The following is a 54,665-nucleotide window of genomic DNA, read 5'->3' as shown; positions in this document are numbered from 1 at the left end:
CTCATATGCCAGGCATCCGACGGCGCCACCGGATCCGTCGGCCAGGCCGAGGACGCCGACCGGGATGAACCCTTCACCAGAACGCGGCCGGAAGCGGGGTTGCCGGGATGGGCCACCGTCCTCAGCACGCGGCGGTGGCTAGTACCGCATCAAGCAACGTTCGCCTCTTGGGACGTCGACTGGTAGTGGGCCAGACGTCCACACCCGGTCGTAGGAAATGACTGTGCCGGCCAGGTCCCACGTAGAGTGCTCGGGTGTTCAATCGGCTTGAGGTCAGTGCGTTGCCACCGGGCCCTCGATGGGCTGCTCAGTTGCAGTTCCGGATCGACGGCGAGGATGTGGTGGCAGAGGCGGTTGGAGAGGGAGGCCGCGGCCCGTTTGCGGAGGAGGCGCTGCCCGCCGACGGTCACAGTGCCCTATGGGCTACTGGCGAGGGGCGAGGTGTAGTGCTGGGCGAGCCTGAGTGCACGGGCGGATGCTGTGGCTACCTGTCCGTGTTCGTGCAGCGGCACGACGGGATTGTGGAGTGGTCCGACTGGCAGGTACCCAGAGACAAAGTGAGGCCCCCAGCGTTTTCTTTTGACGCCGATCAGTACGACGCCGAACTAACCCGAGCACTGACAGACCGGCGGTGGCAGGTCTACAGGAGTGATTGACGCGCCGCCGGTCCTGTCCTGGGTGGCACGTGGCCGTCAGGCTGTGCGGGTGGCTGAACGAGTACGCGTCCGTGAGATCGATGACGACGAGGGCCGGCGGTTGCTGCGGACTATCCGCCGCGGCACAGGGTCGGTGGTGACCTGGCGCCGTGCCCAGATGGTGCTGCTGTCGGCGCAGGGCATGACCGTGGCGAAGATCGCCGAGGTGACATTCACCAGTCCGGACCGGGTCCGGGACGTACTGCACAACTTCAACACCGACGGCTTCGACTCCCTCTACCCCAAGTACAAGGGCGGGAGGCCGAGAACCTTCAACCTCCCGGAGCGTCGGAAGATCAAGAAGATCGCCAAGTCCAGGCCGGTCGAGCACGGCCTGCCGTTCTCAATCTGGAGCCTGGCCAACTGCCCGACTTCCTGGTCGCCAAGGGGGTGGTCGACGACATCAGCCACGAGGGCCTTCGGATCCTGCTCCGCGAGGAGGGCGTCTCCTTTCGACGCATAAAGACCTGGAAGACCTCCCGCGACCCCGACTACTCCGCCAAGAAGGCCCGCGTTGAGCACCTCTACGCGATCGCCGACGGCGAGGTCATACCCGAGGACAGCGAACCCGAAGTCGTCTTATGTCTCGACGAGTTCGGCCCACTCAACCTCCAGCCCCACCCCGGCCGGCAATGGGCCGAACACGGCGGACGGCACAAGGACCCCGACCGGGAACCCAGGCCCCGCCGACGGGCGACCTACACTCGCCCGCACGGCGTCAGGCACCTGTTCGCCGCCTACGACCTGGGCAAAGACAAGCTCTACGGCCACATCAAACCGAAGAAGAACCGGACAAGGTTCCTGGAGTTCTGCCGATACCTACGCAGCCTCTACCCGCCCCAGACCCGCATCGCGATCGTGCTCGACAACTTCTCCCCGCACCTGACCACGAAGAAGGACACCCGGGTCGGCGAGTGGGCCGCGGTCAACAATGTCGAGTTCGCCTACACACCGACCAACAGTTCCTGGCTGAACCGGATCGTGCGACACGAAGTCGCTTGAGAAGAGTGGGAATCGCCAAGGAGGTTCGACTGATGTCGAAGGTGTAGGACCCGAGCCAGTGCGCAGGGCTCGTTCCCGCCTCAGCGTGCGTCGCGAGTAATCGCGGGGTGCGAAGCCTGAGGAAGTGCCCAAGGACCCCCGTTCCATCCGGGGGTTACATGCTGGGAAATGCCGGACGGGTGAATGCGAATGAACCCTTGATGATGCCTCGTCATGAGCACTCTCGCCGATGGGTTGTTTCAGCGGGAGATTGGAACTGGCCGTTGTAAACCGGCAGGCGCCGACCGGAGATATCTGACCGGTCGGGAGTGCACCGCCGTTCCCGGGGTGCAGAGGGCGCCCTCCCCGGCAGCATCTCTCTCATGCGGAACGTGACAACCCCGATGGAGTCCAGGCAACGCGGTTCTGGCCTGGTAAGCCGCCCCACGTGCTGGCGCCGCGTTCGGGCGCTGGATCGACTCCGGCCTCCCTCAAGATCTCCCAGACCGTGGAGGCGGCGACCTTGATGCCCAGGACGAGCAGTTCGCCATGCACGCGCCTGTAGCCCCAGCGGGGATTCTCGCGCGCGAGGCGAAGTACGAGGGCGCGTATGGAGTGCACGGTCCGCGGCCGGCCTGGACGCTTGGGCCGGGACTGGGCGGCATGCCGGCGTGCGAGCAGGTCGCGGTGCCACCGCAGCACCGTCTCCGGGCGCACAAGCAGCCTCACCCGGCGCAGCGTATCCATCGGCAACCCGTGCAGCAGCGCTGCCAGGAACGCCCGGTCGGCCGCGTTGAACCGCGGTCTGCGCGTGCCCAGTCGCCGCTCCAGCACCGTGATCTGATGCCGCAGGGCCAGGATCTCAATGTCCTTGTCCCGGTCACTCAGCGGCAGTAGGCGCAGCAGCGCGAGCGCGTTGCTCACGCCGATGTAGGCCAGTCGCAGCAGCACGGACGATCACGTTGCAGTGCTGATCGGCTTCAGCGCAACCGCGGCGTGAGCATCCATCGTCGAAGCTCCGTGAAGGCCGCCCACCGCCTCACCACCTGGGCGGATGAGGTTTTCGGCAAGGACAGCGTTGGCAACGTGAGGTGTCTGGCGCGTGCTCGGCAAGGTCCGCACCGACCCGAGGTGGGCGACCGCACTGGTGCGGGCCCTGCTCGTCCTGACGAACCGGGAAGTCGCCCGCTGACCGGCGATCTCCACCGATCGTTCTGGCTCTCGCCTCGGCCTACCACCGGCGACGTCGCCCTTGCCTGACGCAGGGCGGGCGCCGGGTTCAGACGTAGGTCCTGCGCCACTGGTCGGCCGCGCCGAGAAGGGTCATGCCGGCGGAGGTGTAGGCCTGCATGGCGCCGGTGTTGTGGGTGTCCACGTCGACGCCGACCGTGCGGTGGCCGCGGGCGCGGAGGAGGCTGAATGCGGTGGTGAGGAGTTGGGCGCCGAGGCCGTGGCGGCGGCGGGCTGGGTGGACGCCGAACCAGGCGATCCAGGCGCGGTCGACGGGGTCGCGGGCGATGAGGGCGCCGGCAGGGACGCTGTCGAGTTCGGCGAGGAGCCACAAGTCGGGGTTGTAGCCCTCGCGTCGGCGCTGGGCGTGGTGGAAGGCGTCGAAGTCCGGGTGGGGGTGCTCCGGGTCGTCGGTGAAGGCCTCGTTCAGCACCGAGTGGACGGTGCGGAGGTCGGTCTCGTTCCGGGCCGCGCGCACCGCGGGCGCGGGGTGCTCGGGGAGGCGGATGGCGTCCAGGTCGACGGTGAGGCGGCTGCTGCTGTCCGCGACGGTCCAGCCGCGGCTGAGGAGTTGGTCGTGGGGGAAGCAGCCAGGAAGCTGATACAGCGTCACCGGCGTGTCAGGGGTCGGCAGGTCGTGGGCGGCCCAGACGTCGAGGCGGTCCAGGAGCGTCGCGGTGACGGCAGGTGCATCCGGGGACGGGGCGACGACCAACTGGGCACGCAGCTCGCCCGGCTGAGGCGCGGGGTGGAGGGCGGCGAAGCCGAGCAGGCCGCCGTCGGGGCCAGACGCGGTCCACGTGCGGGAGGGCAGGTCCAGGCCGGGGGCGGCCAGCATGCTGCGCGCCTCGGCGGGGCCGGACTCGCGGCGACCGACCGTCGCCTCCTCGTCCCGGCCGAGCAGTTCGGCGAGGGCGTCGACGTCCGCCACGGAAACGGCTCTCCACTCCATTCCCGCACTGTCGCAGGACGAGGCGTTGGCCGCCAGCGGATTTAGGCGGCGCCACGGCAGTGGGCGACGATGAGGGAGGGCGCCCACGCCTGCTCGTCCTCACAAACGGGGAAGTCGCCCGCTGACCGACGATCTCCACCGAAGTCACCCGCCCGTCACCAGCATGAGTACCCCGGAGCCGACGCACACCAGGTCGCTACTTCACGATGCACACCACTCAATGCACCGGGTAAGTTCACCGAGGGCGCCAACGCTGCCCACCGTGGCGCACAGCGCCGTGACGAACGGGTTCCGGCCGGTGGTACCAGAGGCGCTACAGCGCGCCCCTGGACCCCGCCCACGCGTGGCAACCTCACGCGCGAAAAAGGTCTCGTCGTACTCCGGGTCCGTGCGCGCGTGAGGTCACCACGCACGCGATCTCACACGTGCTGACGCCGAGGGGTGCGGTTCCCACCCTCTGACGTCAGCCAGCATCTACTTGGTCTGCGCAACTACTTGCCCAGCCCGTTGGCGCAGAGGAAGTCAAACCTGATGTCCAGGTCCTCGTCCCAGTCGATCTCGGCGCGGACCTCAACTGTGCCATTGTCGTGAGGAGTCACGTCGTACAGGTGCAGCGTTGCCCCACCGTTGATTGGGTTCCGTTGCGCATCCACCTCTGTCAGGCTCGCAATCACTTGAGTCGCCGAGTTGACGCCATCAACCGTGAAGGAATCGTTGAAGAGACGATGGTTCCTGCCATAAGCCCTAGCGGAGAAATAGTCCATCTCTCTCGCCTTTCCTGATAATTGCCCCTCGATGAGTCACCCCTACAAATATCGTCACCCCAGATGCTGATACGAGCAACTTGAGGGCGAGGTGGCTCAATTGAGACCGATGCCACAGACAGGCAGGACAACGGCGTACGGGTGCAGGATCCACGCACGCTACTGAAGTTGAACTGGTGATTTCGGGCGTCTGGGGGCCGGCAGAACCACGGCGGTCTGTGATTGTCGGGGAGCGTGAATGGGTCAGGTCCGCGCTGGCCGGGCCGCCGCGGGGGTGCTTTGCGATGGGGTGTCGGGGGCGGCGGTTAGGGTCTGCGCCATGACACAGATGTTCGATGTTCGCCAAGGCCTGGAGCATGCACGCGCGGACCGCGAGGCCGCGTGGCGTTTCGTCCGCGACTTCGCGCACGCATGGGTGGAGCCGCTCACCGAAGGCGACGGCTTCACCGAGGAGGACCTCGCAGCAGCGGCGGAACGTCTCGGCGTAAGCCTGCCGAGCGCCCTCGGCGAGATGTACCGGCTGCTCGGGCGGCGCCGGGATCTGACGAGCAACCACGATCGGCTGCTGCACCCGGACCAGCTCTACATCGACGCTCGCAGCGAAGCTCTGGTCTTCCGGGAGGAGAACCAGGGCGCCTGCTCCTGGGGCGTACTGCTCAAAGATCTCGACCGGGCTGATCCGGGAGTTCATGTGCTGTCGGACCTGGCCGACCGGCAGGCCCAGCGGTGGGAGCCGTGGATGGAACGCCTGTCGTGGATGGCCGTCGAGATGGTGCTGGCGGAGTCTTTGCACGCACCGCAGCACCTGAGCGACTTCCTGTACGAGCCCGACCACGAATACACGCGGGTCCTCGAAGAGTGCTGCGAGCTGCTGCCGTTTCCGTCCTATCCGGCCGCGGGTTTCGAGGGCACCCGCTGGTTCCTCGGCGCGGACGTGCTGTTGCGGGATGAGGAAGGCTGCGTGCCTGTGAGGGCTCGGACCGAGGAAGCACTGGACGCCGTCCGGGCCCTGCTCCCGGGGGACTGGCTCAACGCGTAGTCAATTTGCCCCCGTGTTGTTGAGAGTGCCGGCTGTCGCGGCGGCACAGGCTCTGGAGCGTGACGGGTTCTGCGGGGGCGGGCCACTGCCCGAGGACGGCGGAAGACTGTCAGGCTGCCGGTACGTCGCCGGCCTGCGCACCGGCACCGTGGAACCCGCCCGCGGCGCCATCCCCAGCCCGCGCAAGATCACCACGTGGATCATGCTGCCCCGCGGCACCCTGCGGCCCCCAGAAGAAGAGCAGCTCCTGGCCGCTCGGCTCGCATGTCCCGATATCGCCCGGGCCTGCGATCTCGCCCGCAACTTCCATGACCTGCTCCAACACCGACGCGGTCACCAGTTGTTGGAGTGGATCCGCGAGGCCGAGCGCAACGCACCGGCCTCCTCCGATCCTTCGCACAGTGCCTGTGCCTCGACTTGCAAGCCGTCACCGCCGGCCTCACCTTGCCGTGGAGCTCGGGCATCGTCGAGGGCCACGTCAACCTAAAAGTTACGTGGAATCTGCCGGGGTGATTATGTCTCTCCGGTGCAACCACGGACTTGGGAGATGTGTTGAGCGGCACGACGGTGCTGACGGACCCAGCTCCGCGATCCCCATGGACAGCAGGCGCTGGATCTCCGTGCGGGGCAACGAGTAGGTTCCGTCTGCGTCACGGACCGGGACGGCGACGGTATGGGCTGGGATCTGGCCCTGCTTGCCGGCCGGGGCGGCGACGACGAAGACTGTGCCCGGCGCCTGCCGCGGGATGTCGATGAAGACCACACGGGACTGTTCGTCGTCGGACCAGCCGACGTTCATGCCGCGCGGCGCCGGGGTGACACGCTCGCGGATCAGCTTGCGCACCTGGTCAAGGTCGACCACCGACCGGTCGACGGAGGAGATCCGGTCGAGCACCTCCTCGCCGTGCTCCAGTCGCGTGGAGATCCCGAGAACGAGGAGCCCTCCGCCGCCCCGCAGCCTCACGTTACGAGGCCGAGCACCACCGGCTCCGCCTTGTAACGGCGGCGGCCGGCCGTATGCGTGGCGCACCGCCGCAGGCGGCGCGACGGGAACGCCACGAACACGCTCGGCACACTACCCCAGCAGCAAGACCGGAAATCACAGAACCTGCCTACGGAGCACGACGGCCAGCCAGCGCGATCCACTCATGCGCGCAGGGTGGAGGTGTACTGGCTCCTGCTGTCGCCGAGGTAGTTGTCGTCGTAGGTGCCCATCGGGGTGAGCAGCCAGTAGGAATCCACCATCGGCTCGAAGTGCCACGTGCCCGTATAGGCGGTCTTGCTGAAGGTGACTTGCAGGTAGACGTGGCCGACCTTGCCGGAGGCGACCTTCACCGTGGGCGAGTAGCCGGGAAGATTGAGACCGATCAGCCCGTTCGATTCGTAGTAGCTGGCCTTCTCCCAGCGGTGGTGCACCGGATTCCACCACATGGCGGAGATCCCCCGCATCTGCTTGAAGCCCGGGGCGGCGAAGTTCCACAAGGACAACGCGAAGCCAGCCGGGGCCAGGACGTCCCGGGACCTCTGCGTGTAGGACATGGTGAGGCGGATCGTGGCGCCCCGGTGCAATGACTTCGGGATGCCGCTCGCCCACTCCTGCAACGTCCCGATCTGGTGAGGCGCGGACACCTGCTTGCCAGCCGGGGCCGCGGACGCTATGCCCGCGCTCAGCGGCACCGACCCCAGTGCCACGGCGGCTGCAACCGCGGCGGCACGTATACGTGTTCTCATGCTGTCCCCTCCCAGTGATCCATCAGCCGCGAATCCTACGCACCCAGTCCACGGACCCCGGACAGGGCCTGATCGTGCCTTACAACTCTGTGCAGTACCTCGCCCTATGGGCTGCGCTTGAGCGCGTTGCGGGCCGGTCCCCGTGCACGACGACGCCGTACTCCCGGGAAGCTCCTGGCGGCACGGGCGATCTTGGTCGTGAACCCGTCTACCAGGAGCCTCGTCGCGTACGCAGGCCAACCGGCGGATCCATCAACCAAGTTGGCCGTCGACATCATCGCTGCGGGCTCTGTATAGGCTGGGGCGCGTGGATGTGACGGGCTGTCTTGGGTGTGACCTTCTGACCGGACGCCGGGAGTTGCCCGGGGGTGTCCTGCGCGAAACCTCTGCTTGGGTCGTGAACCACGTCGTCGGCCCGATGAATCTCGGCACCTTGATCGTCGGTCCGCGAGAGCACGTCGTGGCCATCGCCGAACTCGACGACACGGCGGCGGAACTCGGCCCCCTGCTGCGCGATACCGCTCGCGTCGTGGAGACGTTGTGCCGACCCGAGCAGACCTACGTCTGCATGTGGTCACACGGCCGCGACGCGCGCAAGCACCTGCACATCGCGATCCAGCCGGTGACCGCTGAGGTGCGGGCCCGCTACGGCGGGCTGCGCTCCGAGCAGCTCCAGGCCCGGATGCTGGCGGACGGTGACGAGCCAGACATCACGGAGGTCGAGCAGTTCTGCGAGCGGGCTCGCGAGCTGTTCCGAGCGATCACTGACAGCAGCGCCAAACACCGCAGCTGATCACTGGTACCGCGCCGACGCCACGACGCAGTCGGGCAACCATATGCGAGGAAGCACTGCAGTCTTCTCCATCACGCACCCTCAACGTGAGGTTGGCAAAGGCTCACTGGATAGTCGAGCATCGAACCGGGAGGCGACCAACCCCTCCAGCACCTCCTCCCACTCGGCCGCCCGGCAGGCTGACCTCCTTGCCGGCCGAGGTGCTCTTCACATGAAGCGATTCGGGGACCATGCTCGAAGCTCGGGCACACTTCAGGGGGAACCATGTTCACACGCACCGCCCGCACTCTCACCGCGGCAGCGCTTGCCGCGGCCGGTGTCGGCCTCGGGGCCGTCGGCACCGCGCAAGCGGCTACGGCCAGTTGCGGCTACATCAACATCGGCTCGCCGGGCAACGTCAACCTGCACGGGATGTACGCCGGCCAGGTCGAGCAGGTGTACAACACCTGCAACGGCTACACCTGGGCGCACTTCCAGTGGGCCACGGCCTACCAGCAGGGGCCCTACCGGAGCGACACCGTGTTCGTGAGCATCAATTCGTGGAGCAACGGCGGCCAGGTGACTGGCCCCGTCTCGACGGCCGTCAAAGACGTCGACTCGCCGGGGATGTACATCCACGATGCCAACCCGGACACGTTCATCGCCTACGCGCAGGTCAGCTGCGCCGCCGCGTGGGGCACCTGGCATGCGTACGCGAACGGCGCGAACTGGGGTGGTCCGGCACCGTACTCCTGCTGATCAGCCGTAGGCGACCGAGCCAGGAGGCGGTGACGCCCGCACTGACGGGCCGTCACTGTCGTTCCACGGCTCGTCAGCGTCGGCGCGTTCCACGAGACGCCGACGGGTGACTTCCGGGGACCGGCCGTCGAACGGCAACCGCAAGCCAGCTCCCCCCGGTAGACGCCAGGGCGGCACCCGCGGCCTGGTCCACCGCGATGGCGAGCCACCAGGCCTGCGCGCCGCGCACGATGCGAACCTCGGATCCCTCCGGCACGATACGAACATCGCCGACCCAGCCCAGGAGTGCGACAACCCGCTCCGCGGCATCCTGAGCCGACGTCACCACTGCTCCCCCACAGCCGCGTCGAGGTTGTCGTACAGCTGCTCGCGGCGGGCGGCCGCCATCACAGGTGCGCGGTTGCTGATGGTCGGGTACAGGCAGCCGCGGTCAGCGGCGTCCTGGACTTCTCCCGGGCGGCCGTCGACGGCTCCCACATCCGCGCGTTAAAGGGGGAGCCAAGACCGGACGAAGCCCTGTCGACCGGGGCAGAACGGGCAGCAAGCACCACCTGATCACCGATGCCACCGGCATCCCGCTCGCCGCCACCCTGACCGGCGGCAATCGCAACGACGTCACCCAGCTCATCCCGCTGCTGCAGGCCGTGCCGCCGGTGCGGGGCAAACGCGGCCGGCCCCGGCGCCGCCCGGACGTGGTGCTGGGTGATCGGGGTTACGACCACGACAAGTACCGCCGCCTGGTCTGGGACCTCGGGGTGAAGCCAGTGATCGCTCGCCGTGGTACCGAGCACGGCTCCGGCCTGGGCACTCAGCGCTGGGTCGTAGAGCGCACGTTCGCCCACCTGCACTGGTTCCGCCGTCTACGCATCCGCTGGGAGATACGCGACGACATCCACGAAGCCTTCCTCAGACTCGCGTGCGCGTTGATCTGCTGGAGGCGGCTCAGGTCGTTGCGTGGGCAACCCTAGAAGGGGGGCCAGCAGGAACCGGGGGGAGGCGCGGGATTAACACGATTCCCGCGACGCATTTCCAATGGCCAGCGCTGGTCAATGACGGCCGCGGCCTCCTTGCAGGCGCCACACGCGTTGCTCCGATCCGGCATCCACCAGTACGGAGAGACCGAGAGATCCTCGTGTTCTATGCCGCACAGGGTCGCGCCGGAACCTGTGTAGGCGTAGGCCGTGTCATAGGCATGGGCCACGTTCTCAGGGAGGCTCGGTGATTCCGCCCGCTCCCAGCGCCCGTACATGGGCTGGTACTGCGGCCGTGAAACCTCATGGGGATCATGTCCCAGCTCGGTCCACGCGTAGCACCAGGAGCAGAACCACCGCTCCTTCACCGGCAAGTCCCACGCCGCTCGCGGTTCCGCTGCCGACGCCTGCCGCATCTCGTGTCCACACACATCACACGTCACAGCCGGATCCTGCCATGGCAACTCCACACCTACCTCTGGCAGCAGGACCCTCGGCCGAACCGCATTCCGATAGGGGTTCTTAGGGCTTGCCGGGAATCAACATGTCGGTTTGATCTTGGTTTTGTCGGGGTCGAGGAACCTGACGACGTCTTCCCACGTGCGGAAACGGCCTCGACCCGGCCTGTCGGCCAGCTCATCTGGCTTCAGCGGTGACAAGTCCTGGGCTTCGGCTCAGTTCGTGTGCCGAAGCGCGAGACTTGTAGTCGCCGGCCGGGCTCTGGCCCTCGTCGACAGCGCCCGGTGGGCTTGTTACCGAATGCGGACAGATCCGGGTGAACGACGTCCGCTCGGGCGTCATCTCATGGGGTGTAGCGAAACAGCCGATGCGGCCGGCCGCTCTGCGGAGCAGAGGGAGTGCCGCGTTTCTGACAGACCATGGGGGAGTTTTCATCATGACCACACACCGTGCCCGTCGCACCGCCCGTTCCGCCGCCCTGGCCGCCGTCACCGCCGGGCTGGCGTTGGGCCTGACCGCCTGCGGCGGCGCTGACGGCTCGAAGGCGGCGGGCGGCGACCACGCCGCCGGCACCGCGCAGAACCTGACCGCGGCCAACGGGGACGGCAAGGGCAGCGCCGAGCAGGCCAACAGCGCTGGTGACACCAAGCAGGGGGCGCGCCCGGCGACAGTCTCGGGCGTGACCGACAAGACCGCAAGCAACGGCGCGACGGCCGGCGTCCGGCCATGCGTCGGTGACGAGATGCTGGTCACCGCGGTGCACCGGTTCGCCGGGCAGCAGGGCGACCACCTGCTGGTGACCGCGGTGAACGAGGGCACCAAGCCCTGCTGGGTCACCTCGTACCCGGCCGTGGTGCTCGACTGGAACGTCCACAACGTCGCACTGCCGCACTCGAAGAAGGACAACCCGGGCGGCGACAAGCACATCACGCTCCAGCCCGGAGGCAAGGCATACAGCGCGGTGAACCTCTTCGACTACGGCTCGAAGCACCACACGGCGCAGTCGCTCGCCATCGCGCTGCGCGGCGCGAACGGTCACCACGGCCCCTTCTACTCCGTCGTCATGAAGGGACAGAAGCCGCAGTTCAGCTGGAGCGAGGCCGACGTGCTGAACTGGAGCACCAAGAAGCCGTACGACTTCTGACGGCCCGTCGGCCAGGTTCGTCGCCCGCCTGCAGAAGAGCGGCGGGGAGCGATCCGGGTCCGCACCAGCGGATTGCCCGAGATCGACGGCGCTCCCGGCGGTATGGAATCGCCCTCAGCCTCCGGGAACGCCGGATCTTCGGTACTGGTGACAGAAGGGCTGCATGAGGAGCACTTGTGACGAGCCGAATGCCTCATTGGCGACAACCAGGCTGCCTCGACCGGCCCTGTCCGCCCGTTCAGCCAGCTTCGCCGGTGACAACTCCTGAGCTTCAGCTCATGTTCCTCGCTCGCGTCCGGTCGTAGCGCAGCATTCGCACGGTCCGCTCCGGCCTCACGCTCCGCTGTCTCCCAGACCCCAGCGTCTGGGAGACAGACCTGTGCGGGTGAGCTGCCCCGAGTTTCATGGAGTCCGGTGATCTTGCCTCAGGCGGACTGCGGGGTTTGCTCCGGGCTCCGCCACCCGCAGGAGCGGAGATCCTGCGTTGGCTGCGAGAGCCGACGGACGCGATGTGGCGGAGGGCCGACGACGGGCCGGGCGGTGAAGCTGTGGCTGGGCGGGAGGATTGCGAGCGGGCTCATGCCTCGTGGCGCAGGGTGTCCCGTGTCGTGGCAAGGAGGGCCATGAGGGTGTCGAACTGCTGGGGTCCGAGCAGCTCGCGAACCCGGTCCTCGGCGGCGAGTTCACGGGTGACGGCCTCAGCTGAGGCTTCGCGACCGGCACGGGTGGCATGCAGTGCGACCGCGCGGCCTGATCCGACCCGCCGCTCGATGTAGCGGAGTTTTTCCAGCCGGTTAGCGGCCTGGCTGATGGCCTGCTGGCTCTTGCCCAGCCGGTGGGCGATCTCGGTCACGGTCACTCCGGGTTCGGCCACGACCGCGTCGAGCAGGTGACTCAGTGGCAGCGAGAGCGGCGTGCCGGCGAGAGCGGCTTCTCCGCGCTGCTCGATGAGCACGCTGACTTCCCGGAGGCGGCCGCGCAGTAGCCCCGCGAGAGCGGGACCCGTCGGCGTGTCTTCGGTCGGTGTCGCAGTCACGTCCCTCAGTCTACCCGCCCTTTTGTAGACAGGAGCTTGTGTGCACAAGACCTTGTGTTACTGTGGGCGTCCTGGTCTCCTGCCGAGATCTGCACCGTCCCGAGGGCCTGCAACGGATTGGACGTGCATGATGACTCTGAAGCTGGACCGACACATCGCGATCCTGGGCGGCAGTTCCGGGATCGGCCTGGCGACCTCCCGGCTGGCGGCCGAGCGCGGGGCACGGATCACGCTCGGGGGCCGCGACCAGACGCGCCTGAACGCCGCGGCGGCCCAGACCGGCGCGATGGCCATCCCGGTCGACGCGCAGGACGTGTCCTCGCTGGCCGAATTCTTCCGCGCGGCCGGGCCGATCGACGATCTCGTCATCACCCTGACACGCCGCGGCCACCGATCGTCGCGCGACGCGGATCACCTGGGCCTGGCCGACCTCGCCGGCTCCTTCGCCGGCAAGGCGATCGCCACGTTGCGCGCGGTCGGCGAGTCGCTCGACGCGCTGTCTGAGGACGGCTCGATCACCCTGGCGGGCGGTGTCACCGCGCAGGCCGGCTTCGCCGGCACGGCCGAACCCGCCGCCGTCAACGGTGCCGTGGAGGCCGCGGTCGCGCCGCTGGCGCGGGAACTCGCCCCGCGTCGCGTCAACGCCGTCTCGCCCGGGGTGATCGCGACCGAATGGTGGGACTCGCTGGGCGAGCACCGTGACGCGGCACTCGGAACCTTCGCCCAGCGCACGCCCCTGGGCCGCAACGGCCGCCCGGAGGATGTCGCCTCGGCGATCCTCGCGCTGATCGACAACCCGTTCATCACCGGTGTGGTGCTGCCCGTCGACGGCGGGATCCGCCTCACCTGAACCGTCTCACCTGGCACACGGGAGTGACGCCGGAAAGGAGACACCACGATGGACAACGGGATGTCTGTGCACCGGCTCGGGCTCATCACCGGCGACCCACCCGATTCCTCCGAACGAACGCTGACCGCACTGCCGTGGGCGGATGCGGCCGGCACGGCGCTGGCTCGCTATCGCCAGCAGCAGCCGGGCGCCGAGGACCTCGCGCGGGTCGACGCGTATCAGACGACCCCTATGGAGATGTTGTGCAATCCACACCTGAAGGTCCGTGCGATCGAAAACGAGCTCGCGCACCTGTTGCGCACCTTCATCGCGAGCCTGGAGAACTCCCTCGACGAGGACAGCGCCCGCCAGGTCGCCTACGCCGCCGGACTCGCGCACGGGACACGACGCCTGAGCACGTTCCTGCGCGCACAGGCACTGCCCGGCGGCCCTGAGTCGATGGCCCGGTGGCAGGACACCGCGCACGCCTCGGCCGGCGCGCGGCACACCAGCGCGCTGTTCGCCCGCTACGACCACGAGGTGGTCGAGGTGACCCGCACCGAGGACTCCTTCGGATCCGTCGGCAAGCAGTCACCGACCACCCAGGCGTACTTCGACGGATTCATCGACGGCTACAAGACCGTCGACCCGCGGCTCTCCCACGCCGAGGAGTTCCGCCTCCAGCGCCCGGACGGCGCGACGGAATTCGTCGCCCGCTTCCGGTACACACCCGAGAAATAACAGACAAGGGCTCACACATGCGCGTATTCGTGACCGGAGCCACCGGGTTCGTCGGATCAGCCACCGTAGCGGAGCTGATCAGCGCGGGACACCAGGTGACCGGGCTCAGCCGGTCCGACGCCGGCGCCGAGACCCTCACCCGCGCCGGAGCCACGGTCGCCCGCGGCGACGTCACCGACCTGCAACGGCTGCGCAAGGCCGCCTCCGGCGCCGAGGCCATCATCCACACGGCGTTCAACCACGACGCCTCAGCCGACGTACGGCAGCAAAGCGAGAACGACCGAAGGGTCATCGCGACCCTCGGCGCGGCGCTACCCAAGAACGCGCCGCTCATCATCACCTCCGGCACCGGCCTGGTGCAGTCCGCCACCGGTGGCCCGGTAACCGAGACCGACCCCCACGCCCCATCGTCGGTATTCCCCCGCGCCGCCCACGTCACCGACGTCGCCCGGCTCTACCGGCTGGCGCTGGAAAACGGCCAATGGGGCGCCCGGTACCACGCCGTGACCCAGCAAGGAGTGACCCTGCGCGCGATCGCCGAGGTACTCGGCACCCACATGGGACTGCCCATCCAGTCCCTCACCCCCCGCCAGGCACCGGCGTACTTCGGACCGCTACTCCAACTCGCCCAACTGGACCTACCTGCCTCCGGCACCCAAACCCAGCAGCGACTGGACTGGAACCCCACAGGCCCAGATCTGCTCACCGACCTCCGCAACACCGACTACACCACCATCTCCTGAACGACCGACCGCCAGTGCAGCCAGAAACGGCTGCGACGCGATCCCCGCCACCTGCGGATCGGCGTCCAGCAGGATCAGCCGGTCCCGCTCCAGCCACGACTCGTAGCCGATGTGCCCGCCGGTCGTCGCGCAGAAGTACCAGCCCGCGAAGCTCTCCCCGCCCTTGGGCCACCGGAACGGACGCACCGGTACCACCCGCTCGAAGCGCACGCCCCAGCAGGCCGCAAGCGACCGCCGAACCTGTACGCCGTCCTCCAAAAATCCCAGCTCAAAGACACCAAGATCCGGATCCGCGTACGCCTCCGCGAGCTGCCCCGCCTCCACCCCTGACCAGCCGCACTCCGTACCGATCAAACTTCGATGACACGAACTTACTGATGATCAACCTCCGACGGCAAAGATCAAACTTCGATGGCACAGGACAACCCTGTTCACCTCCCACCCGACACGCTATCGAACAGATAATCGAACACGCGAGTTGTCGCGGGCTAGAATCACAAATATGTTCGATGACTTGCCGCCGGATCTGGAGCGGCTGCGCACTCTCCGTGTATGGCATGCGCTCTGGCTGTGGCGCATTGACGCGAAGATCAGCGCGGTGGCGCAGCGGCAGGCGGAAGCGGAGCGCGGTCGGCGGGCGCGGCCCCGGCCGCCGGAGTGGATCGTCGAACTCGGCATCGGTGTCGGCCGTCCGGCCGTGCGGGTCCACGCCGGCTCCTGCGGGATGGTCGGCAAGCGGCAACGGACCGTTGACCCCACCGAGGCCCGCCGCCTGCTCGCAGACGGCGTCACGGCCTGCCCCCACTGCCGGCCGGACAACGACCTGGGCATCGACGGCTTAGATCCTCACCACGCTGTCGGCGAGGAACGGCGGTCCGCAGCAACTCTCCTTCCGTCGTCCTGCGGCGATCTCAGCGTGCGCCCGGATCAGGGCCCGGGCGCGGACGCCAGGGCCTCGCCGCCGTTCGGGCCGTACCCCGGGCCGGCGACGGTGTTCCCCCGGCCTCGCCGCGCTCGGCACGGGCCTCGCGTACGGACTTCCGGAGTGCGTCCATCAAGTCGACCAGCTGCGAACGCCGGACCCCGGCTCGGCCGGACCGGCGAGCTGACGAGTGTGGAGCTTGGCGTCGACCAAGGCTGCAAGGGCCTGGGCGTAGCGGTCGGTAAGGCCGGGGATCTCGGCGAGCGCGTCGACACTGCGGACCTCAATGAGGTCGAGAGCGGCGGCCAGTTCCTCCTCGTCGACCACGGCGGTGCGGGAGGGGGCGACGCCGGCCGCGGGGCGGACCTCGTCGCTCCAGCGCAGAGCGTTGAGTGTCAAAGTGCCGTTCAGGGGGCGGAGCATGGAGCCGCTCGCGGTCGCCCCGCACCGCGTACTTGACGATCGCGACCTGAGAACGGCGGGCGAGTGCCTGCACGAGCAGTACGTACGGCCGCACGGTGGCGGCCGACGCGGTGGACGCGGCGAGGTAGTACGAGGCGGCGCCGACCCGGAGCGGGTCGATCGCCTCGGTGGGGAGCGTGCCGAGCAGCTCGATCGCGTGGGCGGTGACCAGTGGCAGATGGTCGAGGTCGGCGTCGGTGACCGGCACGATGGCGGCGGGCGTCTCGTAGCCACGGCCGATGTCCTGGTCGGCGACCTCGCGGTCCTCGATCTCGCACACCTTGCGATAACGAATCCTGCCGTAGCACCCGCCGGCGACGTGGACCAGATGCAGCGGCGTTCCGCCGCGCTTGACGGCGCTGACCAGGCTTACAGGCACCGTCACGTTGACTGAACTAGTGACCGTAAACCTGCAGGTCAGGGCCTAACTCTGTTACCTTCCGGGCCGTGCTCGGACATGGTGGTTCGGAGAGAGATCTGACGGGGTTTGTGCTGCCAGAGGTCGGTCGGTTGGTGGAGACCGCCGACCCGTGGATGCCGTACCAGTTGGTCGACGGCAGCGGCTCGGTGGTTGAACCGGTAGACGCCTTCTTTGCTGAGTTGCAGGCTCAGGCGAGGCCGGCATCGACGATCCGGTCCTACGGGATGGATCTGTTGAGGTGGTGGCGGTTCCTGGCAGTCTGGGAGATCGTGTGGGATCGCGCGGAGCGGGCGGATGCCCGGGACTTCATGCGCTGGATGGCGATCGCGGACAAGCCGGTGCGGGTGCACTGGCGACACCAGCGGGCGGGCCTGACGGCGGAGACAGCGCCGACTCCGCAGCGGAAGGGCAAGCTGCCGCCGGGAGCACCGAATCCGGTGACGGGGAAGCCGACTGTGGGACCGAAGTACGCGGTGCGTACGCGGCTGCACTGCGAGACCACGCTCCGCGCGTTCTACGACTTCCACCTGGAGGAAGGCAGCGGACCGGTCGTCAATCCGTTCCCTCTGGAGCGTGCGCGCCGTTCGAGCCGAGCGCATGCCGGTCACCGCCCGGGTCAGCCGTTTCGGCTGGAGCGGCAGGGCCGTTACCGGCCGAGTGTCCCGGGCAGGGCGCCGCGGCGGATCCCGGACGAGATGTTCAACGCGCTGTTCGCCGCGCTGAGGTATCACCGGGATCGGGCGCTGGTCGCGTTCTGGGTGTTCAACGGGGCACGGGCGGAAGAGCTGCTGACCAGCTGCGGGCGGGATGCCCTACCAGGTCAGCAGTTGCTCGGTGTGGTGCGCAAGGGGAGCCGGGCCTATCAGCAACTGCCGTGCTCGACGGACGCGTTCGTGTGGCTGCGGCTGTATCAGGAGGAAAGCCGATGCGCAGGTGTTCCGCAGGGCGCCGACGAGGCGCTGTGGTGGACGCTGCGCCGTCCGTGGCGCCCCCTGACCTATCACGCGGCCCGAGCGATGTTCGTACGGGCCAACGACCTGCTTGGTGCGAACTGGACGCTGCACGACCTGCGTCATACCGCGGCCTACAGGATGGCGCGGGACCCGAAGGTGTCGCTGACGGACGTGCAGTGGGTGCTCGCTCACGCGCATCTGTCCACCACGCAGACATACCTGGAGGCGGGCGCCGATGAGGTGATCGAGACAGTCCGGGCCCATCACGCTCGTCAGTCCGATGCCGCACAGCGACCGGTGGTGCCCGCGCCGGGCTACAGCCCCGAGAGCCTGCGCACACTCTTCGGGAAGGTCAAGTGAGCGTCGTGTCCGCGACCGCTGGTGTGGCGGTGCATGGCTCGAAGACGGTGCGGCTGTCGGGCGAGGCACTGAAGGTGATCAGGGAACGGTTTGTGCCGCGGCCCGCGATCGAGACGTGGCCGGCCACGCAGGACGGCGCCGACGGCATCGTTGCTCGTCTGCGGGCTGCGCCGTTGCGGGAGCGGGTGCCACATACCCAGTGGTGCCGCGTCACCGGTGCCCGGCAGATCCTCGGCTGGCTGCAGACGTTCCCCGGTGAGACCTGGCAGCAGCGGTGGAACGCCAGCCCGGCGGCGGCCTCGGGCCAGGAGTGGTGTCGCCGGGCAACCGAGTGGGTGGGTGCCACAGGGCCGGTCACCGGCCCGATCGTCAGCTCGGGCCTGGTCGCGTTGGTGCTGGCCGACGTGGTGCGGCCGTCTCTGGAATGGCAGTTGACGCGGCGGGCGATGAACCTGCAGGACCGGTTGCCCGCGATGCGCGATCCCGACGGCTTCGCCCGGCTGGAGGCGTTGGCCGGACCTGAGCGATGGGCCTCGCTCACAGGGCGCCAGGCCCTGAACGCCCTGATCAGGATTATGGTCGCGAAGGGCGGAACGCTCGCCGACATCGCGGTCGGCGACGCGCTGGAATACCTGGACGCGCTGCGCGCCCACCACAGCCAATCAGCAGGCCACACCCTCTTCTACGCCTGGCTCCGCGCGCTGGGCACCCTGCCGGACGACGCTCCGGCGACCCTGCGCAACCTGTCGAGAGCCACCGGCCAGGTGAGTGTGGAGCAACTCGTCGACCGCTACCACCTGCAGTGCCAGCCGGTGCGAGATCTGCTGGTGGACTATCTCAAAGAGCGCCAGCCCGGCCTGGACTACGCGACGCTGGACAACATCTCCCGGTTCCTGGCCCGCTCCTTCTGGGCCGACCTGGAGGCCCATCATCCCGGGATCGACTCTCTGCGCCTGCCACCGGACGTTGCCACCCAGTGGAAGCAACGCGCCAGGACGAAGACCGAGCGGCGCCGCCGCAGCGACGGCACCATGTACGACGTCGTCACCCCCCGCCTGGACTCGGCCACCTTGATGATCGCGGTGCGCGCCCTGTATCTGGACCTGGCCCAGTGGGCCAGCGAGGAGCCGGCCCGATGGGGCCCATGGGTGGCCCCCTGCCCCATCAGCGAGGCCGATCTCAACCTGAAGAAGACCAGCCAGCGGGTCAAGGCCCGCATGGACCAGCGCACCCGGGAGCGACTGCCCGCCCTGCCCACGGTCGTCCGCACGGCCAAGGAACTTTTGGACCAGGCCCGCCTTCGCCTGGACGCAGTCCGCGAGGCGCCGGCTGGCGCCCGGTTCGAGGTGCTCGGCGAGACCTTCACCCGCGCGAAGAGGCCCGGATCCACCTGGGCCTACGACCACGCCGGGGGCCGCCGGGACATGGCCAAACGCGAGCACCGGGCGTTTTGGGGGTGGGCGACGATCGAGTTCCTCCAGCACACCGGAGCCCGGATCGAGGAAATGCTGGAGGCCAGCCACCATAGTCTGATCCAGTACCGGCTGCCTACGACCGGGGAGGTGGTGCCGCTGCTGCAGATCGCACCCTCCAAGACCGATCAGGAGCGTGTCCTGCTGGTCAGCCCCGAACTTGCCGACGTGCTGAGCACCATCATCACCCGCATCCGCGACCCGCGGACCGGAGCCGTCCCCCGCGTCGTCGCCTACGACTACAACGAGCGCGTATGGAATCCGCCGATGCCGCTGCTGTTCCAGTACGACCGCAGCGGCGAGCCCTCCCACATGACCGGCGAGTTCCTGCGCGCATGCCTCAACGACGTCCTGGACGCGACCGGCCTGACCGACGCCAGCGGCCTCCCCTTGGATTTCGACCCGCACGACTTCAGGCGGATCTTCATCACCGACGCCATCCGCAGCGGCCTGCCACCCCACATCGCCCAGGTCATCGCCGGACACGCCGACATCAACACCACCATGGGCTACAACGCCATCTACCCGGCCGAAGCCATCGAGGCCCACCGCGCGTTCATCGCCCGCCGACGCTCTCTACGCCCCAGTGAGGAGTACCGGACGCCCACCGCGGAGGAGTGGGATGCCTTCCTTGGCCACTTCGAGCGCCGCAAGCTTTCCATCGGCATCTGCGCCCGCGCGTTCGGCACCGCGTGCATCCACGAACACGCCTGCGTCCGCTGCTCGATGCTCCGCCCCGACCCCGACCAGCGCGGCCGCCTGGTCGAGATCCGCGACAACCTCCTCGCCCGCATCACCGAGGCCGAACGCGAAGGCTGGCTCGGCGAGTTGGAAGGACTTGAGGTCAGCCTCGCCGGAGCCCAGGACAAGCTCGCCCAGTTGGATGCGGAACAGACCCGCCGCAGCGCCGCTGTGGACCTCGGCATCCCGACCTTTCGGAATGTCGCTGGCCGTCACAGCGCCTCGCCCCTACGGCCCGGGTAGAAGCGTGCTTTTGCTCCATTTCCGGTTGTGGGCGGCATGTACCGTCGACGGGAGTGCCAGGGCCACCGCAATCCGGTCGTGTGATGCGAGCAGTCGGGTCCTCGCTGCCAGCAGGTCGACGTCCATCAGGCCGCCGTGTCGCGTTTGACCACCCGGCCGGCGGCAAGAACGGTGTCCATCAGGCCGGGTGGCAGGTGCTGACGATGGTGCCGCCCGGTTCGGGACCGGGAAGACGGGCAGGTCATCAGCGCGACAAGGCGAGGATGCGCGTTGTCATTCCATGGTGAGGACAATGCGGCCGCGGAGCCCACCGGCCGCCAGGCGTGCGTGCGCCTTCGCGGCCTCCTCCAGCGGGTAGGTCTCGGCCACACGCAGTGCCAGCTCTCCGGCGGCGGCCAGGTCGGACAGGGTCGTCAGCGTGGCGCCGTCCGCGCCGACCTGCGTCACCCGCAAGCGGATACCGCGCTCGGCCTCGGGCATGGCGTCGGGCCGTGTGGTCACGAAGGTGCCGCCGTCCGAGATCGCCCCGATGACGGCCTGCCCGAGCGTGGCCGTGTCCAGAACGGCGTCCACACCTTCGGGATGCAGTGCACGGACGGCCCCGACCAGGTCCCCGCCGCCGGGTACGTAGGCGTCGGCGCCGGCCACCTTGGTGGCGAACTCGCCTTCGGCGGACAGGTCGCTGGCGATGACCACGAGTCCCCGGCGCTTGGCGAGTTGCACGGCGTAGCCGCCGACCGCTCCTTCCGCGCCGGTGATGAGAACCGTCTGACCCGTCTGAAGGCCCAAGAGCTCGACGGACTGGGCGGCGGTCAGGCCGTTCAGGGGGATGGTCGCCGCGTGCACAGGGTCGATGCCCGCGGGTGCGTGGGCGATCGCTTCACTGGGGACGACGACGTATTCGGCCTGCGCCCTATTCATGCCCGTGAAGGCGCGGCTGAGGGCGATCACCGGCTGGCCGGGCTCCCACACCACAGCGTCGCCCACTGCGTCCACGACGCCGGCGATGTCCCAGCCGAGACCGTGGGTGTTGCCCTCCGGCGGAGCCGGGAAGACGCCGAGCCAGTTGCCCATGTCGACCGGGTTGAGGGTGGCCGCCTGCACCTTGATGCGGATCTGGGAGTAACCCGGCTCCGGCTTGTCGACGTCGAGGACCTCGACGGACTCCGGGCTTCCTACGGAACGGTGTACAGCTGCTCGCATGAGCTTTTCCCTACGTGAAAGTGGACTTGCATTCGGATGTCTGCCGTCGGTAGCGACGGTCGCTGCCTGCCGCCTTGAGATTCCGGCCCGGTGAAAGGGCGGCCGCGCCCGGCCGGAACGCCCTCAGGGCGTCAGGCGAGTGCGCGGTCGGCGGTGAGCTTGCGGGGGGTTTCGGCGAGCAGGGCGCGCAGCCGCGCCGCGGGCAGCGGGACGCCCGGGTCGTCGGAGGGCGGCATCTGCGCCGGGGCGCCGGAGCGGATGGCTTCGGCGAGCTGGGCCCAGCCGGCGCGCACGGCGTCGGGGTCGGTGAAGTACGGCGCCGTGTAGGGGTCGGTCTCGGGCTCGAAACGCCAGCCCTCAGCCAGGGGACCGGCGTCGACGGTGTCGAAACCCAGCCGGCTGATCAGGTCGGCGGCACTGGCCTTGGCCTGCGGGTCGTCACCGGCGATGGGCAGAGCGCTGCGGTCGGCGGCGCCTTGAGGACGGGCGAGTGCCGGGATGTGAAAGTCCATGATGCTGTTGAACGCCTTGACCAGCTTCGCGCCGGCCAGGTGCTCCTGGACGAGTTCGCTGGTGGTGGTCTTGCCCGAGTCGAGGACCTCGATGTGCCCGTCGCGCATCGGGTAGTAGTTGCTCGTGTCGAGCACGACCTTGCCCGCCAGCGCGGCGGCGGGCAGCTGCCGGTAGGCGGACAGCGGGACGCTCACCACCACCCAATCACCCGCCCGGGCCGCCTCCTCGGGCGTCGCGGCGCGGGCCCGATCGCCGAGCTGTGCCACCGTCTCCGCCAGGGTCTCAGGACCGCGGGAGTTGGACAGGACGACGTCGATGCCCGCCGCGACCGCGAGCCGGGCCACAGCCGTGCCGATATTGCCGCTGCCTATGAAGCCAAGTGTTGCCATGGGGGGATCTCCTTGTCTCGCGGACCGTGCCGTCCGCCGAAGTTCTGCAGGCGAGCCGGGCTCAGGCGGGTACAGGCAGGCGAAGGCCAAAAGACCCTTCCCGCCACAACCGGAGCAAGTGCTCCCCTTGAAAGTAGCACAAGCGGAGCAAGTGCTCCGCAAAGGTGGAGTTCGCTGTACCCTGAATGCCATGACCCTCGCCGACCAGACCGCCGCCACACCCGCACCCGGTCAGGCCGCCCAGCGCGGCCGCCGCGCCGACGCCGAGCGCAACCGTGCCGCGATCATCGAGGCGGCCGGCGTCGTCTTCGCCGAGCAGGGCGGCACCGTCGACGTCCGCGAGATCGCCCGGCGCAGCGGCGTCGGCATGGGCACCCTCTACCGCCACTTCCCCACCAAGGACGACCTGCTCGCCACCGTCCTGGGACAGGAGTTCTCCTCCTGGCTCACCGACGCCCACCAGCAGGCCACCGCCGTCGAAGACCCCTGGCAGGCGCTGACCGGCTTCTTCGAGCAGATGCTCGCCAAGCAGGGCCGCAACCGCGCCCTCGTCGAGAGCTACACCGCCGCTGGCGGCCCCACGGAGTCATGTGCCCAGCACTGCTACGCCGTCATGGACGAGCTGCGCACCCGCTGTGTGAACGCCGGCCTCCTGCGGCACGGGCTCACGACCGCTGATCTGGTCCTGCTCAGCACCACCCTGAGCCAGACCGTCCTGGCGACCGTCGACAGCCAACCGGGCCAGTGGCGCCGCCTCCTACGCATCTCCCTCGACGGGCTCAGGAGTCACAACACCGAACCCCTGCCCGAGCCCGCAACCCACACGGACCCGCCCAGCAGCAACTGACCGGGAAAGTCAGCTCGCCCACAACGGCCGAGCACAGGACGGAGCGGGTGGGGCACAGTCCAACGAAGCGGGCAGCTCATCCCCCGCGTCCGCAGAGGGCCCCCGCTTACATGGTCTTCGGGCAGACCGAAGTCGTCAGAGTCATCGGGGCCTGAAGACGAAGTAGTTCAGAGAAGTGACCATGCCGAACACGATGTGACCGCTCCAGATGACGGGACCGGGCATACTCCTGCCCTCCCCCTCGTGACCTGCAATTGTGGGATCTCAGATCCCGTGAACAAATCTCAATGCATGTGGCTTTGATGGTGGAACCCAGCACCGCTCGTCTCTCGGGACCCCGGACGCCCGGCTTCCGCTGGGGGTCGATGCCTATGAGTTCCGGCGGCTTGCACTTGGGCATCGAAGTGCTGCGACGGCTCACGGAACGGAGGACGGCTCGCGGCGCGCCCCGATGCCGCCGGCGTCCGCAGTAGCCGCGCGCGCCCAGCAAGGAGGCCAGCACTAGGCAGACTCCGCCCGCGAGGACGGCGGCGATCGCGCTGCGCGCGAGGGTGGCGGCGCGATCGGTGTGCAGGGTGCTTTTCGGGCTCGCGGCTCGCATCATGTCGGACGGGATGTTCAGGGCGCGGTAAACGCCTGAAGCACAGCCACCGACGCCGCCGATGAGCACGCCGACGCCCATTGGCAGGGCCCATCGTGTCGAGGATGATGACCTCGATGGTGCGATACGCAAGCCACAGTTGGACGCGCTCCGACCGCCTACCAAGATTCGCCCCGATGTGGCACCCGCCACTGACAGGTATCGAAATCGCCCCGTGAGCCACGCCAGCCGCCTCGACGAGCACGCCAGCAACGAGGCAAGGTCCTGTCCGATCTCGGCGGGAGCCTCTCGAGTGTGACCGTGGGGTCAACTCAGCCGGTAGCGGACCGAGTCCGTCCTTGACCCTTCGGACTCACCATGAGGGTGTGACGTCAGGTCAGCGTGGCGACCCCGAGTGCGATGAGGCTGCAGAGCAGGGTGAGGGTGGCGCCGAAAACTGTGCCTGCATGAAGGAGGGCGCCGGGGAGGGACGCTCCGTCCCAACGGGCGAGGAACCCTGCGGAGATCGCGGCCAGGAGTGCGAGAAGGGCCGCAGTGAGGACCGCGGCAATGACAGTGAGGGCGCGCACGGGCGGCGAGGCCAGTGAGACGAACATGGGTCTTTCTCCGTTCCCTGAAGGGCTATTGTCCGGGAACGAAGATGCCGAGGTCCCCGTACGCTGGCGTACGGGCGAACGAATCTGTATGGGATCGCTCATCGATATGACTGACCGTCAAGGAGGTCCGGTGCGATCCCTGGAGGGCAAACCCGACGGCGATGCCGTGTTGGCTCAGCTCCAACAGCGCTTACGGGATCGGCGGGATGCGCGCGGCGTCAAGATGCTCGCCCTGGAAAGGCTGACGGGCCTGGGGCACACCACCGTCAGCAAGGCACTCAACGGACCGAACATTCCGACCAGGGCAACCGTGATCGCGCTGGCGAATGCCCTGAAAATGGATCCGGATCCGCTGCTGCACCTGTGGGACCAGGCGGTGGAAGCCGGCCGCCAAGGTACGTGGCAGGAGCCCCCGACACGGGACTTCTTCCGTGATCTCATCGAGAAACACACGCAGTTGTTCGCGGGGCGGCAGGCCGAGAGGACACGGATCAAGGAGTTCATACGGGATCGCGCCTCCGGCTACGTCTTCGTGGAGGCGCTCTCGGGATACGGCAAGACCTCCCTCCTCGCGGATCTGGTCAGGCAGAACCCCGAGTTCCGCTACCACTTCATCAGCCAGGCGTACCGGCGCAGGGGCGGCGGTTTCGACCCCACCAGCCCCGAGGACGTACTGGAGTGCCTCTGCGAGCAGTTGGACCCTGCCCATGTGCGCGGCGGAGGGCTGAAGAACCTGGAGCGGCAGTTCCGCGGCCTCATGACCCGTCCGCCGCAGAAGCCGACGGTCGTCGTACTGGACGCCGTCGACGAACTGGATCCACCGGACCAGCTCCGTACCCTGCTGCCGGGGCAGCTGCCGCACGGCTTGGTGCTCGTACTCTCGGGCCGCGCCCAGGGCGATCGGTCCTGTCTCAGCGACATCGCGCTGTCCCCTGCGGACCTGGGCCTGCACCTGCGGTTGGAGGGCCTGGACGAGGCCGCGCTCGTGGACCTGCTCCGGATGGCGGGCGGTGCGGCGGCGGGACTGGCAAAGGATGCCGACTTCGTCGCCGAGATGCACCGTGTCTCCGCGGGCGACCCTTTTTATGTGCGCTTCCTGGTGGAGGACGCGGCCGTCGGCATGCTCACCCGCGACAACGTCGACCGCACCCCCACCGGCCTCGAAAGCTACCTGGACCAGCAGTTGGAGCAGCTCAACCGCAGCGCCCACCGTACCGAGCACGTCGAGATCCTGGGGTTCCTCCTGGAAGCCGGCACGCTCTCCGCGTTCGACCTGTACAACCTGGTCGAAGGGCTGACCTGGCTGAACTTCGACACCATCCTGCGGGAGATCCACCGCTTCCTACTTGTTCACCGGCGGGCCGTGCCAGGCGTGCAGGGGCACAGGGGCAGCGAGGAGTACAGCTTCTGCCACGACCGGTTCCGGCAGTACTTCCGGGGCCGCGCCGGGATCGGATAGCGGATGCGGTCCATTCGCGACGAGGTCAGTGCGCTGGTGTCCAGCGGGCGCACCCGTGCCGATCTCTCGGACCATGTGCGGAACTGGCGTCAGTGCCCCACGCCTTACACCATTGAGAACGCCATCCGGCTGGCGGCGGACGAGGGACGCGGCGACGACCTCCACGACACGATCCTCGACGAGAGGTTTCGGCATCTGCGACAGCGCATGTTCGGTGTCAACGCGCTGCGGGCCGATCTGCACATCGCGCGCACGTACTCCCTGATGCGCCGACCCGATCTGATCAGGTATGTGCAGGTACTCCTCCTGGAGCAGCGCCCCTTCGGCACCCCCGAGAACATGCATGTCCAGCAGCAGCACTGCCACGAGTTCGCCGAGTTCCTCCAGGTCGACCGGCTCCCGCACGAGCGGCTCGACACCGGCCTGCACAAGGTTCTGGGGCGATTCTTCACCGACACCTCCGCCACCGGACTGCGACTGGCCGGGTACGAGCTCGGTGAATGGAGCTGCTCCTGCGGCCGGACGACCGGCCTCGCCAGACGCTACGACCACACCTGCCCCTGCACGGCCGTCTCGGGGCACGGCAGGATCACCGAAACGACACCCACCTGCCCGGACCCCACCTGCACCGGGTCCGTCGACTACGTCGTCTGCCCCACCTGCCGGACCAGGGTGACCCTGGCGAACCTCTGGCAGGTGCGACGAGGCGCAGTCGGCCCCGACGACTTCCTGGTACCGCTCACCCTGGACCTCGTCCTCGAGGACGAGCAGGGGCCGATCAAGCGGGCGCGCCACCTGCTGATGCATCTGCCGCTCCCCATCGGCCTGCGGGAACGGAACGGAGAGATCGTCTTCGACACCCCCACCGTCTTCTGGACGAGTGCGAACGCGGAGCCGCGGCACCGGTGGTCCCAGAGGGACCGTTTCCTCGGCCTAAAGGACACACTTCGCTACGACGGCCGGACCCAGCTCCGGCCCATCCTCGAAGCCCTGCTGCGCCGCACCCTGCTGGGGTACCGCAACGGGTACGCCCGGTTCACCGATGAACTGCGGCAGGACATGATCGCAGGGCCCTCCGGGCAGACTCATCCCCTCAGACGGCGGCCTTTGACCGGCTCCGAGTATCGGAGCAGTTCCGAGTACACGCGCGGGTTCTGGAGCCGGCTGCAACGCGTGACCGTGCGGGATCTCGCACTCGGCGATCTGGTGAGCCGCGGTGCGGTGTCCGCGCAGTGCACCGTCGTCGCCTCACCGAGCCTGCAGGGCAGAGCGGCGCTGGTCAACGAGCGGCTGGCAGACCCGGATGCGCTGTCGATCCCCACACTGGTCCAGCTGAGCACGACGCTGCCCGACGGCGCCGTCCTCACCTCAAGACCGCCGACCGTGTCCGCCGAGCAGGCATCGAGCCTTGACAAGTACGGCCTGATCACCCCGGGTAGGCCAGTGCGACCCGGACAGCTCCTGGTGGGGGCTGCCTCGCCCGTAGCGGATGAGGAAACGCGACGCACCCCCGAGGAGCGCCTGCTGTACGCCCTCTTCGGTGACGCGGCGCTGTGGAGGGCGCTGCGGAACAGGTCCCTAATGATGCCCGGACGGCTGCCCGGCCACGTCCTGGCGCAGCGGATCAGCGGCGCCCTGGCGACCGACGCGATCCCGGCAACACCCGGTCGACACCTGCGGGGTGGCGGGTCCGGGACGCGCATCACCGTCACCGTCGCTGTCGACCAGCCAGTGCAGCACGGCGACACGCTGGACGACGAGTCCGGCGCCTTCGCAGTCGTATGCGGTCTCGCGGGCGGACCCTCGCTCAGGCGCCTCGCGGGCAGTCTCGACGAACCGGACCTGGTCGTGGCGCCCGACCACCCCTGGGCCCCGCCACCGGGCGAAGCCAGCCACACCATCCGGATCCGCCTCGCCGCCCACGGCCTAGCCGGGCCCGATACCGGCGCCTGGTCCACAGGCGGCTACTCCTTGGTCCTCCACCAGCCGCTGGCAAGCGGAGCCAGCGACAGCGCCCAGATGATCGAGCCCAAGGAGTTCCAATGGCTCGTCACGCACGGAGCCCGACACCTGGCGATGGAGATCTACGGACCGCGTGGGGACTGTCCGCACTGGCGCAACGACCTGCGCACCTCACTGGAGAAGGGCGGCAGAGGTCTCGGCCCACCCCGCGACCGGTCCATCGCTCTGCTCGACTCGCCGGCCCACGCCGTCCGTCGGCTCGACCTGACACTGCGCGCTGCCCGCATCATGCCGCGGCTCGAAGCCGATCGGATCGGCCTGCGTCCGATGGCCGAAGCCGACGTGGCGCGCCTCTCGCACGGCGAAGTGGTGAGCGAAGTCTTCTACAACGTTCGGACCAGACGCCCGTGGCCGGGCGGGCTCTTCTGCCAGCAGATCTTCGGCCCGGACCGCGAGGACGAGTGCGTCTGCGGGGAGCGCCGCCGCACCTGGGACGCCGGCGCGACATGCGGCGCTTGCGGACGCACGCTGACCATGCCTCACGAGCGCGGCCGTCGGTTCGGCCACATCGAACTCCCCGTGCCGGTGGTCCACAGCTGGTGCCTCAGCGGCCCGGCCGGCGCCCGGCTCGCACGCTCGCTGCAGCTGACCGAGCAGGAGCTCCAACAGATCGCCGACTGCGAGCTGGTCCTGGTCACCGAACCAGGCCCCACGGCGCTGACCACGGGGCAGTTGCTGAGTGTCAAGGAGTGGGGCGACACCTCCGGTCGAGCCCAAGCCACAGCCGTGACGGGCGGACAGGCGGTGAAGATCCTTCTACGTCAAGCCACCGGTGCTATCCCGGCCGGCCTGTCCCCGGACACCGTCACCTTTCGGCTGCTGCCGGTCCTGCCTCCGGATCTACGACCACACGTCATCGAGGATCATCGGACGCTCGGGAGCGACCTCAACAGCCTCTACAGCGCGGTGCTCTCCAAGTCCGCCCAACTCCGCCGCCTGGACGACCTCGGCGCCCCCTTGGACGTGCTGATGGGCGCACGCCGCCTACTCCAACACAAGGTCAGCGCGCTGCTGGACAACGGCCGCCGGCCGGAACCGACACGGGACGACAACGGGAGAAAGCTCGTCAGCCTCGCGGACTCGCTCATGGCCCGCCCGAGCTCCACCGGCACACTGCGTGACGGCTTCCTGCGTCGGCCCGTGGACTACAGCGCCCGCGCCCGACTGGTGATCGCCAAGCTGGCGAACTCCGGCGACAAAGATTCCGTTCCCGACCCGGACACCGTCTTCCTGGCCCGAGACCTGGCTCTTCATCTCGTCGAGCCGTTGCTCGTACACGCGCTCATCTCCACCGCTACGGCCCGGCAAGGGTGGGAAGCGCGGGCGATGATCAAGGAACATGCCGAGGAAGCCATGCGGCTGCTCGACGCGGTGTGCAACCAGGCCCTGATCCTGGTCGCCTTGCCCCACGGGCCCTGGCCAATGGTGGCCCTCCGTGTTCAGGCGGCCGAGGTTCCAGCCCTGCAGGTGCAGCCCGGGCTACTTGACCTTGTCGGTTGGAAGAATCTGGGCGAGACGGTACGTATCTTCAGCGTCCTGACCACCGAGGCGATCAGGGAGGCGACCGGCCTGCTGACGGTCGACACTCTGCGCAGGGCAACTTCCCCACGCCAACCCACGACGCCGAACTCCTTCTTCGATCTGCCCTGCGGGGATCTCGGCAACCACATCGCCGACGCGGCACTGACCACCGGCTCGTTGCCCCTCAAGCCAGACGACGGCTTGCTCCTGTGCGACCCCACATGGCTCGCCGAGCGCACTGGCGAACACCGGCTGGATGAGCCAGGGCGAAGGTGACACCGCCGAACCTCAGGGCATTGCTGTTTGAAGAACTCGTACGCGAACGGCGAAGCGTTCTCGGGCGACGCTGAGTGCCTCCTCCGCCGTGCGCGACCACCCGTGCGCCGCCACCGTCGATTCGGTCCCACCCAGGCGCCGCCGCTGGCAGTGGCTGTAACCATGCGGTGGGCCAGGACTGTGAGACGCGACGGCGTGGCCCATTACTGAGACAACCCGACAACACCCAGGTCGTTGCAACGGAACGGGACACTCCGAATGCGAACCTACAGCAATTTCATGCTAGGGGCGCGGTGCGCGGGTGTCCTCCTGGGGGCGTGCGCGTCCCTCGACCACGTGAGGGCAGGGCTGCCGTTCCGCCCCTCTCCTCCCTCCCGGGAGGGCGACCGCCACGTTGTCCTCGGCGTCCCTGCGCTACTCCACGCCCCGGTTGCGATCCTCGGTCGCCCCGGAGGGCGACCGCCACTCCAGGGGGTGTGTCCACTGCGCGGCGTAGTCCCGGACGTTGCGATCCTCGGTCGCCCCAGAGGGCGACCGCCACCCGGCCTTGAAGCCGTGGCCCGGCGCGTTCTCGAAGTAGTTGCGATCCTCGGTCGCCCCGGAGGGTGACCGCCACTACCTGCGGGCGGGCGGGACGGACCGGGTACAGCGCGTTTCGATCCTCGGTCGCCCGGAGGGCGAACGCCACCACTCCCCTGTGCGCATGGTCCTGCTCTCGGTCGTGTTGCGATCCTCGGCCGCACCGAAGAGCGACCGCCACAGCTTGGCCTTGATGAGGTCAGCGAGTTCCTGATCGTCGTTGCGATCCTCGGTCGCCCCGGAGGTCGACCGCCACAAACGTTCGCGTCGGTCGCCGCCATCTGCTCCCCCGAGTTGCGATCCTCGGCCGCTCCGGAGAGCGACCGCCACGGGGTCGAAGCCGCCCAACGGCCGCGTGGTCGAGGCGCTGTGATCCTCGGTCGTCCCGAATGGCGACCGCCACAGGGCACCTGCTGCACTGATCAGGCTCCCTTGCGGTCGTTGCGATCCTCGGTCGCTCCGGAGGGCGACCGCCACATCATCGCGGATGTCTTGATCCACCCGGCCGGGACGTTGCGATCCTCGGTCGCCCCGGAGGGCGACCGCCACTACTCCTCCGGCAAGGAATCTGCGACCAGGCGACATCGGCGCAGCCCATCAGTGCGGGGTGGTCGCATTCAGCTTGCTCTACCTGCGGGTACTCGCGGAGGAACCGAGCGACCGCAGCCTCCTTGGCCGCCGCATCCATCACGCACATCCCTCTACCCCGTCCCCAGCTCACACGACATCGCCCCGAAGGACGTCCGCCGGATGAGAGTACGGGCCCGGCCGAGCCGCCCACTCAGCGCCCCGAGCGATGCGGGACACCACACCATCTACCCCTGCCCCGTGCAGGGCGTACGGCGTTGCGCAGGCCGGCTGGGATGCGGCAGCACTATCGTTGTGGTCGCGGCAGGTTGCGCACGCCGTGAGCCTGTGTCCGGTGCCCCGCGTCGGCGTGCAGCAGGCGAAGGACACCGGGCCCGTGGGGTTCAGGGATGGTCCCGCACCTTTCTTTCATGCCCGCGCGTTATCGACTCTGCGGGGCAGCGGGGGCCCTGGTGCGGAGATCGATCATCATGACCAAATCCGGTGCAAGCGGTCCGAAGGCGCGTGCCCGCAAGACTCAGGACGCCGCTGGTGTGCGCTACACGCAGGTCCGTCGCCGCATGGTGCCGGCTTCGCGGCACGGCCGGGTGGTGCAGTTCCTTTTCGATGAGCAATGCGAACTGGGCACGCTCACGGTGCAGATCGCGTCCGCATGGGCGCAGCAGGGCCTGCGGGTTCTTCTCGTGCACAAGTACAAGCCGTATGGATCCGACCTGCGGCTGTACTCGCGCAAGGCCAGGGAACGCAAGGCAGCCGAAGAGCGGCAGCGGGCGTGGCCTGGGCACCGCAGCACCCTGCTGCGGGCCGACATCAGGGACCGCGGGCGGGGCGGTCTGCTGGTGGAGCAGCACACGCCGTGGTCACACCCGCCGACCGATCCTCGTCGTCCCTCCCTTGACGAAGGCCCACTGCAGGACGCCCTGCAGCTGGGACGCCGCCATTTCGACGCCCTCGTACTGATGGGCCAACCGACTTGGCCGCGACGCGATCTTGTGGACCACTTCGTGGTGCTCGCCGCGAGCAACGGCGTTCCCGTCGCCGAAACCCTTGGCCACGGCGCCGTACCGGAGGAACGCATCGACCGCCCCCTCACGCCGGAGCAGAGCGCGGCGCTCCTGCGCGAGCGGCACCTGAAGTTCCTCTACCACCGTCCGACCGCATTCCTCGGGATGATCACCGGCAGCCGGAAGCAACCCGCTGCGGAACCCGTGTCAGGTTTTAGTCGCCTCGTCGAGGTCGACATGGCCGCCGCCGGCATCCCTCTCCTGGGACACATCCGCGTCGGCGACTACGACCTCGCCACGCATCACCACCGCACACACGACACCGAAGCCCTAGCCAATTCCCCACTGGATCCCGGCGTCGAACAGGCCGCGAAGGCCATCACTGACCGCTGGTGCTAGCCAGGTACCAGCCAAGGCTCCGTCCTCCTCGTACACCCTGACCCCCGCACGCCGAGCCCGAGAGCTTCAACGCCCTGCTGGCTAGCGTTTCCTCATGTCACGAAGTGCACCCAGTCGTGCCGATCTCAAGCTGATGTCTCTGGCCGCGTCGTCCGGCCACCCGGTGAGCGCGTACCAGCTAGAACGCTGGCGCCGCCACGGCCTGATCCCGCGACCCGACATCCAGCGCGTGGGGGGCGCGGGAACCGAGGCGGTCTACCCGCCCGGCACCGGCGACCTGGTCTGTGCCTTGGCCCGGCACACCAGTCCCGGGCGCTCGTACGACGACCTGGCTCTGCTTGCCTTCTTCAGTGGCGCGGACATCCCGGAAAGCGCACTGAAAGTCGCTCTCGCGCGCACGTACTTCGACCGCCGCTTCACACATGAGGATCGCATGGCGCGAGAGGCCGCCGCAGTGCCACCGCAATGGGCTGCTGAGATGGACGCCGAGTACGAGAACGCCGAGGCGAGGGCCAAAATCACGCTGTCCGAGAACGGCAGGGCAGTGCGCCAGATGCGAATCAACCTCCGGCGTCTGCCGGACCTCGCGGACGCGCCGCGCGCAGAGGTGAACGCCCGCCTATTGGCGGTCCTGATCGGCCTGGAAAGGCTGGCACTTCCAGAAGACGACCATGCGCTCATGGCCGACCTGGCCGCCGCCCTGGACCTCGACTGCGACGGCGGAGAGGACTGCCTGGCCGTATGGGATTACGCGGCCGTCTGCCACGCCTCGCAGATGGCCCGCTACCAGGAAACCTCCCCCGAGGAACGGCTCGACAAGCTCGTTCGCATCAGCTTCGAGGAACTGACCGCCCTTCGCGACGAAGTCCTCAATCACATCGATCAAATGTGGACCCGGGCAACGCGCTGCCGGCAAACCCGGGCTCCCATGAACGAGCCCCGCCAGGCGCAGGGCGCTGCCGGGCTGCTGGTGGAATGGATGAGCGCCCGGGAGGTGCATCCTCCGGGCTCCGTACTTGCGGACCGGTACTTCATCGAGAGCTTGGCCGACCTGTCACTGCGCTGCTGGGTCTCCGCGGCAAGTGCGCAGACAGGGGGCAGTGCGCCGGGTGAAGGACGTGCCGCGTTCATTGCACGCACCAGCCGGCCTCCGACGGTTTGACACCCTGGAGGGGCAGACCGCTTTCGTTGGCTGAGTGATCCCTCCCGGACTCCTGTGATCGACATCTATGCTCTGGAGGAAACGGCGTACGGGGAGGGCCAGCGGGTGCACCGCAAGCTAATGATGACAGGTGTGCGGGCGTCGGTGATGCTGGTCGCTGTGGGACTGTCGATGGTTGGCTGTAGCGGCAGTGGCACGGCACCGGTCGGGTCTGATGCACGATCGGGTGACATCTGAACTGGCTTGCCCTGCAGGGCGGGTGGGAAGGATGTCGCTGTGCCCAAGCCCTATCCGGAAGAGTTCCGCCAAGACGTCGTGCGAGTCGCGAGGAACCGCGGCCCGGGTGTCACGGTCGAGCAGGTGGCCACCGATTTCGGGGTCCACCCGATGACGTTGTGGAAGTGGATGCGCCGGGCGGACATCGATGACGGGCCCAAGCCCGGGGTGACCAGCCACGAGAGCGCGGAACTGCGGGAAGCGCGTCGGCGGATCAAGCTGCTGGAGCAGGAGAACGAGGTCCTGCGCCGGGCCGCGGCATATCTCTCGCAGGCGCATCTGCCGGGAAAAGGATCTACCCGCTCGTAAAAGAGCTGGCCGTGGACGGGGTGCCCGTCACGGTGACGTGCCGGGTGCTGAAGCTCGCCAGACAGCCCTACTACCGCTGGCTCGACAAGCCGATGGCCGACGCCGTACTGGAGGAGGCGTACCGCGCGAACGCACTGTTCGACGCTCACCGCGAGGACCCGGAATTCGGCTACCGCTTCCTGGCCGATGAAGCGCGTAGTGCCGGGGCTCGGATGGCGGACCGGACCGCGTGGCGGATCTGCCGGGACAACAACTGGTGGAGCGTGTTCGGCAAGAAGCGTGGCCGGGGCAGGAAGGCCGGCCCGCCGGTGCACGACGATCTCGTGAGCCGCAGCTTCACCGCGACCGGCCCGAACCGGCTGTGGCTCGCCGACATCACCGAACACGCCACCGCCGAAGGCAAGTTGTACCTCTGCGCGATCAAGGATGTCTTCAGCAACAGGATCGTGGGCTACTCCATCGACGCGCGGATGAAGTCCCGCCTGGCCGTGACCGCCCTGGACAACGCCGTGGCCCGACGGGAACACGTCGACGGGTGCATCCTGCACAGCGATCGCGGCTCGCAGTTCCGGTCCCGGAAGTTCGTCCGGGCCCTCGATCGCCACCGGATGGTCGGATCGATAGGGAGAGTCGGGGCGGCCGGCGACAACGCGGCCATGGAGTCCTTCTTCAGTCTGCTGCAGAAGAACGTCCTCGACCGCCGGAGCTGGACCACCCGCGAGGAGTTGCGGATCGCGATCGTGACCTGGATCGAGAGGACCTACCACCGACGCCGCCGACAGGCCTCGCTCGGCTGGCTGACACCTGTCGAATACGAAACCGTCATGACCACACCGGCCCTCCAGGCTGCGTAACCGAACCTGTCACCCAAACCTGCATCAGACCCGCCCATCGGCTGGAAGCCTGGCGTGCAAACCCTCAACGGCCGCGACGTGCCCAAGAACGCACCGTGCCGTAAGCCCCCAGGGTCGACCTGTGCGGGAGTGACGAGCCGTGCGGACGTGCAGTACAACAATGCGGACAACACGGGCAACGTCTACTTGGAAATCACCGCGTACGAGAACACGGAGATCGCTCGGGCTGGGTATCAGAGCAGAAGCGTCTCTAGCAATGACACGAGTTACCGCCAGATCTCGATGCCCACGGTCGGCGATACCAGCGTCGCGCGTACCGGGTTCAACAAGTGGACCGGAGATCCGTTCACTGCCGTTGTGATGCGCGTCGGCACCGTGGCCGCTGAAGTGGTTTACACCCACAAGGACAAGGCCGATCCGCACATGCTGTTCTCCCTGGCACGCATGGAGGCAGCGCGCATCCAGCAAGCTCAGAGAGGCGAAAGACCCACCGCTACGCTCTCGGACCACGAAGAGTGAAGTCCTCCTGTAGCCGTCCACAGTGACTGGCAGCGCGATGGCGACGCATGCGAACGTTGTGCTCCCGCGCCGTCGTACCACCTCAACCCACCGCTCTCCCCCCAGCTCCCACCCCATACGCCGTCGACCCACACACCGTGCCCTGCACTGGAAGCAGGAGAGAGTCTGGGCCGTGGCCTGATTGACCTTGTGGGAACCGCGGCTTCTCGTAACGTGTCCCCTCCAGTGAACGCGTGTGTACGGGGGTGATCCTGATGGATCCAGTGTCGGTTGGGTTGCTGGTGGCGGTGGCGGGCGGCGCCGGCGGTGAGTTGGGGCGGCAGGCGTGGTCGGGGCTGAGTGCCTTGGTGCAGCGGCCGTTCCGGTGCGGTGCGGACACGGGTCAGGTGCCGGTCGTGAGTTCCGGCGCGCCGGAGCTGGTGGCATTGCAGCAGGCCCCGGCTGATGAGGGGCGGGCGCAGGCGTTAAGTACGGCGCTGGCGGTGCGGGCGGCGATCGACGGGGAGTTCCGGGGCGGCCTGGAGCGGTGGCACGAGCAGGCGATGCTGACGCAAGCAGAGGAGGGTGACACGCGGAACACGGTCAGCGGGGGCACCCAGTACGGGCCGGTGCTGCAGGGCCGCGACTTCTCCGGCTTCACTTTCACCACCTCGCCTCCGCCCGTTGCGTCGGCGGTTTCTGAGGACGGCGACACGCCGCCGAGGCAGGAGTGAGCCGCGTGACCAGGACCGAGACCCCCAAGCACGAGCCGGGTGCGGGTACGTCGAGCCGAATCGACGGGGGTGTCTTCTTCCATGCGGTGGTCCAGGGCCGGGATATCACGGTGCGGTTGCCTGTCGACGGTCAGTCGATTCCCCACCCCCCGTGTTCACGTAATTCCCCAGATGGTGGCCGTAGCAGCGGTCGGGCCCCACTGGTGAGGCGGGGCCCGACAGGTCAGTCCTGCCAGTCCAGCTGTGGCTCGGGGATACCGATGGAGCGCGCGTAGTCCTGCGCCTGCCGACGGCCTTCTGCCTCCTTGCGCGGATAGCGGAAGATCTTGTCCGCGAAGACCACGAACGCCTCCGCCGTGGTGTTGTAGTTGACATACCAGCCCCCGGTCGGGGCCAGGCAGGCGGCCAGCTGCTCGGCCAGACGCTCTGCGTCGGCCTCTTCGGCGGCGAAGTCCAGGAGAGTCCATTGCTGCGGCTGCTCGGCTGCCGCGTTGTTCACCTCCACTCTGGCGATCTTGGTGATGTGCAGCGGGACTCCGGCCAACTCCGTTCCCAGCCGCAGACTTTCCGCGATCAGCACGCCTTCAAGCACCTGCTCCTCCTTGATCTCGACGCGGTGAGAGTAGCGAGGACCTGTGACAGTGGCGGATCGGGATCGCATCAGCCGTTTGCGGGTGTGCCCGGCTTCTCGGTGGGGCCCTTGGGCCGCTTGTTGGGCCGGTAGCTGGGGCCGTTCATGATGACCTGGTGGCTGGAGTTGATCAGCCGGTCCAGCAGCGACTCGGCGACGACCGGGTTGGGGAAGAGGGGATACCAGTCGCTGGGCGCCCTGTTGCTGGTGATGATCAGGGACCGGCCCTGCCGCTCGGAGACGAGTTCGTAGAGGTCGTCGGCCTGGGCGGCGGACAGCTGGCGCATGGCGAAGTCGTCGAGGATGAGCAGGTCGGGGCGGATGAGTTCGCGCATGCGCCTGTCCCAGGTGCGGTCCGCGTGGCCGCCGGCGAGCTCGGCGAGGATGCGGCTGGTCTTGGCGAAGCGGACGTTCGCGCCCTGGCGGACGGCCTGGTGGCCGAGGGCCTGGGCGACGTGCGTCTTCCCGACGCCGACAGTTATCTGGGGATGAAGTTCTCGGTTCGGGCGATCGCCCTTGTAGCGACGACGAAGACATAGAAGCAAGGACAGGTGGCTGCACGAGCGATCTCTGGCCCCACCCTGGTGTCGGGCCCGGGTCAGACCTCGATGCGCCGTTGCCACCAGGGCAGGTGCTGTGGAGCGAATGGATCGTTGACGGTGCGCTTCAGAACGCGTGCGTCGATCGGCGCCAACGCCGCCTGTAGTTCCCTTCGAGCGCGGGGACGGAGGTTGCAACTGGCAACTTCGAGTAGCGTGCGGATGTGTCCGGTGGCGACGTCGGAGTATCCGTAGTGCCACTCTTCTGCGTTGCGACGGCGCCCGGCTCGCTGAGCCCAGCGGCGGAAGGCAAGCGCGATATCGCCTCTGGGTAGGCGTCGCTCGCGCTCGAACTGGGCGATTTGCCGGTTCGTGGAAGCCGACAGTCCTCTGATGACGGTTCGCCTGAAGTGCCTGGTGTCCCGCAGCGGCAGCTGGGACCTGATCTCGCCCGGTGTCCGGCGAGGCATGTGGACTTCCTGAAGGTGCCGGTGTTGGCAGGTGCAAGAACGCTAGCCCTGCTGACACGGGGTATTCAAGAGCATTTCAGTTTGCCTGGACCTGTCCAGGCAAGCCGCGGCGGTCGAGCTCGCGGCGGAGATCGAGGTTCTCGCCGTGGGCCTGCTCCAGCGCATCCCGCAGAGCCTGGACCTCCTGGCGGTGTTGCTGCTTCAGCCGGGTGATCTGGCTGGTCAGTGCCAGAACGAGCGTGTTCTCTGCGTCTGCCGGCCTGGTTGGTGCGGGGATCGGCCGGGACTGGGCCCGCAGACGTTCGATGCGTCCGCGCAGGTCAGGGTGGTTGTAAAGGAAGGCGTGGGACACGCCGGCCTCGCGCTGGACGGCCTGGAAAGTGATCGCCTCGCCGCGCTTGATCAGCCGCCGGATGGCCTGTTCGGCGGCTTGAGTCTTGGCCTGCGACTTTGCCTTCGCCGCGGCGGTGAGTGCTTGGGTGCGCTTGATGTGGGCATCGGTCACGGCCGGATCCTTCGGTGGTGGTCGAGATCGAGGGCGACGGGGACGGGGCCGGTGAGGGTGGTGCCGCAGCCGGCGCCCTGGACCGCGCGGCCGGGCTTGGCCCGGATGGTGTCCAGCAGCCGGGTCAACGCATGGTGCTCGGCCCGGCGCTGGAGGAGCCAGACGTTGTCCTCGGGCATCGGGTGACCGTGACGCTCCTGGAAGGTGGCGTCAGCGCGGTCGATTAGTGCTTGCGTCTCGCTGAGTTGACGTTCTAGGGCGGGTTGGTGGGAGGCGTCGGTGACGAAGACCGAGCAGGTCAGGCAGGCGTTTCCCTTGTCGCAGGTCTGCAGGGGCGGCAGCAGGCACCAGCCGTGGGGCAGGAACCGGTCGGCGCGGTTGAACAGGTGGAGGCTGTCGTGGTCGTCGTGGGAGAAGACGATGCGGGTGCCGTCGGCCTTGAGCTTGGTGGTGGCCAAGAACGCCTGCTCGGCATGCTCCTGCCGGGCGGCGATGTAGTGCATCGTCATGGACGGGGTGGCATGTCCGGCATAGCGCATCAACACGTGGACAGGCAGGCCGAGTTCGGCAAGCCGGGTCAGTTTCGTGTGGCGGAAGCGGTGGGTGTGGCTGAGGCTGACGGGCCTGCCCTTGCTGTCGGTGATCTGCACGACCTTGCTGAACTCGCGGAGCATGAAGGTGTAGGTCCCCGATGGGTAGGGCTTGTCGCCCTGGCGGTTTCCGGTTCGCTGCAGGAACAGGTGGGACGGAGTGATGCCGGGGAAGGACTCCCGGACCCACTGTTGCTGTTCTTCGATCACAGCGACGACTTCCCGGTCGACGAGGATGTTGTCCGGCGCGATGTCGATCTTGCTTTGGGCGTAGTGGAAGCGGGCGATCTGCTCGTTCTCGGCGGCGTCGACTGTTGCGCCGGGGACCGCGGAGAGGCAGTCGAATCGACAGGTGCGGATCTCGCTGGACCGTCGGCCGGTGAGGACCTGCAGCAGGATCATGCGCATAGCCTGCGGGTCGTCGAAACCGTGGGCCAAAACCTCGCTCCTGTCGCCCCGGGTGATGGGCATCTGCTGGTCGCGAGGCAGAGCAAGCAGGGGCAGCGCGGCCGGGATCTGGGTAAGGGCGTGGTCATCGACGTAGTGCTCGTCATTGAGCTCGCGCTGGTGCGGGATCCGGGTGACCTGTCGCAGCCAGGCGGCAGCGTGGGTGTCGGTGACGCGGTCCCAGGGGCCGGGGCCCAGCACGGCCTGGGTCTGGGCGGGATCGGCGGCAGCGAACGCGAACAGCTCGGCCACGGCCCGTAGGTCGTCGTTGAGCTGGCGGGGATGGATGCGCTTGTCGAAGTGACGGCTGTCTGACTCGCGGGTCATCCGGTTGCGGGGGTCGCTGACCCACCGGCGGAAGGCGGCTGCCTGCCCGGCGGCGGCCGCAGGGTCGCCAAGAGCCTCGGCGGGGTCGGTGAAGGCGGCGGTCAGCCAGTTGTCGAAGCGCCGCAGGCACTTCAGGCGTTGCTGGCTCACGGTGGTCCACCGCAGAGTGCCGGCCTCCAGCTGGGTTCCCAGGCACCACTTGACCGCGGGCCGCAGCCACTCGGTGGTGATATGCCCGGGTGAGCATCCGTAATTCCCCAGCGGTTCCCTGTCCGTGAGCGGGATCCTGGGATCGCACCGAGGGTTCCAGTCGTCCAGTTCCCAGCAGGGGCCGTCGTGGCAGCGGGCGATCAGCGCGAGGCGGGCGAAGCGGAAGATGACCCTCAGCCGGGCTCGGGCGTCCGGCGGGGCGAGCCGCCCCCACCGGGTGGCATAGAACCAGCCCTGCAGGGCGAACGCGGTCTGCCAGTCCATCTGACGGATGGAGGAAGGGAAGGGGCGGTTCTCCCGCATCGCCCGGCGCACGATGTTGGCCAGCTGGTTCGTCGCAAGCACAGAGGAGCGAGTGCCGTCCATCGCCTGCCAGTGGGCCATCCACGCCAGCTCGGCGATCATCACCTCCGGCAGACCGACCAGGTTCACGCGGCGGTCGTCGTTCTCCGTGTACTTGTCCCAGTCCGCGATGCCCGGGCCAATCACCGGCCCACGCCACTCGGGCGGCAGCCCCTGCCAGAGCCGCCAGACGGGATCAGCTTCCTGGGCGGGGCGGAGGTGGCGGTCACCGGCCATCGGTCACCTGCCATCCGGCGGCATACGACTTCCAGTTCGCTGCTGCCCGCAGGGCCTCGTCCTCACGGACCCAGCCATAGAGGTCAAGCGTGGTCTGCACGTGTGTGTGACCCAGACGGCGGGAGACCACCCACTCAGGGGTTCCAGCCAGCAGCAGCGCAGTCGCGTGGCTGTGCCGGAACCAGTGCGGCGTCCACCCGGCCGGTCCCAGACGCTTCTTGCGCAGCGCGGCGGTCTTGTCCCGCACCGTCCCCTCCCGCAGCGAGGCCAGCAATGGCGGCCGGGTCAGATTCACCAGTAACGGTGAATCCGTACTGATCTCCATGCCCAACTCGGCAGCTCGGCAGGCCAGATGGGTCAGGTAGTCGGCGAACAGTCGCTCCAGATCGTTGCCGACATGGACCCGGCGAGGGCGCATCATCTTCACCCTCGCCCCGTTCGGGTTGTCCTCGCGCGGGACGATCTCGACGTAGGGAGTGCCACCGCGGCCCATGACAAAGTCACTGATCCGCAATCCGAGGGCCTCGCCCAGGCGCATCCCGGTCTCCGCGAGGAGCGCGAACAGCAGTCGGTCCCGCAGGTTCCCCGCCCACTCGCCGACCGAGGCATCCGGCCTCGCGCAGCCGTCCAGGATCGCCTGAATCTCGGTCGGCAGCAGCAGGGGCGGCCGCCCACGGTGTCGGTGTCGGCGGACGCGGACCAGCGAGGACGGGCCGGGCGCGTTCCGGGTATCCAGGTGCGCAAGCAGTCCCCGGGCCGGAGCCCGGCGTGGCGCCCCGCGCATCAGCCGGCCCGCGACCGGCACGGAGAAGACTGCCTCCTGCCAGCGGTAGAAAGAGATCAGCGCGGCGAGCCTGGCCTCCAACGTCTCCGCTGCCGGAGCCTCGACAGGTTCGACCAGGGCCTGCTCGACGGAGCGGCCGTTGCGCAGCCAGGACAGGAACCCGGCCACGGCTGGGACTCCGAGATCGGCCCACTTCGCGCTCTCACCGCGCTGTTCCAGGAACGTCCACCACTGGGCCAGCGAGGTGGAATACCCACGGACGGTGTTCGGTGACCACAGCTGCCGGTGGGCCTCCAGCCAGTCCTCGACCGGTGCCACCGTCCGGTACTTCTCGTCGACCACGGTCCACGTCCGCTGCCCGCTCGATGGCCGGACCGCCAAGCTGTACGCCACTATGCTGCCGTCACATCTCGTTGTAGAACTCCCGCTGATAGCACTTCAACAACGAGGCAACGACAGCTCAGTCACGCTCGTCATTGACATAGAAGAGAGCGGATGAGGCCCCGTTGATAACGACAGGCCCGAACAGAATGACGGACTCGCCAGAGTGGAGCCAGCGCAGGGCCGCGAGGTCGCGGATCTGGGCGGCGGGCAGTTTCGGGGAGGCGTTGAAGTCGAAGCCCTCCAGGGTGGCCTGCTGCTCGAACTTGGCTTTGCGCAGGCGGCGTTCGAGCGCGACGCTCTCGCGTCGGGTGATCTCGTCGTGACAGAGGACCTGAAGGAAGTCGAGGTGTCCGAGTTCGCCTTTCTGGGCCTGGGTGAGGCGGGCGTCGAGGGTTTCGAGCATGCCGGACAGCCGCAGGGCCTTGAGGGAATCGCGCAGGGCGGTGGTCATCACGCTCATCGGGCGGCCTCCGCGGCGTCCACCGTGGCCCTGGTCGTCGTGGACGCTGCCGGGCGTCTGGGTGGGGACGGTGGCGGCGAACAGCCCCTCGGGCCCGTGCAGGAAGGCCGCGGCTCCGGCGTCGCCGGTCTCGGGTTCCGGATCGGTCTCGGTGCCGGCGACCAGGATGCCCTTGACGGTGCGGTAAGACGGGTCGCCGACCGCGATCGCCTTGCGGCAGGCGGCCTCCAGCCGGACGTCGCCGTACTTCTTGCGCAAGCCCAGGACCCCTTGGGCTGCGCGGAGCCGGTAGAGGGCGTTGACCTCCAGGAGCTGGTCGATCACCTCCCGGCAGGCGTCCCCGACCTGGGATGCCTGGCCGCGGCACCAGATCGGCGTCCGCATCTGGAAAGCGATCTTCTCGGGCGGGTAGTCGTTCTTGTCAGTGCGTTTGCCCTGCTCCAGGGCGGCATGGGTCTTGACCAGCTCGCCCTCGTGGAAGACCTGCACCGTGGCAGCGGTGGAGCGGACATCGACGCGGCGTCCGATCAGTTTCCAGGGCACCGAGTAGAGGGTGCGGCCGACCTTGATGTGGATGTCCGGGCCGACCGTCGCCTTCGACCATCTGGCCAGCACGAACGGCTCCTCCGGCAGCGGCAGCAGGGCCTCGGCCTCCACCGCCTCGAACACGCACAGCGGCTTCGCACCGTCCAGCGGCCGGCACTGCCGCTGACCGGCGACGTTTCTCGCCCAGCGCAGGGCCTCGGCCTGCATGTGCTCCAGTGAGGTGAACGTCCGCCCGCTCCAGAACGAGTCGCGGACATAGGGCATGGGCCGCTCCACTCTGGGCTTGTCCTTCGGCTTCGCGGCGCGAGCCGGATCCACCAACGTGCCGTAGTAGGAGGCGAGTTCGGCGTACGACTTGTTGATCTGCGGGTCGTAGAGGTCCGGCTTGTCCACCCCGGTCTTGAGGTTGTCCGGCACCAGACGCCGCGGGATGCCGCCGAAGAAGCGGAAGGCTTCCGCGTGCGCTTCGGTCCAGGCGTGCTGGTCCATGTGGGCCACCGGGCGGACGAACATGTGACGCGAGGCAGGCAGCACCATCACGAACGCCCAGATCCGGTGCCGCTTCCCGGTCGCCGGGTTGATCCACTGCCCCAGGAACCCGTAGTCGATCTGGGCCTCCGAGCCCGGCTCGACGTTCTCCCGCAGCACCGTGACCTTCGAGCGGGCGGCCTCCTCGGGCAGGTTCTCGTGCACCCAGCGGCGGAAAGTCGACAGCGACACCTTCAACTTGCCCTCGTCCCGGAGCCGTTGGTGGATCGTGGTGACCGTCGTGGTCTCCAGCAGCCTCTTGACGTAGTCCCGGTGCGGCTCGATCTCTGCCCACCGCACCTGGTTCAGCCTCCGGCTGGCCAGCTCCGGGAACCAGCTCTTGAGCAGTTTGGCCCAGTCCGCCTCGCTCATCGGCGGCCCTCCCGGAGTGATCCCGGCCGCCTCCGCCGGCGCCAGGTACTTCCTGATCGTCTTGCGGTCCACTCCCAGCGAGGCGGACACCTGGCTCTTGGACCGGCCCGCGTACCAGTGCACGTAGATCTCGACGATGTCGACCACGGTGAATGTTCTCCTTGCCATCCGGTGCGTCCGTCGGCCTCTCGGCTCGCAGATCGAGGGACCGCGGCGGCTCCGAGAGGCCAGGACCCTCAACCCGGGCACCGGCATGCCCATGGGGAACCCGACCGATTCGCAAGGAAGATCTAGAAGTTTCGCAAACCACCCGAAACAGGGAACATCAGGCTAGTTCGAGCGTGTTCAGCGGCACCATCGACGGTCAGCGTCCCCATGGGGAGTCGTGACCACAGGGGTGGGGAATTGGCTGACGCCGATCATGCAGATCGTGGGGAATTGTTTGACCGTCGACACATCCTGGTCGTCATCGACAACGCCTCCACTGCTGAACAGGCGCGCCCTCTGCTGCCGACCGACGGTGCCACCGCGGCGCTGATTACCTCGCGCCACAACCTCGCCCTGGGCGCCCGCCTGCACGACTTGAACGTCCTCGACGAGACAGCTTCGGTCGATCTGCTCCGCCGGGCGCTCCGGTACGCCCGCGGCAGCGCCGACGTCCGGGTGGACGAGCAGCCGGACGCGGCCCGGGAGATCGCTCAGCTGTGCGCGGGGCTGCCGCTGGCGCTGCAGATCGCCTCCGCCCTCCTCGCCGACACCCCCACCCGCCCCCTCGCCTCCCTCGCCAAGGCCCTCCAGGACCAGCATTCAAGGGTGGATCGGCTACGCCGCGAAGAAGACGCGGTCCGCAAGGTCTTCGACCTGTCCTACCAGCACCTTGCCGACGCCCACGCCCGCCTGTTCCGGCTCCTGCCGCTCAACCCGCCCCGACATCTCCACCGAAGCCGCCACTCACCTCACCGGCACCAACGCGGACGAAACCAACGTGGAAGTGGTGCTGCAGGACTTGGCCCGCGCCCACCTCGTCGAACCCGGACAGATCTGGGGAAGATGGCGGCTGCACGACCTGGTCCGCCTCTACGCCGACGACCAAGGGCACGCTTGCGGGGACAAAGACTGGCGCGACCACGCCCAAGCCCGCCTCTTCGGTCACTACGAAGAAACCGCCCAGGCCGCCAACACCCATCTGTCCACCGGGCCCGGGACGGGCACACCGCGCTTCACGGGCCGGGCGGACGCACTGGTTTGGTTGGACGCCGAACGCGACAATCTCATCGCCACCGCCACGACAGCCCACAGCCTCGGGCATCCCATCACCAGCGCGAAACTGGCTTTCACTCTTGCCCAGTACCTCAGCCAGCGCCGCGCATTTACCGACTTGATCAATGTCACCGCTACAGCCCTGACGATCATGCGCGAGACCGGCGACCGGCCGAACGAAGCCCATGCTTTGAGTAACCTCGGCAGTGCCCTCCATGACGAGCGCCGGTTCGCTAAGGCGATCGACGCCCACACTCAGTCCTTGGCCATCTGCCGTGAGATCGGTGACCGGCACGGCGAAGGCGTAGCGCTGCACAACCTCGCCCTCGCCCAGCAGGCGGTGCAGCAGTTCACTGAGGCGATCGAAACCCATACCCAGGCCGCCGCCATCTACCGCAAGATCGGCGACCAACACCGCGAAGCCCACGCATTGAACATGCTCGGCGGCGCCTTGTGGGCGGCGCGTCGATTCGACGACGCCATCACCGTCCACAGCGCCGCCGCGGTCGTCTACCGCGATATCGACGAGGACGGCGGCGAAGCCACCGCACTGACCCTCGCGGCGCTTGCCCACACTGAGCGCTGTCTGCGGCTCCAGCGAACTACTCGCCAGCAAAAGAAGGCAGAGTCCTAGGTCGTGTCTTCAAATGATCTTGAGTAGTGGATCATGGTTGGGTGATACGTCGCCATGAACTGTCCGATGCCGAGTGGGAGTTCGTTCGGCCGCTGCTGCCCGCGTCCTTGCGGGGACGCAAGAGGTTGGACGACCGAAGGGTCCTCAACGGGATCGTGTGGAAGTTCCGCACCGGGACGGCCTGGCGGGATGTGCCCGAGCGGTACGGGCCGTGGGCCACGCTGCATACCCACTTCCGCCGGTGGGCGGCGGACGGCACCTTCGAGCGGATGCTCAAGGCCGCCCAGGCGCAGGCGGACGCAGTGGGGGATGTCGACTGGCTGGTGTCGGTCGACTCCACCATCGTCCGCGCCCACCAGCACGCCGCCGGGGCCCGAAAAGGGGGCTTCGCAGCCCCGGTCTCGGACGCTCCCGAGGCGGCCTGACCAGCAAAATTCATCTCGCCTGCGACGCCTTCGGCCGCCCGCTCGCGTTCACCGTGACGGGCGGCAACACCAACGACTGCACCCAGTTCACCGCCGTGATGGAAGCGATACGGGTGCCCCGCATCGGCCCGGGACGACCCCGTGTGCGGCCCGCCCATGTACTGGGTGACAAGGGCTACAGCTCCAAAGCCATCCGCACCTGGCTGCGACGGCGCGGCATCGTCCACGGCCGTGACGGGCCGGACGATGTCCTCGGCCAGCCGTAGCAGGATGAACGCCAGCTCCGGGTCCGCTTCCGCCCGCCCGGCGACAGCGGCACCGCCACCCATCTGCAGTGCCAGGAGGTAGTCGAAGCCCGCTCCACCTGTTCGGGCGTCAGCGGTGTACGGGACGGGATCAGGTACGGCATCAAGTTCTCCGCTCGAAGGACGCCGCGCGACTCGCGGCGTCGTTCCCGCATGGTCGGCGGACTGGCCTGTGGACAGAGGACGGAGAACTCTCCCTCCCTGAACGGATGGTGCGAATTATGACGTCGACCGGTAGTTGGCCCTTCCGATCGGTTGTTGGCCCCGCTGCGACGTGGGCCCGCTGTCTTCCGATCAAGTAGCGGGATCCTGGCCGGCGTCGTCCTCAATTTCTGCTTGAGGACGACGCGCAGCTGGTTTTCAGATAACCAGGACCCGTCGCCCGCGTGTGTGACCGGCCTGGCTGTCGATGTGCGCCGCCGCGGCCTCGGCAAGCGTGTACGACTTCTCGACCGGGATGTGGAGCTTTCCCCGCGAGATGAGGTCGACGGCTTCGGCGAGCGCTTCTGGCATGCTCCCGGCGACGCCGGAGAATCGGACACCGAGCTCCGGCGCACCGAGATCGGCGATGGAGACCACCTTCTGCGGGTCCCCGGTCAGTTCGACGAGCTCGCGGATCACGCCCGAGCCGGCCAGGTCGAGGGCTGTGTCGACATGGCCGAGCTGCCGCACCCGCTCGACCCACCCTTCGCCGTATGTCGTGGCGAGGGCGCCCAGGCTGCGCAGATAGCCCTGGTTGGCCGCCCCAGCGGTCCCGATCACCGTGATGCCGCGGTCGCGGGCGATCTGCAGCACCGCTGATCCGACTCCCCCGGACGCGCCGCTGACCAGCAGCGTCTGCCCGGAGCGCACACCGACCTCGCGGATGATGCGCAGCGCGGTCTCCATCACGGAGGGGTAGCCGGCCGCCTCTTCGAACGTCAGGCCCTTGGGCATACGGGCCCAGGCCGACAGCACGGCGAACTCGGCATACGTGCTTGCGCCTTCGCCGAAGACGCGGTCGCCGACCTCGACTTCTTCGACGCCTTCACCGACCTCGTCCACCACCCCGGCGGCGTCCTGCCCGACTCCGGCGGGCAACTCGATCGGATGGGCCCCCAGGACCTGGCCTTCACGGAGCCTCCAGTCGACGGGGTTCACGCCTGCCGCCCGTACGGCGATGCGGATCTGGCCGGGGCCCGCGTGGGGATCCTCGGCATCTATGAGTTGCAGAACGTCCGGACCGCCGAACTCGGCGAAAGTCACCTTCTTCATGCGGCGACCGTAACACTAACGGTTAGGATTTTGAATTCGTTATGGATTTGTACCTGATAGTGTGAAGGCATGACTGTGCCGACCGGACGCCGTGAGCGCAAGAAGGCCGCGACCCGCCAGAAGATCGCTGACACCGCCCTGCGGCTCTTCCTGGAGCACGGGTACGACGCGGTGGGCATCCGTGACGTGGCCGCCGAGGCCGACGTGGCCGTTACCACGCTGTTCTCCCACTTCGCCTCGAAAGAGGCCCTGGTCTTCGAACAGGACGAAGACTTCGAGCAGCGCCTCACGCGGGCGGTCACCGACCGGGCGCCGCACGAGCCGCTCGTCCCCGCGCTGCGCCGCGAGATCCAGTCCCTGGTGCGACACTGCACAGCGGACAGCGCCGCCCCGATCTGGCGCATGATCGACGCATCACCCGCCCTGCGGGAGTACGAAGAGTCGATGCGGCTGCGCCACGCGGAGTCGTTGGCAACGGCCATCGCCGCCGATCCCGACCTGTCAGGGACCCCAACGGCCTGCCGGGCGATCGCGAGGTTCGTGATCGACGCCTATTCGCTGGCCCGTGAGGCGGCCGATCCGCAGGCCACGGTGGGCGAGATCTTTCAGATGATCGAGGCGGCCTGGGCCGTCACCTGTCCCTCCGGAGACTCCACCGGCACGGCCAGGCCGTAGTCAGGACTCGACCCTGTTCCGCGCCGTTTCGTCCGAACGCCAGCCACAGAGCAGATCAGTGGGCGCGCCGGCCTTGAGCGTTCTGACCGGTAACCGTGGCCGCATGGCCTTGTCGGCGGTCGGGCTGTGGCCGGCCCCCATAGCAGGACCAGCCGATGCCCTTCGGGGCCACCTGTCGTCCGCCATCGGGGCCAACAACCCTTCTTCGCAAGCTGCTGACCACCGGCTACTGAATGTTGCGAGACCATCTATCGCTCTTCGTCACACCGGGCCATACGCGCGTCGTACGACGTCCAGTACGTGAAGGCGACGTTCCAGCCCGCTTCGGCCAGTCGGCGGGCGATCCCCGCACCGATTCCGATGGACCGGCCGACGCCGGTCACCAACGCGACCGGCCTGGCGCCATCGAACAGCGGCTTCTCATCAGCAGTCGTCACAAGGCGCGATCGTTCGGCCTGCTACACGTGAACGACAACCCGATTTCCTTCAGCTCATCCACAGGTCTTGACGATTGCTCACTCGCGGCCCGACCGGCGCCGGGCCGCACCGGTGCGGTCACGGTGGCCGTTCGGCGAACGGCACCCTGGAGGCTGGCGGAGGCAAGCCGTCAGCTGACGTCGACGGTGGTCTTCCAGAGGGATACGACGGAGGGGCAGCTATGCCCAGGAGCCGTGACGACGCAGCGGCGGTGCGCGGTGATGGTGCTGTGCCCGTCCGCTTCGGCGGCGAAGGTGGCTTCGGCGTCGCCGCTGGCAACCGTGCGGCCAGAAGACCGTGACAGAACCTGGTCGTCGGAGGCCGTGGGCTCGTCCCACACCCACTTCACCCCGCTACCCGGGACGGCTTTGAGGTGCACGTTGACCGCGCCGCCGGATTTGACGGTGACTGTCCTGCCGTTGTCGGCGTTGGTCAGGCCTACGGGGCCGACTGCTGCCGCGTGGGCGTCAGTGAGTACTGCTGGTGTGGTCAGCACGCTAGCGGCAAGTGCGGTGGCGGCGAGCACAGTCCGGCCAAGCATGGCGGTCCTCCTGGAAGGCGTGACGTACCCACTAGTCAACCGGCCCCACCGCAGCCATGATCCATCAACGCGGAGCCGTTCACCCGTATGGAGACTGTGAGCGTGCGGCGGCCCGCGAAAACGGTCGCCGTGACCTCTCGGCGAACGCTTTCACGAGCCTCTCTTTTCGGATATTCGTGGTCTGGCATATGGCTTTGAGGTTCAGGAACGGGCACTAACCTTGTTTTTTAACCTCCGTCCCTACTCTGACGCTCCCCCTTAATGGGGTGATCACGACGAGCTGATCCGACACACTGGTTCGATGCGGCACGATGATGAACAGCCTTTGTCCGGTGGCAACGTCAGTGATGGTGTCGTTCGCGTCGGGGACACCGTTCGCCGTCCGACCGGACCATGGACTCCCGCTGTGCATGCCCTGCTTGCCCACCTGCACGAGGTGGGCTTCGGCGCGGCGCCTCGTCCGCTCGGCATTGACGATCAGGGGCGTGAGGTCCTGACCTTCATGCTGGGAGATGTGGTCTGGCCCGGCCGGTTCTCGCTGATGGAACCCGCTCGACAACTGGCTCGCGTGGCACGGCTGATCCGGGACTTCCACGACGCCGTGCAGGACTTCACGGCGCCCTCCGATGCGCGGTGGCAGACACTGATCCCCGCTGAGGACAGTGACATCATCGCCCATAACGACCTGGCCCCCTGGAACCTCGTGGTCGCAGACGAGGCGCGGTGGGCCTTCATCGACTGGGACGCTGCAGGTCCCGGCTCGCGCCTGTGGGATGTCGCATACGCCATTCACGGGTTCATCCCGCTGTCCGCGCATCCGGACTGGCAGAGCGCGGACGCGGCGGACCGACTGCGAGTCTTCGCCGACGCCTACGGTCTGGCTGAGTCCGAACGCCGTCGGTTGGTGCCTCTGCTGGGGCGCCGTACGCGTTCCATGCACGACTTCCTGCGCGACCAGGCAGCCCAAGGAGCCCAGCCCTGGGCAAGGCTGTGGGCTGAAGGCCACGGCGACGCTTGGCGAAACGACGCCGAATACATCGAGCAACGCGAAGACCAGTGGATGCAAGCCCTGCTCGCTAGCTGAGTCATCAGCGCCCGTGCCTGGCTCCTGGCATCGAACGACATCTCGAACTGGATCACTCACCTGGGCATTTGCCGGACATTGAAGCGGCCTTCGCCTGATCATGTGCTCCGACCAAGGTGCACCGATCGAGACGAAGGCCGTGAGGGTGAGTCTGCCGCCTGATACCGGTCCTGGGGAGGCGTTCGCCGAAGCGTCACGCTTCCGGGTCGACTTCGTCGACTGCCTGACCGCCCGCGGGGACGAACTGTTCGAGCTGGCCGACGCGCTGCTGTGCTTGGACGGTCCGTAACCTCGCCGGTGGACCTCACGCTGGTGGCCGAGCACCGGCGTGGGCACGGCGCGATGTACGAGGCGTTGAACCGCGGGAGCGTGGATGTGCCTCGGTTGCGGCAGGTGCTGGCCGGTCTGCCGATGCCGCGGGCCGCCGACGGGCGCCTGGTCCTGGCCGTCGACGTCAGCAACTGGCTCCGCCCCGACGCGCCAACCAGCGCGGAGCGACGACGTCGTCCTGGACCCGGAGACCATCGCGGACCTGACCGAGTTGTTCGAGGACGTCGACCTGATCGACCTCACCAACGCGGTCCCCAACGCGGCCCGGCCCGAAAACCGGCCCGCTGTCACACAGGCGATGGACGACGTGTTCGGCGACGTCCCCGGCCCTGAGGACCCAGAGCCGTGACCACGCCGACCCCGACCTCTGACCACCAGCAGCGCACGGTGCTGGAGCGCTTCCCCGCCGGCCACCCCCGAGGCTCCCGGCCGGCCGACGAATACGCCGCCGCCCGGCGACAGCAGGGACTGCGCGCCCAGGTCGTCATGGACCTCGGCACTGATCAGTTCCTCGTGGTCGTCGACGACACCGCCCAGCCCTGATCACCACCACCAGTGCCGCGCCCGCCGTGTTGCGGGCGCGGCATTGCGAATTTTCCCCCAAGGAGACCTTGATGAGGGATGACCTCACTCAACTGCGCCGCCTGAGGTGGCGGCTGCTGACCGGCCGAGCGTGCCTGTCTCGCCGATATTCCGTTGGACACGTTCCGTCGGATCGGTATGGTCGCGGGAATGGCAATCCCGATCGCGTTCGACATGGAGACCGGCGACCCCGACGACGTCTTCACCCTGTGTGCCCTCGCGACCCATCCGTGGGCGCGCCTGGTGGCCGTGACGGTCATGCCTGGATCGGATGAGCAGGTCGGTATCGTCAAGCACCTCCTCGGGCGCCTTGGGGTGACCGTACCGGTCGGCGCGTACCGGCCCGGTGCTGACGTGAAGCCGGTGTCGGGCTTTCATCGCCGATGGCTTGGGAAAGTTCCGCCCCGCGAACCCGACGCCGAGGCCTGGCAGTTGCTCCGGGACACCTTCGCCAGCGAGGACGCGACGCTGCTCACGGGGGCGCCGCTGAAGAATCCCGGCATGCTCCTGGAACGGAAACCGGACGTGCGCATCGCCCGCTGGGTCGCGCAGGGCGGCTTCGCCGGCGACTCCGTCGTCCCGCCCGAACACCGGCTCCCCAAGTTCGAAGGACGCGAGACCTGCGGGACGTACAACTTCAACGGCGCTCCGCAGGCGGCGTTGAAGCTGCTGGAGTCGCCCCACGTCGGTGAGCGGGTGCTCGTCTCGAAGAACGTCTGCCACGGCGTTGTCTACGACGGCGCGATGCACGCCGCCCTGTCGGCGCGGCGGCTCACACCCGGGATGGCGCTCGTGCGGGAGGGCATGGAGGTCTACCTGGCCAAGCGCCGCGCCGGCAAGGCCTTCCATGACCCGCTCGCGGCGGCCGTGGCGCTCGACGAATCCATCTGCGCGTTCCGCGAGGTCGAGGTATACCGCGAGCGCGGCGCCTGGGGTGCACGCCCGGCGGCCGGCACCCGGACACGGATCTCGGTCTCGGTCGACCACGCGCGATTCCTGGACGTCCTCACGGCTACCCGGTGACGGCCTTGCTCTGAGTGAGCTTGAGAGGTTGTTGTCTTTCCGATCTTGGGCCGTGCTCGTCGAACGGAAGTCTCGGTTGGGTGATCGTTGCTGGTCGCGGGCATGCCGATACCCGTGCTGGAGGTCCTCGCGCCTCACCGTACCGACCCTGCAGCATGAGACCCGACCGCCGATTTGGAGGTACTACTCCCGGTCGCCGTCGAAGAGTGCCGCCGTGGTCATTGGCAAGGCGATGATGTCAGTCAAGCTCCACAGGCCGCCGCCTGCCTGGGGATCGCCTCCGGGCGGTGCCTTGGAGTGCTGCGAGGCCAGTGCCACCACTTGATGGGCAGGGTCGGGCAGGTAGGTCAGGCCCACGACCCCGAAGCGGGCACGAGCGCCTGCTCGGGCCGCTGGCCGGCCTGCTAGCTGTGCCATGGTGGGCGGCTGGGTGAAGGAGCCGGCGTAGAACTCGATTACCGGGAATTCATTCGCGCCGTGCAGCCCGTGGACGAAGGCGGCGTGGAAGCGGTTGGCGAGTTGGATGGAGACGACATCGCCGGGGCGTAGGAAGGTGACTGTTCTGGGATTGCGCGGCCGACGCGTCAGTGGTGTCGGCGCCGACCGCAGCAGTGCTCTAATCGCCGGGGACTGTCTTTCGAACGCGTCGGACAGGACGACGTGATGGTTGAGTTCGTCGATGGAGGTCAAGGCTCTCGCGGTGATGGCGCTGTCGTGGAATCCGTACTTGTGCAGCAAGGTGGCCAGCGCCACCCACCCGACGTCCTTGGCCGCCGCTGTGGCGTCAGCGGCGTCGAGCAGGCAACGCCAACGTGTGAGGAGCGGCGGTATCACCGTCTTCTGGACCTCTGTATGCGACCGGCCGCGGTATGACATCTGCTCGCTGGTCCACCGAGCCACATCCTCATTCATCGCCTGGACGATTCCCCGAGCCGCGAGCTTGTCCAGGATCTGCTGATGCCTCATTCCCCGAAGCATGACAGAGCGTAATGGGGCGCAGCTGACCAGCGGGTGAAACGCCGGGTCTGGTGCGGCGGGTTGAGACGGCGGATCCAGCCCGCCTCCCGTTCCGCGTCCGTGTGGTCGGAGACGGCGAATACCACGACGGTGTCGTCGTCCCGCTCGAGGATGTCCTCCGCCAACAGTGTCTCCAAGGTCACCACGCACGCCTCGTACACACTGTCGCGCCACTGGCACAGCTCCAGGCCGCCGAGAGTGATGGAGCGTGTGAGCAGGTGCCGGTTCACCTCGGTGAAGTACTCGTGGCCCACCCCCTCGTGCGCCCATTCGGCCGGGCTCCACCGGTAGTACTCCGCGTCGTCGGGATCGGCGGCCTGGCTGCGGGCCAGATGATCCCGTGTGTTGACCGCGCAGCAGACCGTCATCGCCGCCGCATCGGAGTACAGCGCGTATCCGCAGCACTCCGTGCCGCCGAGCCCCTCCGCGAGGCGGGTGAAGGCTGATCGTGCGGCAGGCAGCAGCATGGTCAGCGGCGTTTCGCTTTGGGGTGCGGCGGGAGTTTCCTCGGGATGGCACGCACGGGTTCGCCCGGCGCTCATCCCGAACTCTGGGCATGGCCGAGGTCGGCGCGGGTCCGCAGGAAGGCGAGGTACTTGGGGTCGTCCTCGTCGAAGATGTCAGGACCGCCGCCCATGTAGGCCCGCATCAACTCGTCCGCCGCGCGGTCGTGGTCGCCGAGCTCCAAGGCGCTCTGGCCCAGGCGGAGATGGATGAACGGGTTGCCCAGTCCGTCGGGGCACCGGACGGCGTTGTGGAAGCACCGGTACGCCCTGTCGAAGACACCCTGCCGAAAATGGACGTCACCGATCGCCACGTAGATCCAGGTCGAGGCCGCCCAGTCGCTCGGATCATCCGGCAGCAGTCGCAGGGCCTCGACGTACAGCGCCTTGGCCTCGTCGAGTCGGCCCGCTTCGGCCAGGGTGTCGCCGCGACGGCACAAGCCGTCGATCTCGGCGGAGAGGTCGTCGGGCAGGGGCATGGCTGTTCCTTTGATTCGCGTGTACGGACGGCCGGTTCAAGCCGGTTCCTCACTGAGGACATTGGGCGGGTCCGAGTGTGTTGGTGGCGATCACGTCGATGTTGTCCATCCGGCCGCTGCCACCGCGGCGGCCCAGGTCCGCTCGGCCCGAAGGACGCACAACTTCAGCTCGTCCCGGCTACCGCAAACCAGCGCGTTGCAGCACACCTCCGCGGGCAGCCCGTGTACGTCGCCGGTGAGAGCTCCTTCTGCACAGTCGACACCCACGGCAGCGTAATGAACTTCGACCCAATCATGGAAGGCATTCCATGATTGGGGTGTGCTCAAGTAGGATCCCGTCTTCGTGAGAGACCCGAACCCGTCGCGAGCAGGGCGTTGGCCGAGCAGAGCAGCCGCGGCTGCGCCCTCTGGAGAGGCCCCCGAGAGCGGACCGGACTGTCCGTCGGCCCTACGG

At 68.0% G+C, this 54,665-nt stretch carries 43 protein-coding genes and 11 pseudogenes; 28 read left to right on the top strand and 26 right to left on the bottom strand.

Annotation, left to right across the window (positions count from 1 at the left end):
- Positions 1-705: 705 nt before the first annotated feature.
- Positions 706-1,676, top strand: a pseudogene (locus tag O1G22_RS44625) (IS630 family transposase); the annotation flags it as partial.
- Positions 1,677-2,120: 444 nt separating this feature from the next.
- On the opposite strand, the pseudogene O1G22_RS43050 reads toward O1G22_RS44625, so the two are convergent.
- From O1G22_RS43050 to O1G22_RS43040, 3 genes and pseudogenes are all read right to left on the bottom strand, one after another.
- A pseudogene (locus O1G22_RS43050) lies at positions 2,121-2,627 on the bottom strand (helix-turn-helix domain-containing protein); the annotation flags it as partial.
- A 328-nt stretch (positions 2,628-2,955) separates the two neighbouring features.
- Positions 2,956-3,837 (bottom strand): GNAT family N-acetyltransferase, encoded by an 882-nt coding sequence (locus tag O1G22_RS43045; protein ID WP_270086275.1) that lies wholly within the window; start codon positions 3,835-3,837, stop codon positions 2,956-2,958.
- Positions 3,838-4,349: 512 nt separating this feature from the next.
- Positions 4,350-4,622: a hypothetical protein gene (locus O1G22_RS43040; RefSeq protein WP_270086274.1), complete on the bottom strand. Its 273-nt coding sequence runs from the start codon at positions 4,620-4,622 to the stop codon at positions 4,350-4,352.
- Positions 4,623-4,860: 238 nt separating this feature from the next.
- Here O1G22_RS43040 and O1G22_RS43035 point away from each other — a divergent pair, with 238 nt between their 5' ends.
- Positions 4,861-5,661 (top strand): SMI1/KNR4 family protein, encoded by an 801-nt coding sequence (locus O1G22_RS43035; protein ID WP_270086273.1) that lies wholly within the window; start codon positions 4,861-4,863, stop codon positions 5,659-5,661.
- 490 nt (positions 5,662-6,151) lie between these two features.
- On the opposite strand, the gene O1G22_RS43030 is transcribed toward O1G22_RS43035, so the two are convergent.
- Positions 6,152-6,556, bottom strand: a complete 405-nt coding sequence (locus O1G22_RS43030) for a hypothetical protein (protein ID WP_270086272.1) — start codon at positions 6,554-6,556, stop codon at positions 6,152-6,154.
- A gap of 251 nt (positions 6,557-6,807) precedes the next feature.
- Positions 6,808-7,392 (bottom strand): hypothetical protein, encoded by a 585-nt coding sequence (locus tag O1G22_RS43025; protein WP_270086271.1) that lies wholly within the window; start codon positions 7,390-7,392, stop codon positions 6,808-6,810.
- A 307-nt stretch (positions 7,393-7,699) separates the two neighbouring features.
- On the opposite strand from O1G22_RS43025, the gene O1G22_RS43020 reads away from it, so the two are divergent.
- Together O1G22_RS43020 and O1G22_RS43015 are read left to right on the top strand one after the other, a co-directional pair.
- A complete protein-coding gene (locus tag O1G22_RS43020; protein ID WP_270086270.1) occupies positions 7,700-8,185 on the top strand; it encodes an HIT family protein in 486 nt (161 codons plus the stop codon).
- Positions 8,186-8,449: 264 nt separating this feature from the next.
- Positions 8,450-8,923: a hypothetical protein gene (locus tag O1G22_RS43015; protein ID WP_270086269.1), complete on the top strand. Its 474-nt coding sequence runs from the start codon at positions 8,450-8,452 to the stop codon at positions 8,921-8,923.
- A gap of 321 nt (positions 8,924-9,244) precedes the next feature.
- On the opposite strand, the gene O1G22_RS43010 is transcribed toward O1G22_RS43015, so the two are convergent.
- Positions 9,245-9,400, bottom strand: coding sequence for a hypothetical protein (locus tag O1G22_RS43010; protein WP_270086723.1), 156 nt, complete (start codon positions 9,398-9,400; stop codon positions 9,245-9,247).
- Between O1G22_RS43010 and O1G22_RS43005 the strand changes: the two are divergent.
- Both O1G22_RS43005 and O1G22_RS43000 read left to right on the top strand, forming a co-directional pair.
- Positions 9,356-9,891: pseudogene (locus O1G22_RS43005) on the top strand (IS5 family transposase); the annotation flags it as partial. The gene O1G22_RS43010 and the pseudogene O1G22_RS43005 sit on opposite strands and share 45 nt — an antisense overlap.
- Before the next feature lie 898 nt (positions 9,892-10,789).
- Positions 10,790-11,497, top strand: coding sequence for a DUF4232 domain-containing protein (locus O1G22_RS43000; RefSeq protein WP_270086268.1), 708 nt, complete (start codon positions 10,790-10,792; stop codon positions 11,495-11,497).
- A 577-nt stretch (positions 11,498-12,074) separates the two neighbouring features.
- Here O1G22_RS43000 and O1G22_RS42995 read toward each other — a convergent pair.
- Positions 12,075-12,452, bottom strand: coding sequence for a MarR family winged helix-turn-helix transcriptional regulator (locus tag O1G22_RS42995; RefSeq protein WP_270086267.1), 378 nt, complete (start codon positions 12,450-12,452; stop codon positions 12,075-12,077).
- 208 nt (positions 12,453-12,660) lie between these two features.
- Between O1G22_RS42995 and O1G22_RS42990 the strand changes: the two genes are divergently transcribed.
- Genes O1G22_RS42990 through O1G22_RS42980 form a run of 3 tightly spaced genes read left to right on the top strand, consistent with a single transcriptional unit; the run spans position 12,661 to position 14,846 of the window.
- Complete coding sequence (locus tag O1G22_RS42990; protein ID WP_270086266.1) at positions 12,661-13,383, top strand: SDR family oxidoreductase; 723 nt, start codon at positions 12,661-12,663, stop codon at positions 13,381-13,383.
- Positions 13,384-13,431: 48 nt separating this feature from the next.
- Positions 13,432-14,103 (top strand): hypothetical protein, encoded by a 672-nt coding sequence (locus tag O1G22_RS42985; protein ID WP_270086265.1) that lies wholly within the window; start codon positions 13,432-13,434, stop codon positions 14,101-14,103.
- Positions 14,104-14,120: 17 nt separating this feature from the next.
- Positions 14,121-14,846, top strand: a complete 726-nt coding sequence (locus O1G22_RS42980) for an NAD-dependent epimerase/dehydratase family protein (protein ID WP_270086264.1) — start codon at positions 14,121-14,123, stop codon at positions 14,844-14,846.
- A gap of 8 nt (positions 14,847-14,854) precedes the next feature.
- Here O1G22_RS42980 and O1G22_RS45095 read toward each other — a convergent pair.
- A pseudogene (locus tag O1G22_RS45095) lies at positions 14,855-15,170 on the bottom strand (TnsA-like heteromeric transposase endonuclease subunit); the annotation flags it as partial.
- A gap of 178 nt (positions 15,171-15,348) precedes the next feature.
- On the opposite strand from O1G22_RS45095, the pseudogene O1G22_RS42975 reads away from it, so the two are divergent.
- A pseudogene (locus O1G22_RS42975) lies at positions 15,349-15,663 on the top strand (DUF6233 domain-containing protein); the annotation flags it as partial.
- A 237-nt stretch (positions 15,664-15,900) separates the two neighbouring features.
- On the opposite strand, the gene O1G22_RS42970 reads toward O1G22_RS42975, so the two are convergent.
- Positions 15,901-16,095, bottom strand: coding sequence for a Ku family protein (locus O1G22_RS42970; protein ID WP_270086722.1), 195 nt, complete (start codon positions 16,093-16,095; stop codon positions 15,901-15,903).
- Entirely contained in the window at positions 16,052-16,615 is a 564-nt protein-coding gene (locus O1G22_RS42965) for a Ku protein (RefSeq protein ID WP_270086263.1), read from the bottom strand. Before O1G22_RS42965 ends, O1G22_RS42970 begins: the two co-directional genes overlap by 44 nt.
- A gap of 128 nt (positions 16,616-16,743) precedes the next feature.
- Between O1G22_RS42965 and O1G22_RS42960 the strand changes: the two genes are divergently transcribed.
- Both O1G22_RS42960 and O1G22_RS42955 read left to right on the top strand, forming a co-directional pair.
- Positions 16,744-17,964: a tyrosine-type recombinase/integrase gene (locus O1G22_RS42960; RefSeq protein WP_270086689.1), complete on the top strand. Its 1,221-nt coding sequence runs from the start codon at positions 16,744-16,746 to the stop codon at positions 17,962-17,964.
- A 5-nt stretch (positions 17,965-17,969) separates the two neighbouring features.
- A complete protein-coding gene (locus O1G22_RS42955; protein ID WP_270086262.1) occupies positions 17,970-20,420 on the top strand; it encodes a site-specific integrase in 2,451 nt (816 codons plus the stop codon).
- 273 nt (positions 20,421-20,693) lie between these two features.
- Here the strand turns inward: O1G22_RS42955 and O1G22_RS42950 are convergent, their stop codons facing one another.
- Complete coding sequence (locus O1G22_RS42950) at positions 20,694-21,623, bottom strand: NADP-dependent oxidoreductase (RefSeq protein ID WP_270086261.1); 930 nt, start codon at positions 21,621-21,623, stop codon at positions 20,694-20,696.
- A 131-nt stretch (positions 21,624-21,754) separates the two neighbouring features.
- Positions 21,755-22,525, bottom strand: coding sequence for an NADPH-dependent F420 reductase (locus tag O1G22_RS42945; RefSeq protein ID WP_270086260.1), 771 nt, complete (start codon positions 22,523-22,525; stop codon positions 21,755-21,757).
- Positions 22,526-22,715: 190 nt separating this feature from the next.
- On the opposite strand from O1G22_RS42945, the gene O1G22_RS42940 reads away from it, so the two are divergent.
- The 8 genes from O1G22_RS42940 to O1G22_RS42905 all read left to right on the top strand — a co-directional run bounded on the left by O1G22_RS42940 (position 22,716) and on the right by O1G22_RS42905 (position 36,250).
- Positions 22,716-23,372: a TetR/AcrR family transcriptional regulator gene (locus tag O1G22_RS42940; protein ID WP_270086259.1), complete on the top strand. Its 657-nt coding sequence runs from the start codon at positions 22,716-22,718 to the stop codon at positions 23,370-23,372.
- A gap of 1,327 nt (positions 23,373-24,699) precedes the next feature.
- Positions 24,700-26,028 (top strand): helix-turn-helix domain-containing protein, encoded by a 1,329-nt coding sequence (locus O1G22_RS42935; protein WP_270086258.1) that lies wholly within the window; start codon positions 24,700-24,702, stop codon positions 26,026-26,028.
- Positions 26,029-26,031: 3 nt separating this feature from the next.
- Positions 26,032-29,847, top strand: coding sequence for a hypothetical protein (locus O1G22_RS42930; RefSeq protein ID WP_270086257.1), 3,816 nt, complete (start codon positions 26,032-26,034; stop codon positions 29,845-29,847).
- Between the two features lie 1,637 nt (positions 29,848-31,484).
- Positions 31,485-32,417 (top strand): hypothetical protein, encoded by a 933-nt coding sequence (locus O1G22_RS42925; protein ID WP_270086256.1) that lies wholly within the window; start codon positions 31,485-31,487, stop codon positions 32,415-32,417.
- A 94-nt stretch (positions 32,418-32,511) separates the two neighbouring features.
- The gene (locus O1G22_RS42920; protein WP_270086255.1) at positions 32,512-33,579 is read left to right on the top strand and encodes a hypothetical protein; all 1,068 of its coding nucleotides are present in this window, start codon (positions 32,512-32,514) and stop codon (positions 33,577-33,579) included.
- A 276-nt stretch (positions 33,580-33,855) separates the two neighbouring features.
- A protein-coding gene (locus tag O1G22_RS42915; protein ID WP_270084189.1) for an IS3 family transposase occupies positions 33,856-35,018 on the top strand; the annotation gives its coding sequence in 2 pieces (ribosomal slippage) (positions 33,856-34,140 and positions 34,143-35,018; 1,161 coding nt in all).
- A gap of 147 nt (positions 35,019-35,165) precedes the next feature.
- Positions 35,166-35,537 (top strand): hypothetical protein, encoded by a 372-nt coding sequence (locus O1G22_RS42910; RefSeq protein WP_270086254.1) that lies wholly within the window; start codon positions 35,166-35,168, stop codon positions 35,535-35,537.
- Between the two features lie 254 nt (positions 35,538-35,791).
- Complete coding sequence (locus O1G22_RS42905; protein WP_270086688.1) at positions 35,792-36,250, top strand: hypothetical protein; 459 nt, start codon at positions 35,792-35,794, stop codon at positions 36,248-36,250.
- Positions 36,251-36,473: 223 nt separating this feature from the next.
- Here the strand turns inward: O1G22_RS42905 and O1G22_RS42900 are convergent, their stop codons facing one another.
- From O1G22_RS42900 to O1G22_RS45150, 8 genes and pseudogenes are all read right to left on the bottom strand, one after another.
- A complete protein-coding gene (locus O1G22_RS42900) occupies positions 36,474-36,842 on the bottom strand; it encodes a hypothetical protein (protein ID WP_270086253.1) in 369 nt (122 codons plus the stop codon).
- Positions 36,843-36,910: 68 nt separating this feature from the next.
- Positions 36,911-37,357 (bottom strand): annotated as a pseudogene (locus O1G22_RS42895) (ATP-binding protein); the annotation flags it as partial.
- A gap of 609 nt (positions 37,358-37,966) precedes the next feature.
- Complete coding sequence (locus O1G22_RS42890) at positions 37,967-38,395, bottom strand: DUF6262 family protein (RefSeq protein WP_270086251.1); 429 nt, start codon at positions 38,393-38,395, stop codon at positions 37,967-37,969.
- Complete coding sequence (locus tag O1G22_RS42885; protein WP_270086250.1) at positions 38,392-40,548, bottom strand: tyrosine-type recombinase/integrase; 2,157 nt, start codon at positions 40,546-40,548, stop codon at positions 38,392-38,394. Before O1G22_RS42885 ends, O1G22_RS42890 begins: the two co-directional genes overlap by 4 nt.
- The gene (locus O1G22_RS42880; RefSeq protein WP_270086249.1) at positions 40,538-41,674 is read right to left on the bottom strand and encodes a tyrosine-type recombinase/integrase; all 1,137 of its coding nucleotides are present in this window, start codon (positions 41,672-41,674) and stop codon (positions 40,538-40,540) included. Before O1G22_RS42880 ends, O1G22_RS42885 begins: the two co-directional genes overlap by 11 nt.
- Before the next feature lie 172 nt (positions 41,675-41,846).
- A pseudogene (locus tag O1G22_RS45090) lies at positions 41,847-42,176 on the bottom strand (ATP-binding protein); the annotation flags it as partial.
- Between the two features lie 87 nt (positions 42,177-42,263).
- A pseudogene (gene istA / locus O1G22_RS42875) lies at positions 42,264-43,769 on the bottom strand (IS21 family transposase); the annotation flags it as partial.
- A 198-nt stretch (positions 43,770-43,967) separates the two neighbouring features.
- On the bottom strand, positions 43,968-44,429 hold the full coding sequence (locus O1G22_RS45150) for a hypothetical protein (RefSeq protein ID WP_270086247.1): 462 nt from the start codon (positions 44,427-44,429) through the stop codon (positions 43,968-43,970).
- Positions 44,430-44,499: 70 nt separating this feature from the next.
- On the opposite strand from O1G22_RS45150, the gene O1G22_RS42865 reads away from it, so the two are divergent.
- Positions 44,500-45,516 (top strand): tetratricopeptide repeat protein, encoded by a 1,017-nt coding sequence (locus tag O1G22_RS42865; protein WP_270086246.1) that lies wholly within the window; start codon positions 44,500-44,502, stop codon positions 45,514-45,516.
- A gap of 41 nt (positions 45,517-45,557) precedes the next feature.
- Positions 45,558-46,162: pseudogene (locus O1G22_RS42860) on the top strand (IS5 family transposase); the annotation flags it as partial.
- 444 nt (positions 46,163-46,606) lie between these two features.
- Here O1G22_RS42860 and O1G22_RS42855 read toward each other — a convergent pair.
- Positions 46,607-47,500, bottom strand: a complete 894-nt coding sequence (locus O1G22_RS42855) for an NADP-dependent oxidoreductase (protein WP_270086245.1) — start codon at positions 47,498-47,500, stop codon at positions 46,607-46,609.
- A 69-nt stretch (positions 47,501-47,569) separates the two neighbouring features.
- On the opposite strand from O1G22_RS42855, the gene O1G22_RS42850 reads away from it, so the two are divergent.
- Positions 47,570-48,175: a TetR/AcrR family transcriptional regulator gene (locus O1G22_RS42850; protein ID WP_270086244.1), complete on the top strand. Its 606-nt coding sequence runs from the start codon at positions 47,570-47,572 to the stop codon at positions 48,173-48,175.
- A gap of 272 nt (positions 48,176-48,447) precedes the next feature.
- Here the strand turns inward: O1G22_RS42850 and O1G22_RS42845 are convergent.
- Positions 48,448-48,612, bottom strand: a pseudogene (locus tag O1G22_RS42845) (SDR family oxidoreductase); the annotation flags it as partial.
- A gap of 170 nt (positions 48,613-48,782) precedes the next feature.
- Positions 48,783-49,178, bottom strand: coding sequence for a hypothetical protein (locus O1G22_RS42840; protein WP_270086243.1), 396 nt, complete (start codon positions 49,176-49,178; stop codon positions 48,783-48,785).
- A gap of 316 nt (positions 49,179-49,494) precedes the next feature.
- Here O1G22_RS42840 and O1G22_RS42835 point away from each other — a divergent pair, with 316 nt between their 5' ends.
- From O1G22_RS42835 to O1G22_RS42815, 5 genes and pseudogenes are all read left to right on the top strand, one after another.
- On the top strand, positions 49,495-50,277 hold the full coding sequence (locus tag O1G22_RS42835; RefSeq protein WP_270086242.1) for a phosphotransferase enzyme family protein: 783 nt from the start codon (positions 49,495-49,497) through the stop codon (positions 50,275-50,277).
- A gap of 145 nt (positions 50,278-50,422) precedes the next feature.
- Positions 50,423-50,775: pseudogene (locus tag O1G22_RS42830) on the top strand (transposase); the annotation flags it as partial.
- Positions 50,776-50,818: 43 nt separating this feature from the next.
- On the top strand, positions 50,819-50,956 hold the full coding sequence (locus O1G22_RS42825) for a hypothetical protein (protein WP_270086721.1): 138 nt from the start codon (positions 50,819-50,821) through the stop codon (positions 50,954-50,956).
- Positions 50,953-51,150 carry a hypothetical protein gene (locus tag O1G22_RS42820; protein ID WP_270086241.1) on the top strand — a complete coding sequence of 66 codons (198 nt, stop codon included), beginning with the start codon at positions 50,953-50,955 and terminating at the stop codon, positions 51,148-51,150. The genes O1G22_RS42825 and O1G22_RS42820 overlap by 4 nt, the downstream gene beginning before the upstream one ends.
- A 189-nt stretch (positions 51,151-51,339) precedes the next feature.
- On the top strand, positions 51,340-52,212 hold the full coding sequence (locus O1G22_RS42815) for a nucleoside hydrolase (protein ID WP_270086240.1): 873 nt from the start codon (positions 51,340-51,342) through the stop codon (positions 52,210-52,212).
- Positions 52,213-52,395: 183 nt separating this feature from the next.
- On the opposite strand, the gene O1G22_RS42810 is transcribed toward O1G22_RS42815, so the two are convergent.
- From O1G22_RS42810 to O1G22_RS42800, 3 genes are all read right to left on the bottom strand, one after another.
- Complete coding sequence (locus O1G22_RS42810) at positions 52,396-53,178, bottom strand: hypothetical protein (RefSeq protein ID WP_270086239.1); 783 nt, start codon at positions 53,176-53,178, stop codon at positions 52,396-52,398.
- Positions 53,175-53,696, bottom strand: coding sequence for a DUF4303 domain-containing protein (locus tag O1G22_RS42805; protein ID WP_270086238.1), 522 nt, complete (start codon positions 53,694-53,696; stop codon positions 53,175-53,177). The genes O1G22_RS42810 and O1G22_RS42805 overlap by 4 nt, the downstream gene beginning before the upstream one ends.
- A gap of 71 nt (positions 53,697-53,767) precedes the next feature.
- Positions 53,768-54,211 carry a tetratricopeptide repeat protein gene (locus tag O1G22_RS42800; protein ID WP_270086237.1) on the bottom strand — a complete coding sequence of 148 codons (444 nt, stop codon included), beginning with the start codon at positions 54,209-54,211 and terminating at the stop codon, positions 53,768-53,770.
- Between the last annotated feature and the right edge of the window lie 454 nt (positions 54,212-54,665).

It is taken from the genome of Streptomyces camelliae (assembly GCF_027625935.1).
Lineage (GTDB): Bacteria > Actinomycetota > Actinomycetes > Streptomycetales > Streptomycetaceae > Streptomyces > Streptomyces camelliae.
Note: the sequence above shows the minus strand (reverse complement) of the source record. Positions and strands in the feature narration are given on the sequence as shown.

What these genes read in the sequence shown, in the direction of transcription:
- O1G22_RS42835 (WP_270086242.1), top strand. Translation starts at nt 49,495, where the DNA reads ATGCGGCACGATGATGAACAGCCTTTGTCCGGTGGCAACGTCAGTGAT.
- O1G22_RS42855 (WP_270086245.1), bottom strand. Translation starts at nt 47,500, where the DNA reads ATGAAGAAGGTGACTTTCGCCGAGTTCGGCGGTCCGGACGTTCTGCAA.
- O1G22_RS43000 (WP_270086268.1), top strand. Translation starts at nt 10,790, where the DNA reads ATGACCACACACCGTGCCCGTCGCACCGCCCGTTCCGCCGCCCTGGCC.
- O1G22_RS42885 (WP_270086250.1), bottom strand. Translation starts at nt 40,548, where the DNA reads ATGGCCGGTGACCGCCACCTCCGCCCCGCCCAGGAAGCTGATCCCGTC.
- O1G22_RS43035 (WP_270086273.1), top strand. Translation starts at nt 4,861, where the DNA reads ATGGGTCAGGTCCGCGCTGGCCGGGCCGCCGCGGGGGTGCTTTGCGAT.
- O1G22_RS42800 (WP_270086237.1), bottom strand. Translation starts at nt 54,211, where the DNA reads ATGCCCCTGCCCGACGACCTCTCCGCCGAGATCGACGGCTTGTGCCGT.
- O1G22_RS43015 (WP_270086269.1), top strand. Translation starts at nt 8,450, where the DNA reads ATGTTCACACGCACCGCCCGCACTCTCACCGCGGCAGCGCTTGCCGCG.
- O1G22_RS42930 (WP_270086257.1), top strand. Translation starts at nt 26,032, where the DNA reads ATGCGGTCCATTCGCGACGAGGTCAGTGCGCTGGTGTCCAGCGGGCGC.
- O1G22_RS42905 (WP_270086688.1), top strand. Translation starts at nt 35,792, where the DNA reads ATGGATCCAGTGTCGGTTGGGTTGCTGGTGGCGGTGGCGGGCGGCGCC.
- O1G22_RS42980 (WP_270086264.1), top strand. Translation starts at nt 14,121, where the DNA reads ATGCGCGTATTCGTGACCGGAGCCACCGGGTTCGTCGGATCAGCCACC.
- O1G22_RS42950 (WP_270086261.1), bottom strand. Translation starts at nt 21,623, where the DNA reads ATGCGAGCAGCTGTACACCGTTCCGTAGGAAGCCCGGAGTCCGTCGAG.
- O1G22_RS42925 (WP_270086256.1), top strand. Translation starts at nt 31,485, where the DNA reads ATGACCAAATCCGGTGCAAGCGGTCCGAAGGCGCGTGCCCGCAAGACT.
- O1G22_RS42810 (WP_270086239.1), bottom strand. Translation starts at nt 53,178, where the DNA reads ATGAGGCATCAGCAGATCCTGGACAAGCTCGCGGCTCGGGGAATCGTC.
- O1G22_RS42985 (WP_270086265.1), top strand. Translation starts at nt 13,432, where the DNA reads ATGGACAACGGGATGTCTGTGCACCGGCTCGGGCTCATCACCGGCGAC.
- O1G22_RS45150 (WP_270086247.1), bottom strand. Translation starts at nt 44,429, where the DNA reads ATGCTGGTCCTGGAGGGCCTTGGCGAGGGAGGCGAGGGGGCGGGTGGG.
- O1G22_RS42850 (WP_270086244.1), top strand. Translation starts at nt 47,570, where the DNA reads ATGACTGTGCCGACCGGACGCCGTGAGCGCAAGAAGGCCGCGACCCGC.
- O1G22_RS42815 (WP_270086240.1), top strand. Translation starts at nt 51,340, where the DNA reads ATGGCAATCCCGATCGCGTTCGACATGGAGACCGGCGACCCCGACGAC.
- O1G22_RS42945 (WP_270086260.1), bottom strand. Translation starts at nt 22,525, where the DNA reads ATGGCAACACTTGGCTTCATAGGCAGCGGCAATATCGGCACGGCTGTG.
- O1G22_RS42805 (WP_270086238.1), bottom strand. Translation starts at nt 53,696, where the DNA reads ATGCTGCTGCCTGCCGCACGATCAGCCTTCACCCGCCTCGCGGAGGGG.
- O1G22_RS42990 (WP_270086266.1), top strand. Translation starts at nt 12,661, where the DNA reads ATGATGACTCTGAAGCTGGACCGACACATCGCGATCCTGGGCGGCAGT.
- O1G22_RS42920 (WP_270086255.1), top strand. Translation starts at nt 32,512, where the DNA reads ATGTCACGAAGTGCACCCAGTCGTGCCGATCTCAAGCTGATGTCTCTG.
- O1G22_RS43040 (WP_270086274.1), bottom strand. Translation starts at nt 4,622, where the DNA reads ATGGACTATTTCTCCGCTAGGGCTTATGGCAGGAACCATCGTCTCTTC.
- O1G22_RS43025 (WP_270086271.1), bottom strand. Translation starts at nt 7,392, where the DNA reads ATGAGAACACGTATACGTGCCGCCGCGGTTGCAGCCGCCGTGGCACTG.
- O1G22_RS42940 (WP_270086259.1), top strand. Translation starts at nt 22,716, where the DNA reads ATGACCCTCGCCGACCAGACCGCCGCCACACCCGCACCCGGTCAGGCC.